The sequence below is a fragment of the Desulfocurvus sp. DL1XJH-121 genome, assembly GCF_054819825.1.
Genome location: NZ_JBTVWW010000004.1, coordinates 1 through 54686 on the forward strand (window position 1 = coordinate 1; position 54686 = coordinate 54686).

Annotated in this window: 56 protein-coding genes and 1 riboswitch (1 of these 57 running past the window's edge); of the genes, 37 read left to right on the plus strand and 19 right to left on the minus strand. The window is 66.9% G+C overall.

Annotation, left to right across the window (positions count from 1 at the left end):
- Window positions 1–300: 300 nt before the first annotated feature.
- The 4 genes from ACYYG1_RS03925 to ACYYG1_RS03940 form a co-directional block, all read right to left on the minus strand.
- On the minus strand, window positions 301–1440 hold the full coding sequence (locus tag ACYYG1_RS03925) for a hypothetical protein (protein WP_461208976.1): 1140 nt from the start codon (window positions 1438–1440) through the stop codon (window positions 301–303).
- A 67-nt stretch (window positions 1441–1507) separates the two neighbouring features.
- Window positions 1508–1777 (minus strand): cysteine-rich small domain-containing protein, encoded by a 270-nt coding sequence (locus tag ACYYG1_RS03930; RefSeq protein WP_461208977.1) that lies wholly within the window; start codon window positions 1775–1777, stop codon window positions 1508–1510.
- On the minus strand, window positions 1767–3119 hold the full coding sequence (locus ACYYG1_RS03935) for a YihY/virulence factor BrkB family protein (protein ID WP_461208978.1): 1353 nt from the start codon (window positions 3117–3119) through the stop codon (window positions 1767–1769). The genes ACYYG1_RS03930 and ACYYG1_RS03935 overlap by 11 nt, the downstream gene beginning before the upstream one ends.
- Window positions 3120–3291: 172 nt before the next feature.
- The gene (locus ACYYG1_RS03940) at window positions 3292–3846 is read right to left on the minus strand and encodes an HD domain-containing protein (RefSeq protein WP_461208979.1); all 555 of its coding nucleotides are present in this window, start codon (window positions 3844–3846) and stop codon (window positions 3292–3294) included.
- Window positions 3847–4060: 214 nt separating this feature from the next.
- On the opposite strand from ACYYG1_RS03940, the gene ACYYG1_RS03945 reads away from it, so the two are divergent.
- From ACYYG1_RS03945 to ACYYG1_RS03965, 5 genes are all read left to right on the plus strand, one after another.
- On the plus strand, window positions 4061–5377 hold the full coding sequence (locus tag ACYYG1_RS03945) for a VgrG-related protein (protein ID WP_461208980.1): 1317 nt from the start codon (window positions 4061–4063) through the stop codon (window positions 5375–5377).
- 203 nt (window positions 5378–5580) lie between these two features.
- A riboswitch (cobalamin riboswitch) is annotated at window positions 5581–5754 on the plus strand.
- Window positions 5755–5926: 172 nt separating this feature from the next.
- On the plus strand, window positions 5927–7990 hold the full coding sequence (locus ACYYG1_RS03950) for a ribonucleoside triphosphate reductase (RefSeq protein WP_461208981.1): 2064 nt from the start codon (window positions 5927–5929) through the stop codon (window positions 7988–7990).
- Between the two features lie 145 nt (window positions 7991–8135).
- Window positions 8136–8378, plus strand: a complete 243-nt coding sequence (locus tag ACYYG1_RS03955; RefSeq protein WP_461208982.1) for a hypothetical protein — start codon at window positions 8136–8138, stop codon at window positions 8376–8378.
- 121 nt (window positions 8379–8499) lie between these two features.
- The gene (locus ACYYG1_RS03960; protein ID WP_461208983.1) at window positions 8500–11385 is read left to right on the plus strand and encodes an insulinase family protein; all 2886 of its coding nucleotides are present in this window, start codon (window positions 8500–8502) and stop codon (window positions 11383–11385) included.
- Window positions 11386–11423: 38 nt separating this feature from the next.
- Complete coding sequence (locus tag ACYYG1_RS03965; RefSeq protein ID WP_461208984.1) at window positions 11424–12320, plus strand: DMT family transporter; 897 nt, start codon at window positions 11424–11426, stop codon at window positions 12318–12320.
- 4 nt (window positions 12321–12324) lie between these two features.
- On the opposite strand, the gene ACYYG1_RS03970 is transcribed toward ACYYG1_RS03965, so the two are convergent.
- Window positions 12325–13626, minus strand: coding sequence for a sensor domain-containing diguanylate cyclase (locus tag ACYYG1_RS03970; RefSeq protein WP_461208985.1), 1302 nt, complete (start codon window positions 13624–13626; stop codon window positions 12325–12327).
- A 215-nt stretch (window positions 13627–13841) separates the two neighbouring features.
- Between ACYYG1_RS03970 and ACYYG1_RS03975 the strand changes: the two genes are divergently transcribed.
- From ACYYG1_RS03975 to ACYYG1_RS04035, 13 genes are all read left to right on the plus strand, one after another.
- On the plus strand, window positions 13842–14279 hold the full coding sequence (locus ACYYG1_RS03975) for a Fur family transcriptional regulator (protein WP_461208986.1): 438 nt from the start codon (window positions 13842–13844) through the stop codon (window positions 14277–14279).
- A 273-nt stretch (window positions 14280–14552) separates the two neighbouring features.
- Window positions 14553–14825 (plus strand): RebB family R body protein, encoded by a 273-nt coding sequence (locus tag ACYYG1_RS03980; protein WP_461208987.1) that lies wholly within the window; start codon window positions 14553–14555, stop codon window positions 14823–14825.
- Between the two features lie 62 nt (window positions 14826–14887).
- Window positions 14888–15160 carry a RebB family R body protein gene (locus ACYYG1_RS03985; protein ID WP_461208988.1) on the plus strand — a complete coding sequence of 91 codons (273 nt, stop codon included), beginning with the start codon at window positions 14888–14890 and terminating at the stop codon, window positions 15158–15160.
- A 300-nt stretch (window positions 15161–15460) separates the two neighbouring features.
- A complete protein-coding gene (locus ACYYG1_RS03990; RefSeq protein WP_461208989.1) occupies window positions 15461–15727 on the plus strand; it encodes a RebB family R body protein in 267 nt (88 codons plus the stop codon).
- Window positions 15728–15775: 48 nt separating this feature from the next.
- On the plus strand, window positions 15776–16000 hold the full coding sequence (locus ACYYG1_RS03995) for a RebB family R body protein (RefSeq protein ID WP_461208990.1): 225 nt from the start codon (window positions 15776–15778) through the stop codon (window positions 15998–16000).
- Window positions 16001–16048: 48 nt separating this feature from the next.
- Window positions 16049–16381 (plus strand): hypothetical protein, encoded by a 333-nt coding sequence (locus tag ACYYG1_RS04000; protein WP_461208991.1) that lies wholly within the window; start codon window positions 16049–16051, stop codon window positions 16379–16381.
- Between the two features lie 31 nt (window positions 16382–16412).
- Window positions 16413–17399 (plus strand): hypothetical protein, encoded by a 987-nt coding sequence (locus ACYYG1_RS04005; protein ID WP_461208992.1) that lies wholly within the window; start codon window positions 16413–16415, stop codon window positions 17397–17399.
- Between the two features lie 74 nt (window positions 17400–17473).
- The gene (locus ACYYG1_RS04010; protein ID WP_461208993.1) at window positions 17474–17743 is read left to right on the plus strand and encodes a RebB family R body protein; all 270 of its coding nucleotides are present in this window, start codon (window positions 17474–17476) and stop codon (window positions 17741–17743) included.
- A gap of 53 nt (window positions 17744–17796) precedes the next feature.
- A complete protein-coding gene (locus tag ACYYG1_RS04015) occupies window positions 17797–18372 on the plus strand; it encodes a RebB family R body protein (RefSeq protein ID WP_461208994.1) in 576 nt (191 codons plus the stop codon).
- A gap of 22 nt (window positions 18373–18394) precedes the next feature.
- Window positions 18395–18808 carry a hypothetical protein gene (locus ACYYG1_RS04020; RefSeq protein ID WP_461208995.1) on the plus strand — a complete coding sequence of 138 codons (414 nt, stop codon included), beginning with the start codon at window positions 18395–18397 and terminating at the stop codon, window positions 18806–18808.
- 26 nt (window positions 18809–18834) lie between these two features.
- Window positions 18835–19449 carry a hypothetical protein gene (locus ACYYG1_RS04025; RefSeq protein ID WP_461208996.1) on the plus strand — a complete coding sequence of 205 codons (615 nt, stop codon included), beginning with the start codon at window positions 18835–18837 and terminating at the stop codon, window positions 19447–19449.
- Window positions 19450–19461: 12 nt separating this feature from the next.
- A complete protein-coding gene (locus ACYYG1_RS04030) occupies window positions 19462–19887 on the plus strand; it encodes a hypothetical protein (RefSeq protein ID WP_461208997.1) in 426 nt (141 codons plus the stop codon).
- A 178-nt stretch (window positions 19888–20065) separates the two neighbouring features.
- Window positions 20066–20404, plus strand: coding sequence for a hypothetical protein (locus ACYYG1_RS04035; protein ID WP_461208998.1), 339 nt, complete (start codon window positions 20066–20068; stop codon window positions 20402–20404).
- Between the two features lie 73 nt (window positions 20405–20477).
- On the opposite strand, the gene feoB is transcribed toward ACYYG1_RS04035, so the two are convergent.
- The 3 genes from feoB to ACYYG1_RS04050 all read right to left on the minus strand — a co-directional run bounded on the left by feoB (window position 20478) and on the right by ACYYG1_RS04050 (window position 23394).
- Complete coding sequence (gene feoB, locus ACYYG1_RS04040; RefSeq protein WP_461208999.1) at window positions 20478–22664, minus strand: ferrous iron transport protein B; 2187 nt, start codon at window positions 22662–22664, stop codon at window positions 20478–20480.
- Between the two features lie 3 nt (window positions 22665–22667).
- Window positions 22668–22907, minus strand: a complete 240-nt coding sequence (locus ACYYG1_RS04045; protein ID WP_461209000.1) for a FeoA family protein — start codon at window positions 22905–22907, stop codon at window positions 22668–22670.
- Window positions 22908–23109: 202 nt separating this feature from the next.
- Window positions 23110–23394 (minus strand): FeoA family protein, encoded by a 285-nt coding sequence (locus ACYYG1_RS04050; RefSeq protein ID WP_461209001.1) that lies wholly within the window; start codon window positions 23392–23394, stop codon window positions 23110–23112.
- A gap of 165 nt (window positions 23395–23559) precedes the next feature.
- Here ACYYG1_RS04050 and ACYYG1_RS04055 point away from each other — a divergent pair, with 165 nt between their 5' ends.
- Complete coding sequence (locus ACYYG1_RS04055; protein WP_461209002.1) at window positions 23560–25989, plus strand: methyl-accepting chemotaxis protein; 2430 nt, start codon at window positions 23560–23562, stop codon at window positions 25987–25989.
- A 69-nt stretch (window positions 25990–26058) separates the two neighbouring features.
- Here ACYYG1_RS04055 and ACYYG1_RS04060 read toward each other — a convergent pair whose 3' ends face one another.
- Window positions 26059–26580 (minus strand): PH domain-containing protein, encoded by a 522-nt coding sequence (locus tag ACYYG1_RS04060; protein WP_461209003.1) that lies wholly within the window; start codon window positions 26578–26580, stop codon window positions 26059–26061.
- Window positions 26581–26611: 31 nt separating this feature from the next.
- Window positions 26612–27301, minus strand: a complete 690-nt coding sequence (locus ACYYG1_RS04065) for a Crp/Fnr family transcriptional regulator (RefSeq protein ID WP_461209004.1) — start codon at window positions 27299–27301, stop codon at window positions 26612–26614.
- Between the two features lie 190 nt (window positions 27302–27491).
- Between ACYYG1_RS04065 and hcp the strand changes: the two genes are divergently transcribed.
- The 3 genes from hcp to ACYYG1_RS04080 all read left to right on the plus strand — a co-directional run bounded on the left by hcp (window position 27492) and on the right by ACYYG1_RS04080 (window position 31270).
- Window positions 27492–29114 carry a hydroxylamine reductase gene (gene hcp, locus ACYYG1_RS04070; protein ID WP_461209005.1) on the plus strand — a complete coding sequence of 541 codons (1623 nt, stop codon included), beginning with the start codon at window positions 27492–27494 and terminating at the stop codon, window positions 29112–29114.
- A 176-nt stretch (window positions 29115–29290) separates the two neighbouring features.
- On the plus strand, window positions 29291–29848 hold the full coding sequence (locus ACYYG1_RS04075; protein ID WP_461209006.1) for a cytochrome c3 family protein: 558 nt from the start codon (window positions 29291–29293) through the stop codon (window positions 29846–29848).
- A 51-nt stretch (window positions 29849–29899) separates the two neighbouring features.
- Window positions 29900–31270, plus strand: a complete 1371-nt coding sequence (locus ACYYG1_RS04080; RefSeq protein ID WP_461209007.1) for a multiheme c-type cytochrome — start codon at window positions 29900–29902, stop codon at window positions 31268–31270.
- Window positions 31271–31346: 76 nt separating this feature from the next.
- Here ACYYG1_RS04080 and ACYYG1_RS04085 read toward each other — a convergent pair whose 3' ends face one another.
- The gene (locus ACYYG1_RS04085; RefSeq protein WP_461209008.1) at window positions 31347–32237 is read right to left on the minus strand and encodes a diguanylate cyclase domain-containing protein; all 891 of its coding nucleotides are present in this window, start codon (window positions 32235–32237) and stop codon (window positions 31347–31349) included.
- Window positions 32238–32511: 274 nt separating this feature from the next.
- Here ACYYG1_RS04085 and ACYYG1_RS04090 point away from each other — a divergent pair, with 274 nt between their 5' ends.
- From ACYYG1_RS04090 to ACYYG1_RS04115, 6 genes are all read left to right on the plus strand, one after another.
- A complete protein-coding gene (locus tag ACYYG1_RS04090) occupies window positions 32512–33240 on the plus strand; it encodes an ATP-binding protein (RefSeq protein WP_461209009.1) in 729 nt (242 codons plus the stop codon).
- A gap of 113 nt (window positions 33241–33353) precedes the next feature.
- Window positions 33354–34034, plus strand: coding sequence for a flagellar brake protein (locus ACYYG1_RS04095; protein ID WP_461209010.1), 681 nt, complete (start codon window positions 33354–33356; stop codon window positions 34032–34034).
- Between the two features lie 32 nt (window positions 34035–34066).
- Window positions 34067–34366 (plus strand): hypothetical protein, encoded by a 300-nt coding sequence (locus tag ACYYG1_RS04100; protein ID WP_461209011.1) that lies wholly within the window; start codon window positions 34067–34069, stop codon window positions 34364–34366.
- Between the two features lie 354 nt (window positions 34367–34720).
- Complete coding sequence (locus ACYYG1_RS04105; RefSeq protein ID WP_461209012.1) at window positions 34721–35482, plus strand: anaerobic ribonucleoside-triphosphate reductase activating protein; 762 nt, start codon at window positions 34721–34723, stop codon at window positions 35480–35482.
- Window positions 35406–37403 (plus strand): ribonucleoside triphosphate reductase, encoded by a 1998-nt coding sequence (locus tag ACYYG1_RS04110; protein ID WP_461209154.1) that lies wholly within the window; start codon window positions 35406–35408, stop codon window positions 37401–37403. The genes ACYYG1_RS04105 and ACYYG1_RS04110 overlap by 77 nt, the downstream gene beginning before the upstream one ends.
- Before the next feature lie 109 nt (window positions 37404–37512).
- Complete coding sequence (locus ACYYG1_RS04115) at window positions 37513–37911, plus strand: hypothetical protein (protein WP_461209013.1); 399 nt, start codon at window positions 37513–37515, stop codon at window positions 37909–37911.
- Window positions 37912–38227: 316 nt separating this feature from the next.
- Here the strand turns inward: ACYYG1_RS04115 and ACYYG1_RS04120 are convergent, their stop codons facing one another.
- From ACYYG1_RS04120 to ACYYG1_RS04135, 4 genes are all read right to left on the minus strand, one after another.
- Complete coding sequence (locus tag ACYYG1_RS04120; RefSeq protein ID WP_461209014.1) at window positions 38228–39658, minus strand: carbon starvation CstA family protein; 1431 nt, start codon at window positions 39656–39658, stop codon at window positions 38228–38230.
- Between the two features lie 209 nt (window positions 39659–39867).
- On the minus strand, window positions 39868–41574 hold the full coding sequence (locus tag ACYYG1_RS04125) for a LytS/YhcK type 5TM receptor domain-containing protein (protein ID WP_461209015.1): 1707 nt from the start codon (window positions 41572–41574) through the stop codon (window positions 39868–39870).
- On the minus strand, window positions 41574–42347 hold the full coding sequence (locus ACYYG1_RS04130) for a LytR/AlgR family response regulator transcription factor (RefSeq protein WP_461209016.1): 774 nt from the start codon (window positions 42345–42347) through the stop codon (window positions 41574–41576). Before ACYYG1_RS04130 ends, ACYYG1_RS04125 begins: the two co-directional genes overlap by 1 nt.
- 119 nt (window positions 42348–42466) lie before the next feature.
- A complete protein-coding gene (locus ACYYG1_RS04135) occupies window positions 42467–43447 on the minus strand; it encodes a 4Fe-4S binding protein (RefSeq protein ID WP_461209017.1) in 981 nt (326 codons plus the stop codon).
- A 96-nt stretch (window positions 43448–43543) separates the two neighbouring features.
- Between ACYYG1_RS04135 and ACYYG1_RS04140 the strand changes: the two genes are divergently transcribed.
- Together ACYYG1_RS04140 and ACYYG1_RS04145 are read left to right on the plus strand one after the other, a co-directional pair.
- Window positions 43544–43933 carry a hypothetical protein gene (locus ACYYG1_RS04140; protein WP_461209018.1) on the plus strand — a complete coding sequence of 130 codons (390 nt, stop codon included), beginning with the start codon at window positions 43544–43546 and terminating at the stop codon, window positions 43931–43933.
- A 9-nt stretch (window positions 43934–43942) separates the two neighbouring features.
- The gene (locus ACYYG1_RS04145) at window positions 43943–44083 is read left to right on the plus strand and encodes a hypothetical protein (protein ID WP_461209019.1); all 141 of its coding nucleotides are present in this window, start codon (window positions 43943–43945) and stop codon (window positions 44081–44083) included.
- Window positions 44084–44091: 8 nt separating this feature from the next.
- Here ACYYG1_RS04145 and ACYYG1_RS04150 read toward each other — a convergent pair whose 3' ends face one another.
- Window positions 44092–44757, minus strand: a complete 666-nt coding sequence (locus ACYYG1_RS04150; protein ID WP_461209020.1) for a hypothetical protein — start codon at window positions 44755–44757, stop codon at window positions 44092–44094.
- A gap of 38 nt (window positions 44758–44795) precedes the next feature.
- Window positions 44796–46214 (minus strand): sigma-54 interaction domain-containing protein, encoded by a 1419-nt coding sequence (locus ACYYG1_RS04155; RefSeq protein ID WP_461209021.1) that lies wholly within the window; start codon window positions 46212–46214, stop codon window positions 44796–44798.
- A 242-nt stretch (window positions 46215–46456) separates the two neighbouring features.
- On the opposite strand from ACYYG1_RS04155, the gene ACYYG1_RS04160 reads away from it, so the two are divergent.
- The 7 genes from ACYYG1_RS04160 to ACYYG1_RS04190 all read left to right on the plus strand — a co-directional run bounded on the left by ACYYG1_RS04160 (window position 46457) and on the right by ACYYG1_RS04190 (window position 53685).
- Window positions 46457–47443, plus strand: coding sequence for a 4Fe-4S dicluster domain-containing protein (locus ACYYG1_RS04160; RefSeq protein ID WP_461209022.1), 987 nt, complete (start codon window positions 46457–46459; stop codon window positions 47441–47443).
- Window positions 47436–47891, plus strand: coding sequence for a FeS-binding protein (locus ACYYG1_RS04165; protein WP_461209023.1), 456 nt, complete (start codon window positions 47436–47438; stop codon window positions 47889–47891). The genes ACYYG1_RS04160 and ACYYG1_RS04165 overlap by 8 nt, the downstream gene beginning before the upstream one ends.
- 179 nt (window positions 47892–48070) lie before the next feature.
- On the plus strand, window positions 48071–48487 hold the full coding sequence (locus ACYYG1_RS04170; RefSeq protein ID WP_461209024.1) for an RrF2 family transcriptional regulator: 417 nt from the start codon (window positions 48071–48073) through the stop codon (window positions 48485–48487).
- Between the two features lie 90 nt (window positions 48488–48577).
- Window positions 48578–50281, plus strand: a complete 1704-nt coding sequence (locus ACYYG1_RS04175) for a tetrathionate reductase family octaheme c-type cytochrome (RefSeq protein WP_461209025.1) — start codon at window positions 48578–48580, stop codon at window positions 50279–50281.
- Window positions 50278–50940 (plus strand): cytochrome b/b6 domain-containing protein, encoded by a 663-nt coding sequence (locus ACYYG1_RS04180; protein ID WP_461209026.1) that lies wholly within the window; start codon window positions 50278–50280, stop codon window positions 50938–50940. The genes ACYYG1_RS04175 and ACYYG1_RS04180 overlap by 4 nt, the downstream gene beginning before the upstream one ends.
- A gap of 181 nt (window positions 50941–51121) precedes the next feature.
- Window positions 51122–52858, plus strand: coding sequence for a methyl-accepting chemotaxis protein (locus ACYYG1_RS04185; protein WP_461209027.1), 1737 nt, complete (start codon window positions 51122–51124; stop codon window positions 52856–52858).
- The gene (locus ACYYG1_RS04190; RefSeq protein ID WP_461209028.1) at window positions 52840–53685 is read left to right on the plus strand and encodes a DUF4405 domain-containing protein; all 846 of its coding nucleotides are present in this window, start codon (window positions 52840–52842) and stop codon (window positions 53683–53685) included. Before ACYYG1_RS04185 ends, ACYYG1_RS04190 begins: the two co-directional genes overlap by 19 nt.
- Here the strand turns inward: ACYYG1_RS04190 and ACYYG1_RS04195 are convergent.
- Together ACYYG1_RS04195 and ACYYG1_RS04200 are read right to left on the minus strand one after the other, a co-directional pair.
- Window positions 53666–53887, minus strand: coding sequence for a hypothetical protein (locus ACYYG1_RS04195; protein ID WP_461209029.1), 222 nt, complete (start codon window positions 53885–53887; stop codon window positions 53666–53668). The two genes, ACYYG1_RS04190 and ACYYG1_RS04195, sit on opposite strands and share 20 nt — an antisense overlap.
- Window positions 53884–54686: the 3' portion of an NAD(P)H-hydrate dehydratase gene (locus ACYYG1_RS04200; protein WP_461209030.1), read on the minus strand. The gene runs 70 nt beyond the window's last position; 803 of the gene's 873 nt are visible here — the last part of the coding sequence; its start codon lies beyond the right edge, outside the window; it ends in the stop codon at window positions 53884–53886. The genes ACYYG1_RS04195 and ACYYG1_RS04200 overlap by 4 nt, the downstream gene beginning before the upstream one ends.

A 54686-nucleotide genomic window follows, 5' to 3' on the forward strand; every position in this document is an offset into this window, starting at 1 on the left:
CCCGCCGACACGTGTGGCATTCCCGGGAAGACAAGCCTTGGCGTTATCCATGGCTACAAGGGTGCGGTATCGCCTCCGCCCCAAAAGGGGGGCAGGGGAGTGCAGAGGGGCCTGGGGGGCTCGCCCACCGGCCCCTTTGGCAGCTGGTTCAAAAGCGCAAGCTTTTGAACCAGCTGTTCCCCCTTGAACCATGTTTCCCCTTCGTGGCGCAAAACCAGCAGCCCCTTCTCCCTCCCCTCCCACAAAAAAGCGGGCCGGATTATCCGGCCCGCTTTGCTTCCACTATCTGTTCCGAAACTACTACTTACCCGCCGCCGGATACGTATACGACGCCAGCTTCTCCGCCAACTCCCCCGACAACGACGCGATGGCCCCCACCGCGTTGATGGCGTCGGTGTCGTTTGCCAGCCGCCTGTAGATCCAGGCCGCGATGTCCGCCACGTCGCCCTGGCCCAGCATGGTGTGCGGGCCGCGGTCGGCCATGGACAGGAGCGCGTCGCGCGCCTTCTCGCGGTCCTGGATGGCCTCCTTGATCTCCTTGGAGATGGCGTCCAGTTCGTCCCGGGGCGCGCCCACGGCCTCGCGGTCCGCGTAGGCCGCGTAGGCGGCGTTCACCCGGTCGGCTTCCTTGAAGTAGCGCTTCATGGCCGCCACCAGGTCCGGGTTGCCCGCGAAGGTCCGGAAGGTGCGCCCGGCGTCGGACACCAGGGCCGCGTAGAGCTTCAGCATCTCGCGCACCTGGGCGTCGCTGATGGGGCGTTCCTCGTAGCCGGTCTTGGTCCTGAATTCACGCTTTTGCGCGGCCCCCTGGGCGGCCAGCTCCTCCACGAAGGGGTCGGCCAGGATGTCGAAGGCCAGGCGCAGCACGATGGGCGACATGAGGTGCGTGAGGGCCTCGCGGCGGCCGGCCACGGTGTCCGCGTGGTCCACGTCCAGGCCCGAAAGGTTCACGCCGTAGCGCATGTTCAGGCGCTTGAAGGTCATGGTGGTCATGCCCCGGTTGCCCGTGTTGTCGCGGGTTCCGGCGGGGTGGTAGGCCGAGGCCAGGTACGCGGCTAGGTCGCGCATGAAGTCCGGGGTCAGCACGCGGTCGGACTTGGGGCCCGAGGCGCGCATGGTCACGCTGGCCGCGCCGTGCGCCTCTTCCTGGGCCGCGCCTGGGGCCGCGCCCTGGGCGCCGGGCGTTCCGGGCCGCGTGGCGTTGTTCGCGGCGGCCGCGTCCGCCTGGCCCGGGGCCTTGGGCGCGAACAGGGGCAGGCCGGACTGTTGCCCGGCCGGGGCCTGGGCCTCGGGCGCGGTCACGGTGGTCTCCTCCAGGGCCTGGCGGCGCTGGTAGAGTTTCACGGCCAGCACCGCGGCCGCCACAAGGGCCACGACGACCAGCAGGGCGAGGCCTTTGCCCGCGCCGGTCTTGGATGAGGTTTTTGGTTCTTGGCTCACGTGGCCTCCCATGGGGGTTTGTGTTTGCGATGCGTTTCGGGCGGGCCCGGGGCGCGCCGCCACAGAGTCATGACGGTTCGCCGTCCGTGCGCTTGCGGCGGGCGAATTCCTCTTTCAGCCGCGCCAGCACGTGCTCGTAGCCGCCCGGATCGTGGGGCAGGGTGCAGTTGGTGCAGTCCTTGACCCCGTGGGTCCAGCGGGGTTTGCCCCCGCAGTTTTCCAGCCAGTACAGCGGACAGAAGCAGAACAGGCAGTTGAACCTGGAGTCGTCCTCCACCGCGTGGCAGGGAAAATATCGGCACTCCGCGTTGCGGAAAAAGCTGTGGTCATTGCCCATGGGCTGCGGCGTCCCGTGCTGCGGCCCCGGCGTGCTCCTCGTACAGGGCCGAGAATTCCGCCAGGGTCAGGTTCTGGGGGGTGTCGCTGGCCGCGCCCAGGATTCCGGCGAAGACCGGTTCCAGGAACTCCAGCCGCTCGGTGAAGGCCTCGCGGTTCGAATGTTCCTTGTGCCGCGACAGGGCGATCATCACGTCTACCATGCGCACCCGGTCCGGCGGGCTCGCCAGGCCGTAGACGTCCTCTTCCCCGTGCTCCAGCTTGGCCACGATGCCGGCCTCGGCGAGCATGTGCGTGACGTCGTTGACCAGCTTCACCGGGGCGTCCAGGCTGCGGGCGATGTCCTCGTTGGTGGCCGGGGCCTCCCCGCGCAGGAAGGCCCGGGTCAGCAGCGCCAGGGCCAGGGCCGCCAGGCGCTGGCGGTCGTCGTGGCTGTAGTCGTCCATGCGCGCCTCGCGGTAGTAGGTGCCGCTGTTCTGCACGGCGAAGCAGATCTCCGCGCCGAGCAGCACGATGAGCCAGCTGATGAACAGCCAGATCAGGAACAGGGGCACCTGGGCGAAGCTGCCGTAGATGGCGTTGTAGTTCTTGAACGACGCCTGGTAGGTTATGTAGGTCCACTGCACGAACTGCCACAGGGACCCGGCCACCACGGCCCCGGCCAGGCCCGCGCGCAGGCCGACCCGCGTGTTGGGGATGAAGGTGTAGACGAAGAACAGGGCCAGCCAGGTGCTCAGGTAGGGCAGGGCCTTGAGCAGGCCCAGGTACAGGGCGCTGGCCACGGAATAGGACAGGATGCCCTTGACCAGGGCCGAACTCTCCAGGGTGGCCGTGGCGCTGATGGCCACGATGATGAGCAGCGGGCAGACCATGGTTACGGTCAGGTAGTCCGAGAACTTGCGCCACATCCCGCGCGCCCCGCGCACGCCCCAGATGGTGTTGAAGGACTTCTCGATGTTGCCCAACAGCGAGATCACCGTGAGGAACAAAAAGGCTACGCCCACCACGCCCAGGGTGCGGACGTTGGTGTTGTTGATGTAGCCGATGATGGCCTCCACGGTCTCGGCGCGCCCGGCGGCCACCTGCATGAGCAGGTCGTGGATGAACTGCGTGTTCTGGAAGCCGAAGCCCTTGGAGATGGAAAAGGCCACGGCCAACAGCGGCACCAGGGACAGGGCCGTGGTGAAGGCCAGGGCCGAGGCCCGCAAGGGGCATTGGTCCGAAGCGAAGCCCTTGCCCACCATGTAGGACCAGCGCACCAGACGGTGCAGCAGGGACCGGGCGAAACCCGGTCCCGCAACCCGCGCGTCCGGCCGCAGGAACCAGGGCCGATTGTTATGCATGGGGCTGTTCCATCCTAGCCAACAAGGTCTTAGACAAAGTCATTTCACGCAGGCCGTTCACAAATAGTGAGATGCGAGGCGCAAGAAAAATGCAAGACCGAAGCGTATCCCAATACGTGAGGGTTTGCATTTTTCGCGGCAACGAAGCAGATCGCTGTTTGTGGGCGGCCTGCTAGGCTATGCCCGTTTCCTGGGCCACCGCCGTCATGGCCGGTATGGCTACGAGCAGGAAGTCTCCCAGCTCCAGGCCCAGGCGTTCGCATTCCATGATCCGCTCGCGGCTCACGGCCGCGGCGAAGGACTTGTCCTTCATCTTCTTCTTGAGGCCCTTGGGCGCCATGCCCTCCATGCGCGTGGGCCGCACCAGGGCCGCCGCGGAGATGAGCCCCGTGACGGTCTCGGCCGCGCGCAGGGCGTAGTCGAAATCGTTTTCCGCAGCCACGCCCGTGCATTCCTCGTTGTGGGCGGAGATGGCGTGCAAAGCCTCGGGGGGCAGGCCGTCGCCCAGGATGTCCAGGGCGTCCAGCCCGTGGCGGGACGGGTTGTCCTTGGTCATGGGATAGTCCAGGTCGTGCACGAGCCCGGTCAGGCCCCAGAGGTCCGCGTCCTTGCCCAGGCGTTTGGCCAGGGCGCGCATCACGGCCTCGCTCTGCAGCGCGTGGTTGATCATGTGCGGTTCGGGGTTCTGGGCCTTGATCAGGTCCAGGGCTTGGTCTCTGCTCAGCATGCGTCCCTCCTTGGGAAGCCGAAGGTTTTGCCCGCGCCTCCGGCACGCCCCCAGTATATGCATCCCCGCGAAAAGGGCAAATTCTATCGGCGTCTACCGCGCGGCGGGCCTTGCGGAGGGGTGGCACGCTTTCTGCTTTTCACCCTCGCGCGGGGTGCCGTGCGCCAAAATTTCGACGGCGCGGCCCCCGCAATATGAGCCGCGAGGTGCGCACGTGAACCTGAATCCCATCCAGCTGTTGTCGGCCATCCAGTCCGCCGGGGGCAAGTCCCCGGGGCAAGGCGGCGCGTCCGCCATGGGCCTGCCTTCCCTTCCGGGGAGCGCCTCGGCCTTTGCGGACATGCTGCGCGGGGCTCTGCAAAGCGGCGGGAGCGAGGCCCTGGACCTGGCCACGCAGTTCTCCCTGGGCGGCCAGTTCATGGCCCAGATGAGCGGCGTGGACGCGGCGCAGATGACCGAAATGAGCGAGATGAACATGCTCATGGACGCCATCTCCGGCGCCAAGGACCAGGACGGCGGCGGTCTGGGCATGCTGGGGCTTTCCGGCTCGGGGCTGCCGTTCATCCCGGGCGGCCCGGCCCCGGGCGGCATGGACATGGCGCGCATCGCCGAGCTGTTGCGGACCCAGGCCCAGGAAGGCGCGGCCGTCAAGGACGCCATGGCCCAGGCGCAACAGACCGCCCAGCCCGCGCCCCGGCTGGAACAGGCCGCGGCGGCCGCCCATTTCGCCTCGGTGCGCCCGGCCGCGCCCGAGGTCCTGCCCGCAGCCGCCCCCGGCGTGGAGCTGGCTTCGCGACCGGCCCCGGTTTCCGCCCCAGCGGCCCCGCGCACCCTGGAGACGGCCAAGGCCGCCCTGGCGCACAAGGCCTACGGCGCGGGCGCGGCCAGGGACCCCTTCGGCCAGCTTTCGGCGCGTTTCGAGTCCGGGGGCCAACCCGGGGCCGTGGGCTTCGACCGCGTGGGCGGCACCTCCTATGGCATCTACCAGATTTCCTCCAAGGCCGGGACCTTCGACCGCTTCCTGTCCTTTTTGCAGCACAAGGCCCCGGACATGGCCCAGCGCCTGGCCGCCGCCGGGCCCGCGGACACCGGCTCCAAGAGCGGCCCCATGCCCTCGGCCTGGAAGACCCTGGCCCACGACGAGCCTTCGCGTTTCGCGGAGATGCAGCACGAGTTCATCCGCGAGACCCACTATCTTCCGGCCCTGAGGAAGGTGGCGGACCTGACGGGCGTGGACCTTTCCGCGCGCCATCAGGCCGTGGCCCAGGTCCTGTGGTCCACGGCCGTGCAGCACGGAGCCACGGGCTCGGCGCGCATCTTCGCCAAGGCCCTGGAGGCCGTGGGCGGCATGGACGCCCCCGGAGCGGACAAGAACCTGATCCAGGCCGTGTACGCGGACCGGGCCGGGCAGTTCGGCTCCTCCTCGGACCGGGTGCGTGGCGCGGTGCGGTCCCGCTTCTCCGGTGAGCTCAAGGCCGCTCTGACCCTCTTGGACGGCGGCGCGGACTCCCTGTTCGACTCCAATGTCTAGGCGTGCGGCCGTCCTTCTGTCTTTGGGTTTATTTTCAATTAAATCAGTGTATTAAAATTTTTATCGAAACGGCTGGCTCCGGATTCGCCTGCCGTCCGAGCCCCTGATGGCGCGCCTTCCGAGGGCTCGGGCCCGTTCCGCACGACGCTCCTCGGCCAAAACCGCCCGTTGAACCGGCCCGGGTCTTTTGGTATCTTTCCAAACGTTGATCGACTTCTCCAGGTGGCTGAGCCTGAAAAGGGAATCCGGTGCGAATCCGGAGCGGTCCCGCCGCTGTGATCCCCCGCGCTCGCCGATCCACGCGCCACTGCCCGCCGGGCGGGAAGGCGGATCGGCAGGGGAGAGCCAGAAGACCTTGCCTGGAGCTATTCCTTCCGTCCGCGGCACGAGGATGCCGCGGCAGGAACGAAGGAGAATCCCAAAAACACATACCCGTGGCCCCGGGCGGTACCGCCGCATCAAGGAGCCAGGGGCGAAGCGTTTCGGTGCCCAGCATCGCGTCTTCGGCTGTTGCCGTCGCGCGGGGCGCCGTATCCGGAGAGAGCACACATGCCGACACACATTCTCAAGCGCGACGGGCGCCTGGAAACATGGTCCACGGACCGGATCGGAGACGCCATCTTCAAGGGCCTCAAGGGCAGCGGCATCAAGGACCCGCTGCTGGCCAAACGCCTGGCCAAAAAGGTCGAGGCCAAGCTGGCCGGGATGGAGACGGCCGAGCAGGAGCACGTCCAGGACATGGTCCAGGAAGTGCTCATGGAGAACCGCCTGTACAAGGTGGCCGAGCGCTATATCATCTACCGCGAAAAGCGCCGCGAGCTGCGCAACCAGGACGAGGCCTACCTGGACATCCGCTCCATGATCGAGACCTACCTGGACGCCTCGGACTGGCGTGTGGCCGAGAACTCCAACATGGTGCACTCCTTCCAGGGGCTGATCCTGCACATGGCGGGCAGCGTGCAGGCGCGCTACGTGCTGGAAAAGTACCCCGAGGAGGTGCGCCAGGCCCACGAGCACGGCTACTTCCATCTCCACGACCTGTCCTTCGGCCTGGCCGGCTACTGCGCGGGCTGGAGCCTCAGGGACCTGCTGCTGGAGGGCTTCAACCTGCGCGACCGCTGCTGCTCCGACCCGGCCAAGCATCTGGACGCGGCCTGCGGCCAGATCGTCAACTTCCTTGGTACGTTGCAGAACGAGTGGGCCGGGGCCCAGGCCTTCAACAACGTGGACACGTACCTCGCGCCCTTCGTGCGCAACGACGGCCTGTCCTACGAGTACCTCAAGCAGCAGATGCAGAAGCTGGTCTTCAACCTGAACACCACCTCGCGCTGGGGCGGCCAGAGCCCGTTCACCAACTTCACCTTCGACTTCACGCCCCCGGCGCACATCGCCAAGGAGGCCGTGATCATCGGCGGCAAGCTTCAGGATTCCACCTACGGCGAGTACGCCCATGAAATGGAGATGATCAACCGGGCCTTTTTGGAAGTAATGCTTGAGGGCGACGCCCACGGCCGCATCTTCTCCTTCCCCATCCCCACCTACAACGTGACCAAGGATTTCACCTGGGACAGCGAGGCGGGCCATCTGCTGCTCAAGATGACGGCCAAGTACGGGGCCCCGTACTTCCAGAACTTCATCAACTCGGACCTGAACCCCGAGGACGTGCGCAGCATGTGCTGCCGCCTGCAGATGGACCTGCGCGAGATCCGCAAGAAGACCGGCGGCCTGTTCGGCTCCGGCGACCTCACGGGCTCCATCGGCGTGGTGACCCTGAACCTGCCCAAGCTGGCCTACCTGTCCCACGGGGAAGAGGACTTCCTGGACCTGATCACGGAATACGCGGAGCTGGCCCGCGATTCCCTGGAATTCAAGCGCAAGATGGTCACGGCCAACTTCGAGGCGGGCATGTTCCCGTATTCGCGCCGCTACCTGAAGAATGGCTTCAACGGCCATTTCTCCACCATCGGGGTCATCGGCGGCCACGAGGCCTGCCAGAACCTCTTGGGCAAGGGCATCGAGACCCCGGCGGGCACGCGCCTCATGCGCCGGGTGCTGGACCACCTGCGCAAGCTGGTGGTGGTCTTCCAGGAGGAGACCGGGCACCTCTACAACCTGGAGGCCACGCCCTGCGAGGGCACCTGCTACCGCCTGGCCAAGATCGACAAGGCCCTGTACGGCGAGATCACGGCCGCGGGCGGGGACACGCCCTATTACACCAACTCCACGCTGTTGCCCGTGGGCATCACCGACGACGTGTTCGAGGCCCTGGAGCATCAGGACAAGCTGCAGACCATGTACAACGGCGGCACGGTGTTCCACTCCTTCGTGGGCGAGGCCGCGCCCGACGAGCAGAGCGTGAAGAGCTTCCTCATCAAGGCCATGACCAACACCAAGATCCCCTACGTCTCCCTGACGCCGACCTTCTCCATCTGCGAGGACCACGGCTACCTGTACGGCGAGCACTTCGAGTGCCCCACCTGCGGCAAACCCGCCGAGGTCTACACCCGGGTGGTGGGCTACTACCGACCGGTGAGCCGCTGGAACAAGGGCAAGCAGGCCGAGTACGAGGAGCGCAAGGAATACGCCATGAACACGCTGTGCTGCGGCGCGTAGCGTCTTCGGGGCCGGGCCTCGCGCCCGGCCCCTTCTTTTTTGGCCCCGGTTTCCGCGCTGGATGCCGCCTCGGAAAGAAGGTACAAGCGGACAGGACTACCGAGTCGGAAGCAGCCTGCAACAGCCCATGGACGCGGAGAAAACCATGATCCTGAGCGCGAGCCAACTGGACGCCCTGCGCCAGCGCAACGAAGAGGAGCTCGCCCTGGGCGGCAAGGCCACCCACGGGTATCCCGCGCAGATCATCCGCGACCTGCTGCACACCGTGGAGCACGTCAAGCGCGAGAAGAAGAAGTGGCAGCGCTTGGCCACGGAGCGCGGCCGGTCCCTGGAGGCCGTGCGCGACATCGTGGAGCGCGCGCCCGTGAACGGCAACTCCTCGGACTAGCCTCCCTTCCGGCCGCCGCCCCCCGATCCCGGGGGGTTCTGTTTGCGGCCGGGCTCGTGTATTGAACCCCCTGACAGCGAACAAACAGCCAACAGGCCGCCCCGGGCGGCGGAGGTTACGGATGCGCGAGATGCATGGATTCGTTCTCGCAGAGGAACGGGACATCCCGGAAATCGGCTGCCGCGCCAGGCTCTGGCGCCACCGGGCCACGGGCGCGGAGCTCATGTCGCTGGCCTGCGACGACGAGAACAAGGTCTTCGGCGCGGCCTTCCGCACGCCACCCGCGGATTCCACGGGCGTGCCCCACATCCTGGAGCATTCCGTGCTCTGCGGCTCGGACAAGTATCCCGTGAAGGAACCCTTCGTGGAGCTCCTCAAGGGCTCGCTGCAGACGTTCCTCAACGCCTTCACCTACCCGGACAAGACCTGCTATCCCGTGGCCAGCGCCAACCTGAGCGACTTCCGCAACCTGGTGGACGTGTACCTGGACGCGGTGTTCCACCCCCTGATCCCGGAGACCGTGTTCCAGCAGGAAGGCTGGCATTTCGAACTGGACGGGCCCGACGGCCCGCTGACGCGCAAGGGCGTGGTCTTCAACGAAATGAAGGGCGCGTATTCCTCTCCCGACGGCGTACTCCACGAGCGCTCCCAGCGCGAGCTGTTCCCGGACGTGACCTACGGCCTGGACTCGGGCGGCGATCCGCGCGTGATCCCCTCCCTGACCTACGAGGCCTTCAAGGCCTTTCACGAAACCTACTACCATCCCTCCAACGCGCGCTTCTGGTTCTACGGCGACGATCCCGAGGAGGACCGCCTGCGCATCCTGGAGGAGGCCCTGGCGGGCTACGAGGCCCTGGACGTGGACTCCGAGGTGGGCCTGCAGCCCGCCTGGAGCGAGCCGCGCCGCGCGGAGCACAGCTTCGCGGGCGGCGAGGACGGCCGGGCCATGTTCACGGTGAACTGGCTGCTGCCCGAGACCACGGACCGCGAGCTGGCCCTGGCCCTGGAAATCATGGAGGAGGCCCTTATCGGCCTGCCGTCGTCCCCCCTGCGCCGGGCGCTCATGGAGTCGGGCCTGGGCGAGGACCTGGCGGGCGTGGGCCTGGAAAACGAGCTGCGCCAGCAGTTCTTCTCCCTGGGGCTCAAGGGCGTGGACCCGGAGGACCTGGAGCGGGCCGAGGCCCTGCTGCACGAGACCCTGGCGCGCGTGGCGCGCGAGGGCTTCGGCGCGGACATGGTGGAGGCCGCCCTGAACAGCGTGGAATTCGATCTGCGCGAGAACAACACGGGCCGCTTCCCGCGCGGCCTGTCCCTGATGCTGGAGAGCCTGACCTCCTGGCTTTACGGCGGCGACCCCTTCGGGCCCCTGGCCTTCGAGGCGCCCCTGGCCGCCCTCAAGGCCCGCCTCGCGGCGGGCGAGCCCGTGCTTTCGGACCTCGTGGCCGCGCATCTGGTGGACAACGCCCACCGCGTGAGCGTGGTCCTGACCCCGGACGCGAACCTGGCCGCCCGGCGCGAGGCCGAGGAGGGCGAGGCGCTCACGGCCCTGCTGGCCGGCATGGACCAGGCCCAGCGGGACGAGGTCGCCCGGCGGGCCGAGGCCCTGCGCCGCATCCAGGAAGCCCCGGACGCCCTCGAGGCCGTGGCCACCATCCCGCAGCTGGGCATCGCGGACCTGCCCGGGGGCGAGCGGCGGATCCCCTCGCGCACGGGCGAGGCCCGGGCCCTGGTGCACGACATCCCCACCCGGGGCGTGGTCTACGTGGACGCGGGCTTCGACCTCTCGGTGGTGCCCGACGATCTGCTGCCCCTGGTGCCGCTGTTCGGCCGCGCCCTGTTCGAGACGGGCACCTCGCGCGAGGATTTCGCGGACCTGTCCATGCGCATCGCGCGCAAGACCGGCGGCCTGGAGCACGAAACCTTCACCTCCGCCTCCCTGGGCGGCGGCCCGGCCGTGGAGCAATTGCTCCTGCGCGGCAAGGCCATGGCCGCCAACGCAGGGGAGATGCTGGACATTTTGCGCGACGTGCTCCTGGACGCCAGGATCACGGACCGCGAGCGCTTCCGCCAGATCCTGTCCGAGGAAAAGGCCCGCCTGGAGCAGCGCCTGATTCCCGCCGGGCACATGCTGGTGCTCTCGCGCCTGCGCGCGCGTTCGGGCGGTGCCGGCTGGGCCGCCGAATGCATGGGCGGGGTGCGGGCGCTCGCCGCCTTGCGCGAGCTGGCCGCCCTGGCCGAGAAGGACTGGGACGCCGTGGCCGCGTGCCTGGAGACCCTGCGCGGGCTGGTGGTCCGGCGGGGCGGCCTGGTCCTGAACCTCACGGCCGACCCCGGGGACTGCGCCACTGTTGAACGGCTGTTCCCGGCCTTTGCCGGGGCCCTGCCCGATGCGGCCGCGCCCGCCGCGTCCCGCGTCCCCCAGGGCCTGCCCCGGGCCGAGGGCCTGACCCTGCCCGCCCAGGTCAACTACGTGGGCAAGACTGTGGACCTCGCGGCGGCGGGCTACGCCTTCAGCGGCGCGCACCTGGCCGCCGTGAAGCACGCGCGCATGGGCTACCTCTGGGATCACGTGCGCGTGCGCGGCGGCGCCTACGGAGCCTTCTGCGTCCTGGACCGCTTCGCGGGCACCCTGTCCCTGGTCTCCTACCGCGACCCGGCCGTCACCGGCACCCTGGAGGCCTTCGACGGCCTGGGTCCCTACCTGGCCGGGCTGGACATGCCCGCGTCGGAGCTGGAGAAGAGCGTGGTGGGCGCGGTGGGCGACGTGGATCCCTACCTGCTGCCCGACGCCCAGGGCTACACCGCTCTGCTGCGCGGGCTCACGGGCGACACCGACGAGGTGCGCGCGGCCATGCGCGCACAACTCCTGGACGCCGGGCTGGCGGACTTCCGGAACCTGGGCGCGCTCATGGAGCCGCTGCTGCCCTCGGGCGACGTGGTGGTCCTGGGTTCGGCCGAGGCCCTGGACAAGGCCGGGCTGGAATGCACGCGCACGCGGGTCCTGTAGTCGATCCCATATAACCGGAATCTTCCTGCGGAGGGCGCATGCCGTTCGTCGGTGAGGCCGCGGCCCTGGCCACGGCCGTTCTCTGGACCCTGGGGTCCTTCATCAGTTCCGCCCTGGGCAGGCGCATCGGCGCCCTGCGCCTGAACACCATCCGCCTGCCCCTGGCCACCCTGATGCTCCTGGCGAGCTGCGTGCTGGCCGGGGGCTGGTCGCGGCTGTCCCCGGAGGCCGTGGCTTGGCTGGCGGCCTCGGGGATCGTGGGCCTGGCCCTGGGGGATTCGTTCCTCTATTCCTGCTACACCCTGGTGGGCGCGCGCCTGGGCGTGCTGCTCTTTTCCCTGGCCCCGGCCATGACGGCGGTGCTGGGCTACCTGTTCCTGGGCGAGACCCTGGGGCCGCGCGCCATGGGCGGCGTGGCCCTGGTCACCCTGGGCGTCTGCGTCGTGACCCTGGAGCGCCTGCCCTCGGGCGGGGGGACCCTGGCCCGGGTGCCCCTCAAGGGCGTGGTCCACGGGCTGCTGGCGGCCCTGGCCCAGGCCGCCGGGCTGATTCTGGCCAAGCAGGGCATGAGCCTGGACACCTCGCCGCTCTTCGCCACCCTGGTGCGCATGGTCACGGCCACGGCCGTGTTCTACGTGGTCATGGCCCTGGGCCGCAGGCTGGAGAATCCTCTGGCGATCCTACGCAGCGGCCCCAGGGTCTTCCGGATGGCCGTGCTCTGGGTCTTCATGGGGCCCTTCGTGGGGGTTTGGCTGTCCCTGGTGGCGGTGCAGCACACGGCCACGGGCGTGGCCGCCACCCTCATCGCCCTGGAGCCGGTGATGATGATTCCCCTGGTGGTGCTGCTGGAGGGCTACAGGCCCAGCGCGCGGGCCGTGGTCGGGGCCCTCGTGGCCTTCGGGGGCACGGCGCTTTTGTTCCTGCGCCAGGGCTGAGGGGTCAGGCCAGCTGGCTGTTCCGCCGGGGGACCACGCAGAGGCAGGCGCCCACGCGGTTTTTGCCCTCGGCCTTGGCCCGGTAGAGGCCCTGGTCGGCCCGCTTTAGCAGGGACGCGGCCGAGTCCTCCTCGTGGAAGCCCGCCACGCCCATGGAGCAGGTCATGCCCGGGGCCACGGAAAAGGCGTTCTCCTCCACCCTGGCGCGCAGCTTCTCGGCCATGTACAGGGCGCCGTCCAGCCCGGTCTCGGGGATGACCAGGGCGAACTCCTCGCCCCCGTAGCGGGCCAGGACGTCCATGGAGCGGATGTGCGCGCCCAGCAGCGCGGCCAGCTCCGAGAGGGCGATGTCCCCGGCCTGGTGGCCCAGGCTGTCGTTGACGGCCTTGAAGTCGTCGATGTCGATCATGATCATGGACAGGTCGCAGCCGTAGCGCCTGGCCCTGCGTATCTCGGCTTCCAACTCCTCCAGGAACTTGCGCCGGTTGAAGACGCCGGTGAGGGGATCGGTGTTGGCCAGGCGGTGGAAGAGCCGGCGTTCGTTTTCGATGCTGGTCACATCGGTGAAGCTGATGTTGTACCTGCCCGCGAAGCCCTCCACGGGCGCGGTGCGCATGAGGAAGGTCCGGCCCGACCCGTTGCCCTGGCGCACCAGGTGTTCCTGGCCCGGATTCTCCAGGGCCGCGCGTATCCAGCACGGGAATTCGGAGTGTTCGTCCACGGCATGGATGCGCGTCAGCGGCATCAGGCGCTCCATCTCTTCGCAGGTCCTGGGGCGGGCGCCCCGCCCGCCGTCCGCCATGCGCAGCATGGGCGGGTTCAGGTAGTCCAGGCGCTGGCCGTCGGTGATGACCATGGGCGCGGGCGCGGCGTCCAGGATGGCTGCGGCCGTGGTCTGGCGTTGTCTGTGGAAACGGGTTTCCTCGGCCCGGGCCATGAGGGGCAGGGCTTCCCCGAGCAGGGATTCCGCGTCCAGGGGGCGCTGCAGGAACAGGTCAGCCCCGCTGCGCAGCCCGGCCACGAGATCGCGCTTGCGGGGCTCGCGGGCGGTGAGGATCACGGGCAGGTCCGGGTCCAGGCGCTTGAGCCGGAGGGTGAGGTCCTGCCAGTGGCTTCCGGGCAGGGCGGTGTCCAGGAACACGGCCCTGGCCGCGCAGGATTCCAGGAGCCCATGCACTGCCTGGGTGTCGCGGGCCACCAGCACCGATTCCGCGACGCCCTGCAGGGCGGGGAGGCTGTCGTCGGGCGAGTCCGGGCAGGCGAAGAGGACGGTGGTCCGTTTCTCGGGGGCGTCGCTTAAGATCATGAGCAACTCCTGAGGGAATTTGGACATGGTTAGCACGGTTTTACAAGGGTGTGTCAATGAGGTTTTCCCCCAAAGGTTCCGTGGCCGGGGCGGACCGGTTTCCCGGGCGGCGGATTTCCTGGCGCGGCGGGGGGCTGGAGGGGCCGCCGGGGGCCCTTTTCTTGACACGGATGCTTGCCCCGCATAAATGTAGCAAAACCCATGGAGCGTGACGCATGAAGGAGCCGCAGGGCGTTTTTGCAGATTATCTCGCCAAGAAAAGCCTCAAGATGACCCCCCAGCGCAGGCTGATCCTGGACGTGTTCCTGCGCGACGACGGGCATCTCGCCTCCGAGGACCTGTACAACATGGTCAAGAAGGAGGACCCCTCCATCGGCCAGGCCACGGTGTACCGGACCCTCAAGCTGCTGTCCGAGTCCGGGCTGGCCAAGGAGGTCCACTTCGGCGACGGCGTCACGCGCTACGAACGCAAGTACGGCTCGGCCCATCACGACCACATCATCTGCGAGATCTGCGGCAAGACCATGGAAGTGGTGGACGAGCAGATCGAGAACCTCCAGGAGCGCCTGGCCGAGAGCCACGGCTACGTGCTCACCGGGCACAAGATGTACCTCTATGGCATCTGCTCGGAGTGCAGGAAGAAGCAGTCCTGATCCTCTTCATCTGATCGCGCCAGAGTGCTGTTTCGGCCGCCCCCGGGGCGGCCTTTTTTTTGTCCATTCCTCCCGTGTCCGGCAGCCGTAAATATAGACTATACGTACTATTCCCCCTTGGGCGGCGGATATTTTTTAAGCCGACAACGAAAAAAACTGTTGATTTGATATCGATGAGTATGTATTTAGTCAATAACCGATACGAGCGGCGGTGGGCAGGGCCGGACATCCGGGCCCGACGGCATCAACATCCATACGCAGAGGTAAGAGACAATGGCATACCCGACCCATGTGAACAGCCAGATCACGGATTCCATCACCCAGGCCAACGTCAAGGTCCTGGGCGATGCCCCGGCCGTGGCCCTGGGCAACCTGTACCAAGCCTCGGCCCAGGCCCTGGGCAACGCGGCGCACAACGCCACCACCGCCCAGCAGCAGAGCAACGTCACGGCCCAGGCGGCCACCACCCAGGGCGTGGCCCTGCTCTATTCCCTGGATACGGCCAGCACCGGCGTGGCCACGGAGAAGATTCTCGGCATGGGCTAGGCCCGGCATTGGGCCCGGCCTTCGGACGATGACAAGCAACAGCAACGCAGCAGGGAGGAGTCATGGCGTATCCGACTTCCGTAAACAACCAGATCACGGATTCCATCACCCAGGCCAACGTCAAGGTCCTGGGCGACGCCCCGGCCGTGGCCATGGGCAACGTGTTCCAGGCCCATGCCCAGGCGCTGGGCAACTCGGCGCACAACGCCACCACCAGCCAGCAGCAGACCAACGTCACGGCCCAGGCGGCCACCACCATGGGCGTGGCGGTGCTCTATTCGCTGGATACGGCCGCCACTGGCGTGGCCACGGAGAAGATCCTCGGCGCTGGATAGCAGACCGCCCAAAAACAGCGATCTGCGGCGTTGCTGTGGAAAATACAAACCCTCGCGTAGCGTAAGCGCGGGAGTACGCGTCGGCCCTGACAATTTTGCTGGAGTGCAAAATTGGTCGATGCGGCGAAGCGCATCGCCCGCAGGGGTGCTGGCCATCCTGGCCAGCAAGCAATTTCCCTCGCGCCTTGCATCTCACTATTTTTGAACGGCCTGCGAAAACAATTCACTACGCGTCGCCTTGCGGCGGCCCTTCGAACAATCTGAAACCCCGGCTGAGCCGGGCGCATACGGAGCAAGGACATGGCATACCCGACCCATGTGAACAGCCAGATCACGGATTCCATTTCCCAGGCCAACGTCAAGGTCCTGGGCGACGCCCCGGCCATGGCCATGGGCAACCTGTTCATCGTCACCTCCCAGGCCCTGGGCAACGCGGCGCACAACGCCACCACCAGCCAGCAGCAGGCCAACGTCACCGTGCAGGCGGCCACCACTGAGGGCGTGGCCATGCTGTTGTCCGTGGACACCGCTTCCACGGGCAGGGCGACCAAGTCCATCCTGGCCTAGCCCGGGACAACCAAACGCGTGTAAGGGAGGTGCGTTATCTCCGGCGCAGTGAACACGGCCATAGGCCAGAGCGTGGCCCTGGCGTCCATCGCAACGGTGGGCCTGGGACCGGCCCTGTCCATGACCATGGTCTACCAGGCCATGGCGGACAGCATCGGCATGGTCATGCACAACGCCGAGACGGTCGAGCGCAACATGCAGTCCGTGGCCTCCGCCGCCACGGGCCAGGCCTGCGTCCTGATCATCGCCAAGGGCGCGGCGCCCTCGTCCTGATAACGCATCTCCCCGTGCGCCAAAGCGTACAGCAAGGGGCGTCCAGACATGAGCGAATCCATCGGCGCATCATTATCCACCATCGCCGCGGCGACCTGCGCGCCCGCCGTGATCCGGGGCCAGGGCGCGGGCAAGGCGTTCCAGTCCGTGGCCCAGTCCACGGCCATTGCCGTGCAGGACGCCGCCGACTACCTGCGCAATATCGAGACCATCAGCTCCACGGCCCAGGGTGTGGCCATGGCCCAGCTCCTGGCCACGGGCGAGCCCAAGTACGTCACGGCCCTGGAGCAGGCGCAGAAGATGACGGCCCAGGCGGCCAACGTGTTCAGGGACATCGGGTCCAACGCGGCGGACGTGCTCAAGGGATACCCGTCGGAATGACCCGAACCGGCGACGGCCAAGGGGGAATGCGGTGATCATCGTCACGGGGCAACAGGTGACCGACATCAGGGAAATGTCGCCCGGGTTCCGCAGCCTGACGGAACTCCTGGGTGGCGTGGACTGGCTGCTCTGGGCCCTGGCCGAGCCGCGCCTGATCATGGCCGCGCGGGACGAGGCCGACCTCCTGTGCATGATCCAGGTCGGGCTGAACGGCGTGCCGCTGGCGGTCCTGGATTCCTTGGACATGGCCGCGCATCCGGCGCGGCTGATGCTGCTTCCCGACAAGACAGCCGCCCAGGCGGCCGCCGCCGTGGCGGGCGGGCTGCCCAGGGACCTGGCCGCAGCCCGCAAGGCCCTGCGGGCCGAGGGCCTGCGCACCTTCAAGGACCTGGCCTGCGGCAGCGGGCTCGTGGAGGAGCTGGGGGTGCGCGATTCGGCCCTGTTCGCGGCCATGGGCCTCGGGGACCTGCTGGTCCTGGCCGACCTGGCCGCGGACGTGCGCGCGGGCAAGCTGCCCTGCGCCGGAGAGGAGGACCTTGTCCTGGCGGCCGGGTTCGCCGTGGACAGGGCCCGGAGTTGCGCGGAGTTCTGCGACGCCCTGCGCTTCTTCTGCCAGGAGGCGGAATACGGCGACGCGGCCGCGCGCTGGGAGTCCCGGACGCCCCTGGCCTACCGGTTTCTGGAGACCATGGCCGTGGATCCGGACCTGGCGGCGGACGAACTGCCCCTGGCCGTGGAGGCCCTGGCGCTGCAGGAGCGCCTGGGGTTCGCCACGCCGGCCCGGGCCTTGCGCGTGCTTCAGGGTCGGGTGGCGGGTGACGCGGGGCCGGAGCAGTGGATCGAGGCGGCGCGCGAGGAGCTGCGGGATGCGCAGTGCCTGATCCGCCGGAACAATTTTCAGGGCCAGGCGCTGTCCCAGGACGGGGCGGCCGTGAGCCTGGCCTATGGAACCAAGACCGCGGGCCTGCGCCTGGAGTGCGCGGCCGACGGCTTGGTGACCGTCGCGCAGTTGCATTGACCAACCTTCCGCCCGGGCCGTGAGCGGCCCCCCGGGGGCGGGGCAACCCAGACAATCAACCAAGGAGAAGAGTCATGGCCCACATCACAGCCGTCAACACGCAGATCACGGACGCCGTAACCCAGGCCAACGTGGAGGTGCTGGGAATGGCCCCGGCCACCGCCATGGCCAACCTGTACCAGGCCACGGCCCAGGCCCTGGCCAACGCGGCGCACAACGCCACCACCAGCCAGCAGCAGACCAACATCACGGCACAGGCCGCCACCACCCAGGGAGTGGCGCTGTTGTATTCCCTGGATACCGCCTCCACGGGCATGGCCACCATGTCCATCCTGGGCGGCTAGGGGAGGAATCCGGCACCGCAACCCGGCGTTCGCCGGTTCAAGGATAAGGACCCATGGCCATAGACAACGGAGTGAACGTGCAGATCACCGACGCCGTGCTCGAAGCCCTGCTGAGCACAGTGGGCAGCGCGGCGTCGCATTCCTCGGCGGTGCTGGAAACCATCATGGCCGAGACCATGAGCATGTCCATGCACAACGCCGTGACCACCCAGCACAACGCCAAGATCGTGGGCCAGGCCTCCCTGGCCCAGAGCTGCGCCAGGATCCTGGCCATGCAGGGCGTGACCGCCGCGCCCGGGGCCAAGGGCGAGAAGGGCGACCCGGGGCCCCAGGGACCCCAGGGGCCTTCGGGGTCCGTGGGCGCCCAGGGGCTTGTGGGCCCCCAGGGCGTGCAGGGCGTCCAGGGGGAGCGCGGCCCCCGGGGCGAGCCGGGCGAGGACGTGGAGGTCGTGGTGGGGCGCGACGGCTCCGTGGTCCGGGTGCTGGAAGCGGACGACGAGGTCGTCGGGGACATGGAAGTGGAGTTGGACGCGGTGCGGGACGTGGACGTGATCGACGTGCTGGACGTGGAGGTCCTCTCGCCGCGGGAGGGGGAGATAGTGGACCCCCGCGGCCGCGAAATCGCGTGAGCCGGGGCCAAGGAGCATGGGCATGAAGCAGTTCACCGACATCCTCAAGGCCATCGGCCTGGACCCGACCCAGACGGGGACCGTGGTCCGGGGGGGCGCCAAGAACAACATCATCTACGAGGCCGTGGCGGACTCCGCCACATCGAACAACCCGGTGGGCCTGTGCATCCACGTGGGGCACAAGTTTCAGGGGCTGCTGACAAAAGGAAGCTGGGACGACGACCCGGGCGGGGGGATCACCCTCTCGTGCGCCCGGGCCGTGGCCAGGGCGGGATCCTACCGCTACGGCGTGGCCTGCCAGTGGAGCCTCGTCGTCCAGGCCGTGACCAGCGACGGCGTGGACATGGTCTTTGGCCACGATTCGGACGTGGTGACCACTTGGTTGGTCAAGATGACCACCGTGATGATGAAAGATTTCAGGGATTATCTGGAATAGCCGCGCCAGGCGCGGAGGAGGACGCGATGCCCAGGAAGTCGGGCAAGGCCCGCGAGGACAAGGAGCCCGTGGAGGAGATCCGGGACGAGGCGTTGATGGACATCCCGAATCTGGACGCCCTGCGCGCCGAGGTCCTGGACCAGGTGCGCGGGATGCGCCGGGATCTGGAAGAGACCCTGGCCGGGATGAGCGGCCAATGGGCCGGGTGGCTGCGCGACATGCGCCGGGAGTTCAAGTCCCTGGACCGGGGCGGGGAGGGGCGCGCAGGCCGCGGCGCCCGGATCGTCCGTCAGGATTCCGGGCCCCGGGAGGAGTTCCCGGACGAGTCCGGCCCGGACTACGGGCCGGGCCGGGACCGGGAGGAGTACGAGGAGGCCTGCCTCGCGGCCCAGCGGCAGGTCCACGAGGCCATGCTCGCGGCCCTGGAATGCGTGTCCGGCGGGGAAGACCCGGAGCCGGACCGCGCCGTGGAGGAGGCCATGCAACAAAGCCTCGACGAGGGCCTGAAGGTGGTGCAAAGCCTCTCCGCCCTGGGGGGCGGCGGGTTTGCCGGGGAGGAGGAAGACGGCCGGGATCCCATGGAACAGGCCGACGCCGCCCTGCGGAACGTGTACGGCGGGCCGCCGGACGACGACAGCTAGGAGGAAACACGCATGTCCAGTTCCCCCATGCAGTCTTTTGAAGTGCTTCTGGATGTCATCGGCCTGTCCGACAAGCAGCGGTCACTCACCGTGGCCCAGGGCAGGTACCAGCTGGTCTACAAGTACGATCCGGACAGCCTGAGCCTGCGCATCATCCTCAACCCCGAGGTCACGGCCGTCATCCGCAATGGCACCTGGGGCGCCACGGCCCAGGTGGACGGCCATGAGCGGGGGCCGAACCTGGTCCAGCTGGGGCACTGGACTTCCCTGTTCAGTTCCGGGGGCCGGACATACAGCAGGGAGAGCGTCTGGTATGCGGAGCTGGTCAAGTGCGAGTCCGACCTGTTCGTGCGTTTCGACCACGATTCCGACGCCGTGACCTCCCAGGTGTTGCGTACCATGGATGTGGTCATGGCCTCGCTGAAAGGCTACTTGTGACCTTGCGCGTCCCTGAAGCGAAGGAGGGTCCGTCTGTTCCGGGCGGGCCCTTCTTGTTGCTGGGAGGATTGACAGGCCTGTGTTTATGCATGAGGGTATAATCATGGCCCTGTTCCCCGCCCCGGGGCGTATCCGGGGCCTGGGCGTATCCACCCAACCGCAAACACAGGAGTGCGCCATGGCTCTTTCCGTACCGCCGAATTTCCAGCCGCCGTCCGCCGCTGGCGCGGCCGATATCGCGGTCCCGGGCGATGCCCCGGCCTCGGATATGGAGAATCCGTTCCAGGCTCATTCCCAGGCCCTGGGCAACGCGGCGCACACCCCCGCCCAGCAGCAGGGCGAAGTCCCGGGCGCGCTGGCCCAGGCCCTGATTCAGGCCGAGGAGAATGAAGGCGGCGGGAACGCGTCCGGAGCGGAACCCGGAACCGGCGGGGGCGGCGTCATGAACACGGCCTCCACCACCAATGCGGGGCTGCTGGATGCCTTGACCACCGCGTGGGACAAGGACGAGTCCTGAGACGCGCGGCGGCGGCGGAGCGAAAAAAAAGCGGACGGCGTGCGCCGTCCGCTTTTTGATTGCCGTTGGCCGGTCAGCCCAGGCCCATGGCCTTGCCTCCCTGGTAGACCAGGGTGGAGAGGGCGAAGGCGAAGCCCGTGTTGAAGACCACGCTGAACAGCGCCCATTTCCAGCCTCCGGCCTCGGCCTTGATGGCCACCACGGTGACGAAGCAGGGGGCGTAGAGCAGGATGAAGAGCATCAGAGAGGCGGCGGTCAGCGGTGACCACAGGGGATCGGCGGCCAGCCGATCGCCCAGGGACTGGGCGTCCTCGGGGTCGGTCTCGCCCAGGGAATAGGCCGTGCCCAGGGTGGAGACGATGACCTCCTTGGCCGCCAGGCCGCCCACCAGGGCGATGTTGGTGCGCCAGTCGAATCCGGCCAGGGTGGAGACGCCCTCCAGGGCCGCGCCCACGCGCCCGGCCACGGAGTTCCTCAGCGTGGCCTGGCCCTCGATGTTGTCGATGAGCTCCAGGCGGTCGGCGAGCTTTTCGGCCTCGGCCGAGCCCTCGGGCAGCGCGGCCATCTCGGTGCGCACGGCCTCGCGGTCCGCCTCGTATGCCGCGGTCTTGTCCCCGGGCAGCTGCGGGAAGGTCATCAGCGCCCAGAGCAGGATGGAGATGGCCAGGATCACGGTTCCGGCCTTCTTGATGTACTGCCAGGTGCGCTCCCAGGTATGGATCATCAGTCCGCGCGCCGTGGGCAGGCGGTAGGGCGGCAGCTCCATGACGAAGGGCGTGCTCGGGCCCTGGATGAGGGTTGAGCGCAGCAGCTTGGCCACCAGCAGCGCCATGATCCAGCCGGTCATGGTGATGCTGAACATGGCCAGGGCCTCGTATTTCGGGAAGAACACCCCGCAGAGCAGGATGAACACCGGAACCTTGGCCCCGCAGGTCATGAACGGCGCGGTGAGCAGGGTGGCCAGCTTCTCGCGCGGGCTGCGCAGGGTGCGCGCGGCCATGACCCCGGGCACGGCGCAGCCGCCCGCGATGCCGCCGGAGATGATGAAGGGCATCACCGAGCAGCCGTGCAGGCCGAAGATGCGGAACACGCGGTCCAGCATGTAGGCGATGCGCGCCATGTAGCCCGAGTCCTCCAAAAAGGCGATGAACAGGAACATGATCAGGATCAGCGGCACGAAGGACAAGACCCCGCCCACGCCGTCGATGATTCCCGAGACCACCAGGGACTTGAGCAGGCCGTCGGGCAGCGCGGTGCTGGCCGCATCGCCCATGAGGCCGAAAAGGTCCTCCACCCAGCCCAGGGGGTATTCGCCCACGGTGAAGGTGAACCAGTAGATGGCGAAGAGCACGCCCAGCATGCCCAGGGGCCCGGCGAATCTGTGGGTCAGGATCCTGTCCAGGCTGTCGGAGAAGACCACGCGCTGCTTGTTCGCGTCGCGGGTGATCACGCCCTTGAGCAGGGAGGCGATGTATCCATAGCGGTAGTCCGCGATGATGGCCTCGGGGTAGCTCTTGAGGGTCTTCTGGCAATGCTCGGACACGGTCTCCACCATGGCCTCCAGCTCCAGGGCCAGGGGCGCGGCCTTGCGGCCGATGACGCGGATCTCCTCGTCGCCCTCCAGGTATTTCAGGGCCAGCCAGCGGGCCGGGTAGCGGTCCGTGAGGAACTGGTCCTTTTCGATGCGTTCCACCATCTCCGCGATGACCGGGTCCAGGTCCGGGCCGTAGGAGATTTTCAGCTCCTCCCATTTGCCCTGGCGTTTCTTGGCCACGGCGGCGGCCAGGGACAGCAGCTCCTGCACGCCCTGGCCGTGGCGGGCCACGGTCTCCACCACGGGCAGGCCCAGGCGCCGGGAGAGCTCAGCGGTGTCGATGTTCGTGCCCTGGGCGCGCACCTCGTCCATGAGGTTCAGGCCCAGGACCACGGGCAGGCCCATCTCCATGATCTGCACGGCCAAGTACAGGTTGCGCTCCAGGGCCGGGGAGTTGAGCACGTCCACCACCACGTCGGGCCGTTCGTCGATCAGGTGGTTGCGGGCCACGAGCTCTTCCTGGGTGTAGGCGGTCAGGGAATAGGTTCCCGGAAGATCCACGATGTGCAGTTCTTCCCCGTCCACTCGGGCGTAGCCTTCTTTCTTGTCCACGGTGATGCCCGGGTAGTTGCCCACATGCTGGCGTGCGCCGGTGGCGGCGTTGAAGAAGGTGGTCTTGCCGGAGTTGGGGTTCCCGGCCAGGGCGACGAGGATGTGTTTGTCCATGCGCTACTCCACGGGTTCGACGACGATGTGGTCGGCTTCGTTGTTGCGCAGGGACAGGGTGAAGCCCTTCATGCGCAGGGCCACGGGGTCCTTGAGGGGGGCGCGGCCCGTGACTTCGATTTCCGTTCCCGGGACCAGGCCCATGTCCCGGATGCGCCTGCCCAGTTCTCCGTTGGCGGTCACCCTGACGATGACGGCCTTCTGGTGCACTGCGAGTCTTCTGAGATTCAAGGTCTGCGCCATGGTGCAACTCCTGCTTGTTCTGGCTGTGGCGGCTGAAAATGGAATGCCGCGTCAGGCGAGGTTGATAATCGTTTTCAATCGGGGCGTCAACAAGAAATCGCAATTTTCACGGGAAAAGCAATGGGGCGGAAGTGGCGGGGGCGGCCCCGAGGGCTTTCGGGGCGGTGGAAAATGGGGGAAGGGAAAGGCGGCGGTTGCCGGGTCAGGCCGTGCGGGCCTCGTCCTCGGACAGGGGCTGCACGGACACGGTGTCGGCCAGGGCCTCGTCCAGGACCACGTCCGCGCCGCGCACCCGCAGGCAGCAGGATCCGCCTCCGTTGGCGCAGACCTCGGCCAGGGCCCCCGGGGTCAGGCCCAGGGCCAGCAGGCGGCAGCGGTCCTTGGGGCAGCCCCGGATGCCTTCGATGCGCACCCGGCTGCCCGCGGGGTAATCCCGCAGGAGTCTGAGGCCGCGAATGCGTTGGCGGCACTGCTTGCGGAACTTCATACGCAATGTCTAGGCTCGCTGATAATGATTGTCAAGGGCGGCGTGCGGGGAGATGAAGGCCAATTGGCCTGAAGGGTTTGTGAAAATTTATTCCTATGCTATACTGGGATTTGTTCAGAGCCCTGTTTCAATCCTAGTACGCCGAATTTTTTGAGGAGTAACCGTATGAGTATCCGGTTCAAAGTGCTTTTGCCCTTGTTGCTGGCCGTCGTCGTCCTGGGTGGAGGCATGTACTACCTGATGAACAGGAATCTCACCGCCCTTGAGCGGGGGTTCGAGCGCTCCAGGGCCATGGCCAAGCGGGCCGAGGTGCTGGCGTCCATCGAATCCACCTCGCAGCGGGCGCGGGAGATGGCCTCCCTGTTCTCGCGCATGCCTGCCGTGGTGGAGGCGCTGACCCTTGCCAACACCGGGAAGGTGGACGACGAGGCCGATCCCGCCGGGCAGGAGGCCCGGGTGATGCTGCGCGAACGGCTGGCCCCCGTGCTCAAGGGGTACGAGGAGATCGCGGACGGCAAGAAGTTTCGCCTGCACGTCCACCTGCCCAATGCCCGAAGCCTCCTGAGGGCTTGGCGCGGCAAGCAGGCCAAGCGGGACGGCAAATGGATGGACGTGTCCGACGACCTGTCTTCCTTCCGCCAGACCGTGCTGGACGTGAACAAGAGCGGCCGCCCGGTGCAGGGCATCGAACTGGGGCGCGGCGGATTCGTGATCCGCGGCCTGGCCCCGGTCAAGGGCCCCGGCGGCGCGGCCCTGGGCTCCGTGGAGGTGCTCCTGGACTTCGCGCCCATCCTGGACGCCGCCTCCACGCATGCGGGCGATTCCCTGCTCCTGTACATGAACGCGGACAAGCTGCCCGTGACCACGAACCTCCAGGACAAGGGCAAGTACCCCCTGGTGGGCGATGATTTCGTGCGGGTCCACGGCGGCGGCGAAGACCAGGCCGACAAGGGCGTGGACATCGCGCTCCTGGACCAGGGGCGCAAGGACCTCAGCCTGCGCTACCGGGGCGGCTACGCCCTGGCGGCGTTTCCGGTGAGCGACTACAAGGGCGCGCAGATCGGGGTCATGGTCTTCCACCAGGACACCTCGGACGTGGCCTCGCGCGTGGACACCCTGGGCTTCTCCATGGCCGGGATGCTGGCCGCGATCCTCGTGGCGCTGTCGTTCATCACCTGGTTCCTGATCAGGCAGAACGTCTGCAACCCGGTGCAGAAGGTGGTGGACAAGATCAGGGACATCGCCGAGGACAGGGCCGATCTCCAGGACCGGCTTGATCAGTCCAGGCGCGACGAGATGGGCGAGCTGGCCCTGTGGTTCAACACCTTGATGGACAAGCTGGGCGTGATCATGAGGGACTCGGCCATGTACAAGTACATGATGGACGCCGTGCCAGACCCCATCTTCGCCGTGGACGAGAACATGAACTTCCTGGCGGGCAACGAGGCCACCAAGGGCGTGGCCGGCAAGGCCATGACCGACCTGCTGGGCTCGAGATGCTCCAAGGTCTTCCAGACCCCGGTCTGCGACACCGAGGACTGCCCCATCCAGCAGTGCCGGGGTACGCACGACATGGTCCTGGGCGAGATCATCGAAGCCGACATCCACGGCAGGAAGGTCTTCATCCAGCCCATCGCCAAGGAGCTTCATGGCCCGGACGGCAAGGTCTTCGGCTACATGGAGGTGGCGCGCAACGTCACGGATCTGGTGACCAAGGAGCGCGACCTGCAGGCCCAGTTCGACCACATCGCCAAGGTCAACGGGGAGATCCGCCAGGCGTCCGCATCCATAGGCGAGACGGCCCAGGAGATACTGGGCAGGCTGGAGGAGGTCGTGCAGGGCGCGGACAGGCAGCGCGCCCGGGCCGGAGAGACGGCCACGGCCATGGAGGAGATGAACGCCACGGTGCTGGAGGTGGCCTCCAACGCCAGCATGGCTGCGGAGCAGGCCGACGACATGCGCACCAGGGCCCAGAACGGCTCCGAGGTGGTGGGCAACGCCGTGTCCGCTATCGGCCAGGTGCGCGACAGGACCCAGGCCCTGAAGGAGAACATGGACGCCCTGGGCGCCAGGGCCCAGGGCATCGGCCAGGTGCTCACGGTGATCACGGACATCGCGGACCAGACCAACCTCTTGGCGCTCAACGCGGCCATCGAGGCCGCGCGCGCGGGCGACGCGGGGCGGGGCTTCGCCGTGGTGGCCGACGAGGTGCGCAAGCTGGCCGAGAAGACCATGCAGGCCACCAAGGAGGTGGAGGCGGCCATCCACGCCATCCAGGACGGGACCAAGACCAACGCGCAGTCCGTGGACGCCTCGGCCGAGGCCGTGGACCGGGCCACGGGCCTGGTCAACGAGTCCGGGGAGGCGTTGGACGCCATCCGTGGCCTGGTGGAGACCTCGGCGGACCAGGTGCGGGCCATCGCCACGGCCGTGGAGGAGCAGTCCGCCACCAGCGAACAGATCAACCGCTCCGTGGAGGAGGTCAACCTCGTGGCCGAGGAGACCGCCGACGGCATGAACCAGGCGCGGGAGCACATCGAGCGGCTGTTGGAACTGGCCGCGACCATGGAGCGCCTGGCGCGCGAGGAGGACTGACCGCCCGGCGTCAAATGGGGCGATCCGAAAGGGGCGCGGGCCGCCCGCGTCCCTTATTCGTTATTCGGCTCAGTCCTTGACGGCCACGAACGGGGATATCTCCCGGGCCAGGCCGTCCAGGTCGGCGGGCCCGAGCAGGAACCAGCGCTCCCCGGCGTCCAGGCAGAGCACCCTGTCGCCGCGCGAGACCACCACGGCCTCCCTGCCCGAGGCGGTCTTGAACACGCCGCTGCGGTATCCGAAAAAGGCCATGCAGCGGTCCTTTTCCATGTCGCGGAACTCCGGCTCGCCGCTCATGTCGGCCACAAAGGCGCGGGACACGGCCGCCAGCGGCTGGTTGGCCTTGAGGAACGGCGGCGCGTCCACCAAGAGCGCCCCGTCCCGGACCATGATCCGGGTGCGCGACGGGTTGACGTAGAGCATCCACCAGAACAGCGCGCCCAGGGGCGCGGTCACGGCCACCAGGCAGATGCCCGTCCACAGGAACCCCGAGCGCAGGCTCCAGACCGTGGCCGCCGCCACCGCGGCGATGAACAGCAGAAAGCCGAAGGGCACGCCCTTGCGGATGGGAACGGGGAACACGGCGGCCATGAAAGTCTCCTGGTTGCAGTGGTCGGGGCCGCTAGCCCCGGGAGTCCCCATGGGCCAGGGCCCGCAGGCCCTCGGGGTCCTTGAGGGTGATGCGGCTGCCCGCGACCTCGATGAGCCCGGAGTCCGTCAGCCGCCGGAGCACACGGGACAGGGTTTCCTGGGCCGTGCCCAGCAGCCCGGCCAGGTGGCCCTTGGTCAGGTCCAGGGTCACGCTGTCCGCGCCGCCCTCGCGCTCGCTGACGTCCAGCAGGTAGGCGGCCACCCGCTGCGGGGCCTCCTTGAGGGTCAGGCTTTCCAGCTTCACGGTGAAGCGCCTGAGCTTCCTGGACAGGGCCGCGAGCATGTTCATGGCCAGGGTTGCGTCCCGCTCCATGAGCTTCAGCAGGCCCGCGCGGGGCAGGAACAGGATGACGCTGTCCATGGTGGCCTCCGCGTTGGCGGGCAGGCGGCCGCCCTCGAACATGGGCACCTCGCCGAAGGGTTCGCCCGGGCCGTAGATGTGCAGGATCTGCTCGCGGCCGTCGGGGGAGAGCTTGAAGATCTTGACCTGCCCGCTCACGGCCACGTGGAAGCCCCGGGCCTCGCCGCCCTCCAGGAAGAGGGACGCGCCCTTGGCGTGGCGGGTCAGTACGCCGATGTCGGCCACGCGTCGGAGTTGGGTTTCTTCCAGTCCGGCGAACAGGGTCATGTCCTTGAGAAAGGCGGGGAGATCGAGGCTCATGCGCGAGGTGTAGCATTCCCGCGCTCAGTGGAGCAAGGGGCCGCGCCCGGACGGGTCCGGGGGCGGGATGGTTTCCGCCTTTTGACCCACGTCAAAGCCCCGCGCCCCGGGCCGGGGTAGATGTGCGTGCAGGGCGCGGTCCGGCCGCGTCCGCCGGACGCGGACAACCAACCAGACAGGAGGATCAGACATGTTTTGTTATCAATGCGAGCAGACCGCCAAGGGCCAGGGTTGCGACAAGCTCGGCGTATGCGGCAAGACCCCCGAAACCTCGGACCTGCAGGACCTGCTCGTCTACGTGCTGCGCGGGGTGGCCGTGGTGGCCGTAGAGGGCCGCAAGGTCGCAGTGGCGGACCCCGAGGCCGACCGCTTCGTGGCCCAGGGGCTGTTCTCCACCCTGACCAACGTGAATTTCGACCCCTCGCGTTTCGAGGCCCTCGTCGCCCGGGCCCTGGAGATCCGCGAGGCCCTGAAGGAAAAGGTCGCGGCGGCGGGCGGGGCCGCGAACCACGCCCAGCCTCCGGCCAACTGGACCCCGGCCGCCGACCTGCGGCCCCTGGCCGACCAGGCCGCGGACTACGGCCTGGACTGCGACCACAGCGACGATCCGGACATCCGCTCCCTGCAGCATCTGGTGCTCTTCGGCCTGCGCGGCGTGGCGGCCTACGCGGACCACGCGGCCCTTCTGGGCCGCGAGGACACGGCCGTGTACGCAGCCATCCACGAGGGCCTTGCCGCCATCTACGACGACATGGACCTGAACGCCTGGGTGGCCCAGGCCATGAAGGTGGGCGAGATCAACCTGCGCGTCATGGAACTGCTGGACGCGGCCAACACCGGGGCCTACGGCCATCCCGTGCCCACATCCGTGCCCCTGGGGCCCAGGGCGGGGAAGGCCATCCTGGTCTCGGGCCACGACCTGAAGGACCTGAAGGCCGTTCTGGAGCAGACCGAGGGCACGGGCATCAACGTGTACACCCACGGCGAGATGCTGCCTTGCCACGGCTACCCCGAGCTCAAGAAGCACGCCCATTTCCACGGCCACTACGGTACGGCCTGGCAGAATCAGCAAAAGGAATTCGCGGAATTCCCGGGCGCCATCCTCATGACCACCAACTGCATCCAGCGCCCCACCACCTACGGCGACAACATCTTCACCACCGGCCTGGTGGGCTGGCCCGGCGTGGCCCATGTGCCGAACGGCGAGTTCGGCCCGGTCATCGACAAGGCCCTGTCCATGCCCGGCTTCGCCAGGGACGAGGACAAGGGCGCGGTGCTCACCGGTTTCGCGCGAAACGCCGTGCTGGGGGTGGCCGACAAGGTCATCGAGGCCGTGAAGGCCGGGGCCATCCGCCATTTCTTCCTGGTGGCGGGCTGCGACGGGGCCAAGCCCGGCCGCAACTACTACACCGAGTTCGTGGAAAAGGTGCCCGGGGACTGCGTGGTGCTGACGCTGGCCTGTGGCAAGTTTCGCTTTTTCGACAAGCAGTTGGGAGACATCGGCGGCATCCCCCGGCTCCTGGACGTGGGCCAATGCAACGACGCCTATTCCGCCATCCAGATCGCCCTGGCCCTGGCCGGAGCCTTCGGCTGCGGGGTCAACGACCTGCCCCTGTCCCTGGTTCTGTCCTGGTACGAGCAGAAGGCCGTGGCCATCCTCCTGACCCTTCTGCACCTGGGCATCAAGGGCATCCGCCTGGGGCCCTCGCTGCCCGCCTTCATCACACCGAACATCCTCGATTTCCTGGTCAAGAACTTCGACATCCGGCCCATTTCCACGCCGGACGAGGACCTTCGGGCCATCCTCGGCTAGCAGGCCGGGCATGGGACGCAAACGGGCCGGAGCGCATGCTCCGGCCTTTTTTGCGGCCTGTCCCGGTCGCAAAGCATTCTTTTGGAGTGCAATATCGTGTCGGCTATGCTATAACGTTCAAAGCCCCGGTCCCGTTCCGGGGCGTTCGGCAATTCCAGCTTTCTTTTGGGGGGGACATGAACAAGGCCGTCAAACCCGTCATCTGGATCGTCGTGGGCCTGATCCTGGCCTTTCCGTTGTTCAGCATGACCTATTACACCATGGTCAGGACCTCCACGCCCGGGTTCTGCGCCTCCTGCCACGAAATCGAGTTCGCCTACTTTTCCTGGAAGTCGTCCAGCCACGTGAACAACGGCCAGGGCGCGGTGGCCGACTGCATGGACTGCCACCTGCCCGCACCCCAGGACACGTGGGCCTTTTTCTACGCCAAGACCTTCCACGGCATAAAGGACGTGGTGGCCCATTTCGCCGGCGGCGGGGAGAGCTACGACAACGCCGTGCAGCGCGAGAAGGCCTACGCGTCCTTCACCAACGCCCAGTGCAGCAAGTGCCACCGCAACATCCTGAACATCCCGGACAAGCGCGGGGCCATGCTGGCCCACCGCTCGGTGCTCTATCCCCTGCCGGGATACGAGAAGCGCTGCGTGGATTGCCACCGCGACCTCGTGCACAACGAGCGCGGGTTCTATGATTTCAAGCAGTACAGGCTCAATCCGACCCTGGCCGACATCTAGGGCCGGGCGGGGGACCGCAACCAGACAGGAGGGGGCATGAGGAGGAAAACCATGATCCGGACATTGGCCCTGGGCGCAGGGCTGCTGCTGGCGGCCGCATCGGCGGCCCTGGCCCAGAACTACCCGCAGGTCAGGGAGTTCCGCTTGGAGCGCGGCATGCCCCAGCAGGCCGTGGCCTGCATCGAATGCCACAAGGCCGAGCACCCGGGGCTGTTCTCGGACTGGGCGCGGTCGCGCCACGCCTCGGCGGGCATCACCTGCCTGGACTGCCACCAGGCCGATCCCAAGGACAAGGACGTCAGTCAGGAGCACTACAAGCAGTATGAGCGCGGCGACTCCCCCTGGGGCCGGGCCGAGTTCAAGATCCCCGTGGCCGGGGTGGTCACGCCCAAGGACTGTTCGCGTTGCCATCCCGACGAGGTCAAGCAGTACGGACGCTCCAAGCACGCCAACACCATGGAGATCATCTGGAAGATCGACCCCTGGCTGAACAAGGGCATGAACTCGGACAACGAGCGCAAGACCGGCTGCCTCTACTGCCACGGCACGGTGCTGGGCGTGAAGGACGGCAAGCTCGACCCGGCCACCTGGCCCAACGTGGGCGTGGGCCGGGTGAACCTGGACGGCAGCCTGGGCAGTTGCACCAGCTGCCACACCCGGCACCGTTTCTCCGTGGAGGAGGCGCGCAAGCCCGAGGCCTGCGGCCAGTGCCACCTGGGTCCGGACCATCCGCAGATCGAGATCTACACCGAGTCCAAGCACGGGGCCATCTACAACGCCTCGGGCTACGAGTTCAACTGGAAGGCCGCCCCGGGCACCTGGACCCCGGGCGTGGACTTCCGCGCGCCCACCTGCGCCTCGTGCCACATGTCCGGCGCGGGCACGGTGAAGACCAGCCACGACGTCACCGAGCGTCTGTCCTGGGAGACCCAGGCCCCGCTCACGGTGCGGCCCTCGGAGTTCAAGCCCCTGCCCGCCAAGACGGACTGGAAGAAGGAGCGCGAGAAGATGGCCGAGGTCTGCACGCAGTGCCACGGCAGGAAGTGGGTGGATGACTTCTACGTGGACTTCGACAAGGCCGTCCTGGAGTACAACGAGAACTACTTCAAGCCCGCCAAGGCCAAGCTGGACGAGATGTACGCCAAGGGCGTGCTCAACAAGGACAAGTTCTTCGACGAGGGCCTGGAGGTGGAATTCTACGAGCTCTGGCACCACGAGGGCCGCAGGGCGCGCATGGGCGCCATGATGATGGCCCCGGACTACGCCTGGTGGCACGGGTTCTACGAGTGCAAGCACCGTTTCAACAGGTACATGGAAGAGGCCGAGCACCTGCTGTCCAGCGGCGGGGCCGCCTACATCTACCCCGGCTTCCCCGGGGCCACGGGCGACACCACCAAGCCCAAGGAGATATTCGGCAAGTAGCCGGCGTCCAGGCAGTAACGACCGCAGGGGCTCCCGTTTCGGCGGGGGCCCCTCGCGCATGGGGCGGGAAGGCGGGTCAGTCGGCGGGCCCGGCAAAGGCCCAGGAGGCCTTGCCGGATTGCTTGACCGTGTACATGGCCGTGTCGGCCCGGTCCATGAGGTCGCCGGGGGTGCTGCCGTGGTCCGGGTACAGGCTGATGCCCACGCTGGCGCTCACGGCCACGTCGCAGCCGCCCAGGCGGCAGGGTCTGCTCACGGTGCGTACCAGGGCCTCGGCCATGTCCATGGCCCGGTTCCTGTCCGCCGCGCCCACGGCCACGAACTCGTCGCCCCCGATGCGCGCCAGGGCGAAATCCTCCGGCGCGGCCACCGCGTGCATGCGCCGGGCGACTTCCCGCAGCAGCAGGTCCCCGGCCCGGTGCCCCAGGGTGTCGTTGACCGCCTTGAATCCGTCCAGATCCAGGAAGAGTACGGCCACGGGCCGGCGCTCCTGGTCGGCGGATTCGAGGATGCGGGGGAAGTGGTCGTCCAGGAACAGGCGGTTGCAGAGGCCCGTGAGGGCGTCCTGATAGGCCATGTCGTCCCGCGTGCGCGGGCCTGTGACGTCCCTGGCCACGCAGAAGTAGCGGTTGTGGCCGGGGGAGAAGATCACGTTCCAGTTCAGGTCCCTGAATACGCCGCCCCGGCAGCGGAAGCGGAAATTGATCTGGCTGGAGGCGATGTCCGAGGTGACGAGGGATTGCAGCTGGGCCAGAGTGCGTTCCCTGTCCTCCATGTGGATGAACTCCAGCAGATAGCTGCCCGCCAGGCGCTGCGGGGAATAACCCGTGGTGCGTTCCCAGGCCGGGTTGGCCTCGTCGAAGCAGCCTTCCATGTCCAGCACCGCGGTCAGGTCGTTGGACAGCGTGATCCAGATGTATCGTTCCGTGGCGGAAAGATACTCGAACAACGCGGGCTCGACGTCCATGTGCGGGAGCTCATTCATAGTCGGGCCAATAATCATAAATCTCAGTTTGCGTAAAGAGGGGGACGCAAATTGACTGGAAGGGATTTTTGCCCGCCCCACAGCGGCGTCGGCTGGTTTGCCAGGTTTCTGGAAGTTTTTTTGGGACGAAAAATCGCGTCCCGGATGGAGGCGAAGCGCGATTTGACCCAGGTCAAGGAAGGGCGCGCGCGTATGTCTTAATGAAGGAAGCGTGGCCGCGCGGCGCGGCCCCCGAAGCGAACCCAGGAGGAACACGATGAAGATCATGCGCGAGATAATCGAGATCAACGAGGAACTCTGCGACGGGTGCGGGCAGTGCGTGCCCTCCTGCGCCGAGGGGGCCCTGGCCGTGGTGGACGGCAAGGTCCGGCTGGTAAAGGACAGCTATTGCGACGGCCTGGGCGCCTGCCTGGGCGAATGCCCGCGCGGGGCCCTGCGCGTCGTGCAGCGCGAGGCCGAGGCCTTTGACGAGGAAGCCGCCATGGAGCACGTGGCCCGGACCTCCTCGCCCTGCGGCGGCTGCCCCGGAGCGGGCCTAGCCACCTTCGCCGCCCCGGACGCGGCCACCGGGACGGAGCGGGACGCCGCCCCCGAAAGCCTGCTCGGGCATTGGCCCGTGCAGATCCGGCTCTGCCCGCCCGACGCGCCGTTCCTGTCCGGCGCGCATCTGGTGCTGGCCGCGGACTGCGCGGCCGTGGCCCATCCGGATTTCCACCGCGCCCTGGTGGGCGGCAACGTGGTCCTGCTGGGCTGCCCCAAGTTCGACGGGGACTACGCCCCCAGGCTGGCGGAGCTGTTCCGCGCCTCGGGCGTGGCCAGGGTCACGGTGGTGCGCATGGAGGTGCCCTGCTGCGCGGGTCTGCCCGACGCGGCGCGGCGCGCCCTGGCCGCCAGCGGCCGCACGGACCTGTCCCTCACGGAGCTGGTGGTGGGCCGCCAGGGCGGGGTCACGCGGGCGCAGGCCGCCTCGCTGCAGACTCTCTGACCTGGGGGAATCCTTGGGCGGCCGGTAATATTCCACTATTGCGTGGGGGTGCCAAAACTGTATAGTTGAGGTTAAGAAAACGCGGCCGCCGTCGCGGCCCGAGTCCGGAGAGCGTGAACGTGGCAGGAAAGATCAATGTCGCCCGCAAGTCGGGCAGCACCATGACCGTGTCCATCGGCACCAAGATGCTCATCGAGCCAGCGGGCATGGGCGACCGGTTCAAGACGGATTTCGTGGGCATGGTGCGCGACGCCTTCATCCTGGTGCGCGTGCCGCGCATCCCCGGGGTCAACGAGTACCTCTACGTGGACAAGCGGGTCACGGTCCGCTACGTGCACGAGGGCAACGTCTACGGCTTCGAGTCCCAGGTCCTCTGGAACCAGACCACCCCCTACAGGCTGCTCTTCCTGCGCTACCCCGTGACCGTGGAGATCCTCAACCTGCGCCGCTGCCAGCGCGTGGACTGCTACATGCCCGTGAAGATCGGCATGGAGGAGCAGGGCACCTACACGGAATACGCCGGCATGATGCTGAACCTGTCCTGCGGGGGCTGCCAGCTGGTGCTGGACGTGGCGGACGGCGCCGCGCCGCCGGTGGCCTTGGACGCGCAGCTGGTGACCGTCTTCAGGATGCTCGGCACGGACCGGGACGTGAAGCTCACGGGCAGCGTGAAGAACATCAACATCACCAAGCAGCGCATGTACATCGGCCTGATGTACGGCGAGCTGCCCGTGGAAGTGCGCGACGCCATCGACAACTACGTGACCAACGTGGCTGAATTCCTGCAGGAGTGACGGGCTCCCGGCAGACAGAGAATTTTGGCCCCATGGGATTCCACGGGGCTTTTTTATTGATAATTCGTGAAATTTTCCGTCCGCGCGCCGTTGTCCACACGCCCGGGGCCGGGAAAGGCGGCGCGGTCCACATCGCCGGTGCCCGGGCGGCGCCCGGTTCCCGGGCCTTGCCGGCCCACGGCGCGGATGCGGCGTCGCGCCTGTCAACATGTCCGGGCAGGAATCAGGAGAATTCGATGATTATCGGCTTTTATGGGCGGTTTTCCCGGTTCTCGCGCAATATGAAAAATATTACAGCGAAAAACAAGATATTCCGAAAAAATGAAAAATAGTTTCATTCACATTGACGAGCGTGAGTCCAGTCCTTGCGGGGGGGTGGCCTGTTTTCAAGATGTGTATGAAATTGTGGAAAAATGGAATGTTTTGCACATTTTAAACGAACCTTCCGGGATGTCTGGATTTTTGCCTGTGCTGTTTTTTCCGGACCGGCCTTTACCTCGCCAAAGTTTTTGACTATATTATCTAGAAATTGTTTAAATCTTTGAACATACTGAAATCATTAGTTTTTTAAACGGCATTCGGCGGGGGAAGCCTCCCCTGTCCGGACGCGGCTTTCCGGAACGGGGCCCGGCTCCGGTCCCGATTCCGGAAGGGGCCGTTTTGCACGCCAGCCTGGGCAAGGGATCATGTCGCAGTATCTATCAGCTTGGAACAATGTACGCGGAATCGAGCGCATGAGCTTGTGCGACTGGCCCGGCCGGGCGAGCTGCGTGCTTTTCGTGGGCGGCTGCAACCTGCACTGCCCCACCTGCCACAACGGCGGCATGGCCTGGCGTCCCGCGCGCTATCCGGTGGTGCCGCGCGAGCGAGTCCTTTCCTATCTCGAACGGCGCAAGATCTGGCTGGACGGGATCACCGTCACCGGCGGGGAACCGAGCATCGTCGGCGACATCGCCGGGCTGCTGGCCGACCTCGGCCGCGTGGGGCTGCCCATCAAGATGGATTCCAACGGCATGCGCCCCGACGTCCTGGAGAGCATCCTCAACGCGGGCCTGGTCCAGGTCTTCGCCGTGGACGTCAAGGGCCCCTGGGACAAGTATCCCGCCCTCACGGGCGACGCCGTCAGCGCCGAGGAGGCCCGCAAGGCCATGGAGGGCGTCTTCGCCCTGGCCGAGAGGAGGCCCGAATCCTTCTATTTCAGGACCACCAAGGTCCCGCTCTTGACCGCCGAAGATTTGGATGCCGTGCGGGCCTCCCTGCCCGCAGGGTTCAGCTTAACGGAACAGACGTACGTGCCCCCCGGGAGGAGCCAACATGCCAAGACAGATCCTGAAGAGGGACGGCTGCCTCGAGACGTGGTCCCTGGACCGCATCGCGCTGGCCATTCTCAAAGCGCTCAAAGCCAACGGCATCAAGGACCCGCTGCTCTCCAAGCGGCTGGCGCATAAGGTCGAGGAAAAGCTCGCCGCCGTCGAGGTCCCCGAGCAGGAGCACGTCCAGGATCTGGTTGAGCAGGTGCTCATGGAGTCGCGGCTCTATTCCGTGGCCCGCAAGTACATCGTCTACCGCGAGAAGCGCCGCGAACTGCGCCAGCAGCACGCCGCCTACCTCGACGTCAAGGACACCATCGACACCTACCTGTCCAAGGCCGACTGGCGGGTGTCGGAAAACGCCAACATGACCCACTCCTTCCAGGGGCTCATGCTGCACCTCTCGGGCACCATCCAGGCCCGCTACGCCCTGGAGAAATACCCCGAGGAAGTGCGCTTGGCCCACGAACACGGGTATTTCCACATCCACGATCTTTCCTTCGGCCTGGCCGGCTACTGCGCGGGCTGGAGCCTGCGCGACCTGCTGCTGGAGGGCTTCAACCTCGAAGGCCGCTCCTGCGCCGGACCCGCCCAGCATTTCGACTCCGCCCTGGGCCAGATGGTCAACTTCCTTGGCACGTTGCAGAACGAATGGGCCGGGGCCCAGGCCTTCAACAACGTGGACACCTACCTCGCGCCCTTCGTGCGCCACGACGGCCTGTCCTACGAGCAGGTCCGCCAGGCCATGCAGAAGTTCGTGTTCAACCTGAACACCACCTCGCGCTGGGGCGGCCAGAGCCCGTTCACCAACCTGACCTTCGACCTGGCCCCGCCCAAGCACGTCGCGAAAGAGGCCGTGATCATCGGCGGCGCGCTCCAGGATTCCACCTACGGCGAGTACGCCGTGGAAATGGAGATGATCAACCGCGCGTTCCTGGAAGTCATGCTCCAGGGCGACTACCACGACCGCATCTTCTCCTTCCCCATTCCCACGTACAACATCACCGAGGACTTCCCCTGGGAGTCGGAGATCGGCGAGCTGCTCCTGCAGCTCACGGCCAAGTACGGCGTCCCGTATTTCCAGAATTTCATCAACTCGGACATCAGCCCCGAGGACGTGCGCAGCATGTGCTGCCGCCTGAAGATGGACCTCCGCGAGCTGCGCAAGAAGACCGGCGGCCTGTTCGGCGCGGGCGACCTCACGGGCTCCATCGGCGTGGTCACCCTGAACCTGCCCAAGCTGGCCTACCTCTCCCAGGGCGAGGAGGACTTCCTGGACCTGATCAGGGAATACGCCGAGATGGCGCGCGACTCCCTGGAGTTCAAGCGCAAGCTCATCAACGACAACCTCGAGCGGGGCATGTTCCCCTGGTCGCGCCGCTACCTGAAGAACGGCTTCGAGGGTCATTTCTCCACCATCGGCATCCTGGGCGGCCACGAGGCCTGCCTGAACCTTCTGGGCAAGGGCATCGAGACCCCGGCGGGCATCCGGCTCATGGAGCGGGTCCTGAACCATCTGCAGGAGCTGACCTCCGACTTCCAGGAGCAGACCGGCCACCTCTACAACCTGGAGGCCACCCCGGCCGAGGGCACCAGCTATCGCCTGGCCAAGATCGACAAGGGCCTGTACTCGGAGATCAAGACCTCCGGCAACGGCACCCCCTATTACACCAACTCCACGGCCCTGCCCGTGGGCATCTCCAGCGACGTGCTCTTCGCCCTGGAGCACCAGGACAAGCTGCAGCCCCTGTACACGGGCGGCACGGTGTTCCATACCTTCCTGGGCGAGGCCGTGGCCGACACCAAGGCCCTGAAGAACTTCATCGTCAAGGCCTTCACCAACACCAAGCTGCCGTTCCTCTCCATCACCCCGACCTTCAGCGTCTGCCCGGAGCACGGCTACATCCAGGGCGAACACTTCGAGTGCCCCACCTGCGGCAACGACGCCGAGGTCTACACGCGCATCGTGGGCTACTACCGCCCGGTGAGCCGCTGGAACCAGGGCAAGCAGGCCGAGTACACCGACCGACTTGTTTTCGAGGACGTCTGCGCCAGATAAAAACGGCGGGCATGGGCCCGCACGGGCATTGCATCGAAACCATCCGCAGGCCCCGGGAGACCGGGGCCTGCTTGCATTCGAAGGGCGGGGGGGGCATAAGGAGAAGATGATGAAACGAATTTTGGGCCTGGCGGCCCTTCTGATCATGCTGGCTGCGGGGCCGGCCCGGGCTGACGGATGCATCGCCTACTTCAGCGACGGCACGTCCCAGTGCGTGGTCATTCCCAAGGAACAGCAGTGCGTCATGCCCGACGCCCAGCACATGCGCGTCAGCGGCAAGCGCATCGAGCGCGTCGAGCGCGTGGTCAAGTGCCTGGGCCGGGACGGCGGCCTGGGCCGCAGGGGCGACGCCCCCGCGCGGCGCAAGGCGCCCAGGGGCTGCGAATGCGTGGTCAACACCGGCCACGGCGTGAAGACCTTCGTGCTCCAGGGCGTGCCCTCGGGCCGCTGCATGGACGAATGCCGCAAGCGCTTCGGCGGCAACGCGGCCCTGCATAAAGAGGATTGACGGTTCGCCTAAAGGCAGGCCGCCGTGCTTGCGCACGGCGGCCGAAGGTGGGTGGGAGCACATGAGCCTGTCTGGCGGTCCTCCGATGTGGGACTGGCGGCTGGTGGGGTGGTTCCGCCTGAGTGTTGGCTTTGGACCGCCTGGCCGGGGCGTCGTCGCGCCCCGCCATAAAGTGTAAATAATCCAGGCTGGGCGAGCCTCGCAACGGTTCCTGCGCGAAACGTCGCCTGTGCTCCCTGAACCGTCGATCCGAACGCATGGAACAAAAAAGGCCGCCGGGCATGCCCGGCGGCCTTGGTGCGTCTGGCTGCCGCCGCTAGGCGGCGGGGGTGTCCGCGTGGGGCGCGGGCTTGCCCAGGGCGAACTTCACCAGGAAGGCCGCCAGGGCCAGCACGGCCGCCACGAGACCGGCGATGATGGCCACGTCCATGGACAGGCCGAAGCCGATCTTGGCCTGGGTGATGAAGGTCACGCAGACCGCGGTCATGAAGGTCGCGGGCAGGGTGCAGATCCAGTGCAGCTTGCCGGTCTTGGCCAGGTACACGGCCGCGGACCACAGCACCAGCGTGGACAGGGCCTGGTTGGAGAACCCGAAGTAGCGCCAGATGGTGCTGAAGTTCTGGGTGGAGATCACGTAGCCGATGAGGAACAGGGGCACGGCGATGATCAGGCGCTTGGCCGCGGCCTTCTGGTCCATCTTGAAGGTCTCGGCCAGGATCAGCCGGGTGCTGCGGAAGGCCGTGTCGCCCGAGGTGATGGGCAGGACGATGACGGCCAACACGGCCAGGGTGCCGCCCACGGGACCGAGCAGGGTGTTGGAGACTTCCTTGACCACGGCGGCCGGGCTGCCCGCGGAGATCACGGCCTGCAGGGCGGCTGGGTTGTCGTAGAAGGACATGCCCAGCGTGGCCCAGATGAGGCCGATGACGCCCTCGATGATCATGGCGCCGTAGAAGACCATGCGGCCCTCGCGCTCGTTCTTCACGCAGCGCGCCATGAGCGGCGACTGGGTGGAGTGGAACCCGGACAGGGCGCCGCAGGACAGGGTGATGAACAACAGCGGCCACACGGGCAGGCCCTTGGGATGGGTGTTCACGGCCACGTCCATGTTGGGCAGCACCGTGTAGTCGCCGGCCATCAGGGCCACGGCCAGAGCCACGGTCATGACGATCAGCAGGCCGCCCAAGGCGGGGTAGAAGCGGCCGATGAGCTTGTCGATGGGCAGGATGGTGGCCAGGAAGTAGTAGAGGAAGATGAGGCCCACGAAGATGCCCGTCTGCACGCCGGTGATGCCCGTGAGCAGCTTGGCCGGGGCCAGCACGAAGACCACGCCCACCAAGAGGAGCAGCACCACGGAGAACACGCGCATGACCTGGCGGGCGGTCATGCCCATGTATTCGCCCACCAGCTCGGGCACGCTGGCGCCCTTGTTGCGCACGCTGAGCATGCCGCTCATGTAGTCGTGCACCGCGCCGGCGAAGATGCAGCCGAACACGATCCAGACCAGGCAGATGGGTCCGTACAGGGCGCCCAGGATGGGGCCGAAGATGGGGCCCACGCCCGCGATGTCCAGCACCTGGATGAGCAGGAGCTTCCATTTGGGCAGGGGCACGTAGTCCACGCCGTCCTGCATGCTGTAGGCCGGGGTCGTGGCGTTCGGGTCCGGGCCGATTATGTTGTCCACGAATTTGCCGTAGGTGAAGTAGCCCACGATGAGCGCGAAAAGGCACACAAAGAAATAGATCATCAGCGATATCCTCCAGGCTTTTGGCCCCGGATTACGGGGCCATTCGGCGCTGGGGTATGCCGCTTGCGGAAGAGGATTTCAACACGCTGGGGGCGAAATGCCGGTTTGGCGTGTTGAAACGTCGCCTGGCGGGATTGAAAATTTTCTTTTGGCCTGCGAAGCGTCGTTTGGGAGGTCTGAGTTTCGCCTTTTCCTGGACGAGACGTGGATCAGACGGCCTGGGGGTCCTGCTGGTTTCTGGGGATGCGCAGGGCCACCAGGGTGCCGCGCCCGGGGCTGGAGTGGATCTGCAGGGCGTAGGCCGATCCGTAGATCTGCTTGAGGCGGCGGTTGCAGTTGGCCACGCCGATGCATTCCCCGTCCCCGGTGGAGGCCAGGAGCTCGTCGGGCTTGTCCGCGGGCATGCCCACGCCGTCGTCCTCCACCAGGATGTGCAGCTCGCCGTTGCGGATCTGCGCGGACAGGGTCACTGCCCCGCCCTCCTCCAGGGCGCTGATGCCGTGGCGGATGCTGTTCTCCACCAGGGGCTGGATCAGGAACGAGGGCATGGGCCAGTCCTCGCAGCCTTCGTCCACCCGGATGTGGGCGTTGATGCGCCCGCCGTAGCGGGCCTGCTCGATGGCCAGGTAGGAGCGCACGTGGTCCAGCTCGTCGGACAGGGGGACCACGCCCTTGCCGCTATGCAGGTTCTTGCGCATGAACAGGGCCAGGTCCTGGAGCAGCTCCCGGGCGTGGGCCGAGTTGGTGCGGCAGAAGGAGGCGATGGTGTTCAGGGCGTTGAACAGGAAATGGGGGTTGATCTGGGCCTGCAGGCGGCGGATCTCCTCCCGCGCCAGGAGCCGTTCCTTGATCTGGATGTCCTCCAGCTCCAGCTGGGTGGAGAACAGGGCGGCCAGGCCCTTGGCGATCTCGAAGCGGATGGCGTCCAGTTCGGACTGGCGGGTGCCGTAGAACTTCAGCGCGCCCACTATCTCGCCGCCCTTCCTGAGGGGCACGATGATGGCCGAGACAAAGGGGCAGCCCGGGTGGTCGCAGCCGATGTCCGAGCGCTTCTTGAGGAACACGGGCCGCCCGTTCATGAGCACCTTGCGCGTGGAGCGCGTGAGGATGCACTTGCCGGGCAGGTGGTGGTCGTCCCCCGCGCCCAGGTGGGCCAGGACCTGGGTGGAGTCGGTGATGGCCACGGCGGCCACGCGCACCCGCGCGAATATCAGGCGCGCCACGGCCCCGGCAGTCTCCTGGGAGAGGCCGTTTCGCAGGTGCGCCACCGTGGCGTGGGCGATGGCCAGGATCTGCTGGGCCTGGGACGAGTCGCGCTTTTCGCGGAGCAGGCCCATGAGCTTCAGGGTGTGGGTGAACAGGGCCGCGCCGATGGTGTTGATGGAGACCATGGGCAGGATGATGACCTGCACCAGGGACACGGCGTCGGCAAAGGGCTTGGCGATGATCAGCACCAGCAGCATGTGGCAGAGCTCGCCCACGAAGGTGATGCTCGCCGCGGCCTTCCAGTTCACCGGGTCCGCAAGCTTGCGGCTGATGATCCCGGCCACGAGGCCCTCGGTGAAGGTGGCCAGGCCGCAGGGCAGGGCCGAGAAGCCCTGCAGGTCGATGATGTTGCGGTGCACGGCAGCGATGAGCCCCGCGCCCCCGCCCACCAGCGGGCCGCCCACCAGTCCGGCGGTGACCACGCTCATGGCGCGCAGGTTGGCCATGGACGACTGCACCATGCCTCCGGAGTAGGTGCCCAGGATGCCCAGGCCGCCGAAGAGCAGGATCAGGAACATGGTGTGCTTGCGCGTGGTGGGCCGGATGTCCAGGTTGCGGATGGACCCGAAGGTCATGATCAGGAACGCCGCGGCCAGGATCAGGCCGAAGCGTTCCAGAAGCGTGATGGCGAGGTTGAGAACGGGATCCATTACAGGCCCAACTGGTCCTTGAACATGGGCACGCGGCCCCTGCTGACGGTGATTTCGGTGCCCTGCTCGTCGTCCATGACCAGGATGTACTTGCCGTTGAACCAGGGCGAGAATTCGCGGATGCGGGCCAGGTTCACCAGGGCGCCGCGCCCGGCGCGGAAAAAGGCGTGGGGGACCATGCGCTCCTCCAGGCCATCCAGGGTGTTCACCCCGTGGCAGGGCCAGGCCTCGTCCCGGGTGTGGACCATGACCTTGCGCTCCTCGGTGGAGCAGAAGATCACCTCCGTGGGCCGGAGCAGGGCGATGCGCCCGCCGCGCTCCACGGGGATGCGGGTGATGCCCGGAGCGGACGGGCCGCTCAACAGGTTCTGCATGTTCATCCTGGCCCTGTCGCGGCTCTGGCGCGTGGCCAGGGCCTCGCGCGCGCGGGCCAGGCTCTTGGTCAGCCGCTCCTCGGTCACGGGCTTGAGCAGGTAGTCCACGGCGTTCTCTTCGAAGGCCTGGATGGCGTAGTGCTCGAAGGCCGTGGCGAACACGAACAGGGGCTGGATCTCCATGTCCATGCAGGCGGAAACCACGTCGAACCCGTTGCCCCCGGGCATCTCGATGTCCAGGAATACCAGGTCCGGCTCCAACTCCCGGATCATTTCCACGGCCTCGCGCGCGGAGCCGGCCTGGGCCGGGGCGTCCACGTCCTCGAAGGCCGAGAGCAGATAGGCGAGCTCGTCGCGCGCCGGGGGTTCGTCGTCCACTATGAGGGTTCTGAGGGGCATGGAGGTCTCCTCGCCGCCGGGGCTGAAGGTCTCGGTGTGCAACGGGGCGGCCGGACTTCGTCCGCTAGCGCCGCGGTCTTCATATGTCAAGCCAGGCCCCCGGCCCACGGGCCCAAACGTCAAAACGGGACGCTCAAATACAGCTTTTGCAGCATGAACGTGGGCAGGCGGCTGTCCCAGTGCCCTGTGGCCCGGGCCAGGGTCCAGGCCGCCAGGAACACGCCCGCGCAACCCGCCGCGGCCAGGGCCGGGCCCACGGCGCGGCCGAGGAACCGGGGGCGCAGGCAGTCCCGCGCCGGGCAGGCCGCCACGCACTGCATGCAGCCCATGCAGGCCGTGGTGTTCACGCGCTCCATGTCCTGTACGCGGATGCCCTGGGGGCAGGCCCGGGAGCAGGCCCCGCAGCCCGCGCAGGCCCCGGGGTCACGGTGCACGGCCAGGGGTGAGAGCAGGGCGACGAGCCCCAGGAGCGCGCCGTAGGGGCACAGGAACCGGCACCAGAAATTGCGGATCACGAGGCCCAGGACGGCCAGTATGCCGAGCACGGCCAGGGCCGCGCCAGAGGGCGAGAGGAAAAAAGCCAGCATGCGCGCGTCCGCAGTCATGTTGTAGGCCCCGCGCAGGAAGCCCTCCACGGCCGCCGGATTCATGCCGAACCAGGTGGTCCAGAGGAAGAAGGCCAGCAGCAGGTACTTGGGCGCGTCCAGGACCATGGCCACGCGGGGGCCGGGCGTGCGCGCCAGGCCCAGGGCGCGGCCCGCGCGCTCCAGGAGATTGTGGATCAGGCCCACGGGGCAGAGGTAGGCGCAGAAGCCCTTGCGGAAGACCAGGGCCATGGCCAGGGCGGCCAGGAACACGGCCAGCCCGGCCGGATGCACCGGGTCCCAGGAGCCGGTGCTCCAGAGCCTGCGCAGGCCCAGCAGTGCGCTGATGGGCAGGAAGGCCTCCACCGAGGCCGGGCGGGGCGTGAAGGCCTGGCTCCGGCCGGTGGCCCAGAGCATGAACAGCCAGAAGCGCCAGCCCACCCAGAGGCAGAGCAGGCTGAACAGGGTCTGGACCAGGAGACGGAGGCGGGGCGGAGTGGGAATTTCGAGTTTCATGGGCGTTGGTCCGCGTGGCGCGGGGCGGTTTCGTGGCTGGCGGGGTTTCGGAGGTATACCTTTTCAGTGCGCGGGGCAAGGCGTAGGATGGCCGCCATGGAGGAGATAATGCTTACGGAAAAGGAAGCCCTGGCCAGAGTGCGGGGCGTGTTGGACGATGTCGCGGCCCGCATCCGGGCCCTGGAGGCCGATTCCCTGGCCATGCTGGAAAAGGGCGACGCCGAGGCCTCGGCCTCCAACATGCGCGCCAAGGCGGAGTTGCTGGCGGAACTGCCGGAGCTGCTGGACCCCTTCATGTACGGGCTGGGGCCCGAGGCGCGCGGACGCGTGGAGCGGGACGCCGAGGGCTTTTCCCTGCGCGCCATGGCCGCCCTGGAGCAGGGCAGCGTGTTCTGGATGCGCAACCTGCTGTACGCCGAGGACCACGTGGAGGGCCGGCCCAACGACCTGGAGTTGTTCGCCGCCTCCCTGGCCGAAACCTCCTGAGGAGCCGCCATGAAGTATCCCTGTGAACGCTGCCCTTTGCGCGCCCGGTCCGAACGGAACCCCGGCGGCCTCCTGGCCCGCCTCTGGCGCTGGCACACGCGCTGGTGTCCGGGCTGGAAAGGCTACCAGAAGAGCCTGAACAAAGAATAGTTGGATTTTTAAACATTACATGCAAATTTGATATAGTATGTAATGCTAAGAAAACCATATGCAATTGGACCGCCGTAGTCGATGGCCCAAAGTTTCCATTTTTGTTGCCAACTGAATAGTTTGAACCAGTGTGTAAAGTACAAAATTTTGTCGAATTCAATTGATTTAAGGTTGTCGTTTATCGACGATAGTAATTTGTCTCTCTCTTCAGTGTTTTTTGACTCTGATCCGAATAGCTTTTTGCAACTGCGGTCTATTCTTGTAATTGCGTGAGCAATATTTTTTATCGCGGTACTTTGATTCAATGGTGTGGGGTCAAAGCCTATTTTAGAGAGTGGAAGTGCTTTATTATATGTTTCGCTTGATTCGCCTGAAAGTCTAAGACGCCATTTAGCTATGCAATTAAATCCAGACCATAGAAAGTAAATCAAAAAATATGCTGTTATTATTGATAGGCTGATTTTAATGTGTGAGTCTGTTGCATTTCTAAATGTGATATCGAATAGTTTCATGTCGTCTGCTTTAATGCCAAATATATTAATTGCAAAAAGAATAGAGCTTGAAAGAAGTAAATTCCTTCGCAATCTAAGAGTGTGGTCATCAAAGTTAATGAAGGGTTCATCAAGTTTTTTCTTTAGTTTCTCAATGTAGTCAGCGGTAGTTTTGTCTTCCATTGTTCCCCCCCCTCTTGAGTAAAGATTGACCAGCTATTTTATGTCCGGATCACCGTGTCCAGATCCACACTGTACTTGCGCATGCGGTTGTCCACAGTGCCGCGGTTGACGCCCAGGATGCGCGCGGCCTGTGATTTGTTCCCTCCTGCCAGGCGCAGGGCGCTGATGAGCGCCGCCCTGGGCTCCAATGGCAGGGCGGCGGATTCATTTATTCCCCTGGACAGGTTGTTGAGGCCGATTTCTTCGCCCCGGGCTTCCGGGGCGCAGGCCCCGGCGTTCCCGCCGGCCACGGCCGGGGGCAGGTGTTCCGGGGCGATGGGGCCCTGGTCGGTGATCACGCAGGCGTATTCCAGGGAGCTTTTCAGCTCGCGCACGTTGCCCGGCCAGGAATGGGCCATGAGCAGGCGCATGGCCCCGGGTTCGATGCCGCAGATCTTGCGCCCGGTGCGCCGGGCCATGTCTTCGAGAAAGAACTCCGTGAGCAGTGGGATGTCCTCGGCGCGCTCCCTGATCGGGGGCACGCGGATGGGGATGACGTTGATGCGGTAGTAGAAATCCTCGCGAAAGCTCCCGGCGCGCACCAGGGCCGGCAAATCGCGGTTGGTGGCCGTGATCACGCGCACGTCCACCTCCACGGGCCGGTGGTCGCCCACGCGCTCGATGCGCTTGTTCTCCAGCACCCGAAGCAGCTTGACCTGCGTGTTCAGGGGCACGTCCCCGATCTCGTCCAGAAAGATGTCGCCCCCGTCCGCCGCCTCGAAGCGGCCCTGGCGGTGGCGGATGGCCCCGGTGAACGCGCCCTTGACGTGGCCGAAGAGCTCGCTCTCCAGGAGCGATTCGTTGAGCGCCGCGCAGTTGAACTGCACGAAGGGCTTGTGCGCGCGCGGGCCCAGGTCGTGCAGGGCGTGGGCCGCCAGCTCCTTGCCCGCTCCGGACTCGCCGTGGATGATCACGGGCGCGTCGGAGCGCGCGGCGCGCTCCAGGATGGCGTAGAGCCGCCGCATGGGCGCGGAGTTGCCCACCATGCCGTGGAACCCCGTGCCGAACAGGCGGGTCAGCTCGTCGATGCGCCGGTCGCGCTCCAGGATGGCCGAGACGTCGGTCAGCGTCTCCACGCTGGCCAGGACCTCGCCCTGGTCCTGGAGCAGGGTGGCGTTCTTGACCACCTCCACTGTGGAGCCGTCCTTGCGGCGGATGCGGCAGTGCTTGCGGGATTCCTTTTCCGTGTCGAACAGGCGGCACCAATGGTCCCGGCCCTCGCGGATGGACAGGGCGCAGGCGTCGCAGCCGAGCACCGTGCAGGGCTTGCCCAGGAGCTCCTCGCGGCTGAATCCCGTGAGCCGTTCCAGGGACTCGTTGACCATTGAGATGCGGCCGTCCGGGCCCACGATGAACAGGCCCTCGCTCATGGTCTCGATGATCTCTTCCAGATACTGGCGCACGGAATCCTGGTTCATGCTCACCTCGGTAATTGTTCGACATGTGCTGAACAATATGCTTAACAATTGCCTAGTTTCTGTCAAGGAGCGGCAAGGCCCCGCCCGGGCCGTGCGCCGCGCGCGCCCTGTGGGGCGCGGCGTGCGCGGTTTTCGGGGGCTTTGGTATGCCTCGGGCACGAACCGTGCTATGGACTCGGGTGCATCACTGCGCGCGCCCGGCCCTTCGGGCGCGCCGGAGACCAAGACAGCAAGGCGAAGCTATGGATAGACGGACGGTACTCAAGACCCTGGGCGCGGCGGGCGCGGCGTTGGCCCTGCCCGCGGGCGCGGCGCGCGCCGCCGGGCCCGGGGCCCGGGAGGGGGGCGGGCGCGTTGAGCTGGCCACCCTCCTGGATCTCAGCAAGTGCATCGGCTGCGGCGCGTGCGTGGAGGCCTGCGCCGAGGCCAACGCCCGCAAGAAGCCCGAGCCCAAGAAGCCCTTCCCGAAGATGTACCCCTCGCGGGTCAAGGTGGAGGACTGGTCCGAGCGCCGCGACGTGGACGACCGCCTGACCCCCTACAACTGGCTCTACATCCAGAGCGCGGAGGTGGAGAAGGACGGCGAGGCGCTCACGGTGAACATCCCCCGGCGTTGCCTGCACTGCGTGAATCCGCCCTGCGCCAATCTCTGTCCCTGGGGCGCGGCCCTGAAGCAGGCCAACGGCATCGTGCGCATCAACGACGAGGTTTGCCTGGGCGGCTCCAAGTGCCGCTCCGTGTGCCCCTGGACCATCCCCCAGCGCCAGACCGGGGTGGGGGCCTATCTGGACCTGTTGCCGTCGCTGGCGGGCAACGGGGTGATGTACAAGTGCGACCGCTGCTACGACCGCGTGGAGCGCGGCGAGGTCCCGGCCTGCATCGAGGTCTGTCCCATGGACGTGCAGAGCATCGGCCCGCGCGAGGAGATCGTGGCCCGGGCCAGGGCCCTGGCCGAGGAGACCGGGGGCCATATCTACGGGCTCGAGGAGAACGGCGGCACCAACACCATCTACGTCTCGCCCGTGCCGTTTTCCGAGCTGGACGCGGCCCTGGACAAGGCCGGGGCCAAGGGCCCGGGCAGGCCGCATCTGAGGCCCGTCAAGGACATGATGGCCCGGGACGGGGCCCTGGCCTCGGCCATGGCCCTGGCCCCCGTGGCCGGGGTGGCCGCCGGGCTGATCACCTTCGTGCGCTCCATGAAGAACAGGGGAGGGGACGACGATGCGTAGGTCCCGGCTCTCCCTGCTCTGGACGCTCACGGCCCTGGTCCTGGCTGTCTCCGGCGCGGCCCAGATGCCCATCTTCAAGCGCTACTACATCGCCGACATTCCCGGCCTGGGCTGGCTGGCCCAATACTACCTGACCCACACCGTGCACTACGCGGCCGCCGGGGTCTTCCTGGCCCTGGCGGGGTGGTGGGCCGGGCGCTTCGCGTTCGCCCGGGGCTGGCGTTTCACGCCTACGGGCAGGCTGCGTTTCTGGGCCGTCCTGGCCGTCATCGGAACCGGCGTGATCAGGGTTTTGAAAAATTCCCCCGATGTGTGGTATGATCCCATGACCGTTCTTGTCGTGGATTGGGCGCACCTGGGCGCGGCCCTGGTTCTGGGCGTCCTGGCCCTGGTCGCGGCGCGCAGGAAGGAGCCTTACGTGGCGCGGGTCGGCCGGGGAGGCCGATGACCTTTCCGGCACGTGCCTTAGGGGTTATAAAGCACAGTGTTTGTGTATAGATAGGTTTAATCCCCTATATTTTTTCAGGGGAAAGTATTGGAAAAATCCCGGCATGCGTGTACGGTGGGCCGAAAAAACGGGCTAATTACTCGTAACTTATCGGAATCACACACTGCTGGGAGGAAAATATGAAGTTGTCTACTCGTAGCCGGTACGGAACCAGGATGCTCCTCGACATCGCCGAGAATTCCGACGGAAAGCCCGTCTCCGTGAGCGAGATATCCAAGAGGCTCGGCGTTTCGGTGAAGTATCTGGAGCAGCTCATCCGCCCCCTCAAGCAGGGCGGCTACCTGGACAGCGTGCGCGGCCCCAAGGGCGGGCACCTGCTGACCAGGGCGCCTTCGGAGATCACCGTGGGCGAGGTGGTGCGGCTGCTGGAGGGCGGGATCAACCTGACGGATTGCGTTGGCGACGGGGCGGCCTGCGGCCGGTCCGAGGACTGCTCGGTCCGCAAGGTCTGGGTGGAGGCCACCGCCGCCATGAACGCCATCCTGGATTCCATCACCCTGTCCCAGATCAGCTACGAGCACTGCGACATTTCGTAGGCGGGGGCGCGTCGCCCCCGCGGAGGAGACCGCCGTACCGCCGCCCCGAACCGGGGCGCGCGGGCGCGGCACAACCCAGGGGGTGCACGCATGACTGGACGAACGTCTTTGGCCCGCGCCGCACGAAGTGCGACGCTTGCGCTGCTCGCGCTGCCTGCGCTGATAGCGCTGCTTGCGTTTCTTGTCCTGGCCCCGCCGCTGTTCGCGGCCACGGACACGTCCAGGCCCGCCGTGACCAACGGCGCGGCTCCCGGGCGCAAGCTGGCCCGCCAGGCGGTCAAGGAGCGCGAGCTCTGGATCACCTCGGACCACGCCAAGCACGAGATTCTGAAGAAGGATTTCGCCTCGCCCGAGGAAGTCACCAAGGCCTGCCTCTCCTGCCACACCGAGGCGGCGGCCCAGTTCCACAAGACCATCCACTGGACCTGGATGGATCCCAATTCCTCACCCGACCAGCAGATGGGCAAGGGCGGGCTGGTCACCAACAACTTCTGCATCAACATCCAGAGCAACGAGGCCCGCTGCACGTCCTGCCACGCCGGCTACGGCTGGAAGGACAAGAACTTCGACTTCAGCGACCCGGCCAAGGTGGACTGTCTGGTCTGCCACGACCAGACCGGGACCTACAAGAAGTTCCCCACCATGGCCGGATACCCCGTGAAGGAGCCCAAGAAGTTCGGCGGGGCCAAGATGTTCTATCCGCCGGACTACAAGGAGATCGCGGCGAACGTGGGACGCCCCTCGCGGGGCAACTGCGGCACCTGCCACTTCTTCGGCGGCGGCGGCGACGGCGTGAAGCACGGGGACATCGACTCCTCCCTGGCCAAGCCCAGTAAGCAGCTGGACGTGCACATGGGCGTGGACGGCCAGAACTTCGACTGCACCCGCTGCCACACCACCACGGTGCATTCCATAGCCGGACGCATCTATTCCAACCCGGCAGCGGCCGAGCGCAAGAGCCTCCTGGAGGACGACCTGGCGCCCAAGATCACCTGCGAGTCCTGTCACAGCGCCACCCCGCACAAGGCCGGGCACAAGGCCAACGACCATACGGACAAGGTGGCCTGCCAGTCCTGCCACATCCCGGAATTCGCCCGCGAGAAGCCCACCAAGATGTATTGGGACTGGTCCACGGCGGGCAAGAAGAAGGACGGCAAGCCCTTCGTGGTGGACGGCCCCCTGGGCAAGCATTCCTATGATTCCAAGAAGGGCGACTTCCGCTGGGAGATGAACGTGGTGCCCGAGTACTTCTGGTTCAACGGCAGCATGAACACCGTGCGCGCCGTGGACAGGATCGACGACAGCTCCGAGGTCAGGCTTTCCTGGCCCGCCGGGAGCATGAACGACCCGCGTTCGCGCATCATGCCCTTCAAGGTGCACCGGGGTAAGACGCCCTACGACAAGGTCAACAAGACCATGGTCATCCCGCATCTCTTCGGCAAGGACCCCGCGGCCTTCTGGAAGAGCTACGACTGGGGCCCGGCCATCAAGGCGGGCATGGAGTACGCCGGGCTTGAGTATTCCGGCGACTTCGGATTCGTGGACACGTCCTGGGCCTACCCCACCACCCACATGGTGGCGCCCAAGGACAACGTGGTGGCCTGCTCCCAGTGCCACGCCAAGACCAGCCGCCTGGCCAACCTGGCCGGGTTCTACATGCCCGGGCGCGACGCCGTGGGCGGCCTGGACGTGGTGGGCTGGCTGGCCGTGGCCGCCTCCTTCATCGGGGTCTTCATCCACGGCGTGGTGCGCCTGCGCACGCGCAAGGACAGAGGCAGGGAGGACCAGGCATGACAAGCATCCGAGAAGGAATGAAGAAGGTCTATCTGTACACCCGGTTCGAGCGCTTCTGGCACTGGGCCCAGGCCGCGCTGATCATCGTCCTGGCGGGCACGGGCTTCGAGATCCACGGCACCTGGACGCTCCTCGGCTTCGAGAAGGCCGTGGCCGTGCACGACTTCTGCGCCTGGACCTGGCTCGGGCTGTACGTGTTCATCGTCTTCTGGCTGGCCACCACGGGCGAGTGGAAGCAGTACGTGCCCACCATGGAGAAGATCCTGGACGTGGCCCTGTACTACGTGAGCGGGATATTCCGGGGCGAGCCCCATCCCGTGCCCAAGACCGTGCGGCGCAAGCACAACCCCCTGCAGCGCATCACCTACCTGTCCATCTCCGCGCTGCTCATCCCCTTCCAGATCGGCACGGGGCTTCTCTACCTGTTCTACAACGACTGGCCCGCCCTGGGCGTGAAGGAGTACCTCAGCCTGGACGTGGTGGCGTTCCTGCACATGGCCGGCGCCTTCGGCTTTCTGGCCTTCATCGTGGTGCACATCTACATGACCACCACGGGCCATTCCCTGTCGGCCCACGTCATCGCCATGTTCACGGGCTGGGAGGAGATCGAGGACGAGGAAACGGTGCAGGACTGGGAGCGCAAGAACATGGGCGCATGACACAGGCATGCCTCCTCATAGGCAGGGCCCCGGGGAACGTTCCCCGGGGCCCTTTTTGTCGGCGGACGGGCGGGGCGGCGGCCGTTTGTTGTTCAATCGCCGGGGAATCCGTGTTATGGGTCTACGGTGCGAATTGTCCGGGCCGCCGGGCCCGCGTCCGGGATACAGGAGGGAGGATCTCATGCGCTTGTGTACGTCCCTGCGTTCGCGGCTGATCTTGGTCATCGCCGTGTTCGTGACGGCCATGGTCGTGTTCCAGGCATGGAACGAATACCGGGGCAAGCTGGCCCTGCTTCTGGCCCAGGCCCGCAAGACCGTGGCCGTGCAGTATTATCCGGTCAAGCGGCTGGTTCAGGAGCAGGCGGCCCCGGACGGGGTGCATGTCACCAGCGAGATGCTCGCGCCCCTGAAAAAGGAGTTCGGCTTCAACATCTCCGTGGTGGTGCCCGACGGGGCGAAGTTCCGCTACGCGGCCAAGACCCACGACCTGAGCATCCCCGAGAAGATGTTCCCCTGGCTCAAGAAGGTCATGGCCGCCGAGGGCCCGCTGTTCCGCCGCGTGAGCAAGAACGGCAAGGAGCTGGTGACCTACTACACCCAGATGCGCGACGCCTCGGGCCGCGTGGCCGGGGTGGTGGCCATCCCCCGCGACATCACCTCGGACCTGGCCGAGCTGCGCCGCGACGCCTGGCTGCGCCTGGGAGTGGGCCTGGGGCTCCTGGCGGCGGTCCTGGGGATCATTTTCCTGGTGCTGCACCGCTGCGTGAACAGCCCCCTGACCGACGTGCTGGGCTTTCTGGACGCGGCCGCGGACGACGGGTATTCCGGCAGGCTGCGGGAGTCGTATCCCGCCGAGATGGGAGCCCTGGCGCGGGGGGTGAACGGCCTCATGGCCACGGTGCAGGAGGCCATGGGCAGCGCCATGGAGGAACGCGAAAAGGCCCTGGAGCAGGCCGGGAGCGCGGAGCGCGCCCTGGTTTCCGTGCGCGAGAACCAGGGGCGCGTGAACCGCATGGTGGAGAAGATGGTGGACGCGGCCAACAGGGCCGGGGGCATTTCCGAGGACATCAGGGAGTCCTCCAGGCAACTGGCGGACCAGGTCCGCGACACGGCCGACAACGCGGGCTCCCAGCGCGAGCGCGCCCAGGAGACGGCCAAGGCCATGGAGGAGATGAACGAGGCCGTGCTTTCGGTGGCCGAGAACGCCTCGCGAGCGGCCGAGGGCGCGCAGATAGCGCGGGACAAGGCCCTGCAGGGCGCGGACGTGGTGGAGCAGGTCAACCGGGCCACGGCCGAGGCCCGTGAGCGAGCGGACCGCATGAAGGGGGCCATGGACGAGCTGGGCCGCCGGGCCGAGGGCATCGGCCGGATCATCAACGTGATCACGGACATCGCGGACCAGACCAACCTGCTGGCGCTCAACGCGGCCATCGAGGCCGCGCGCGCGGGCGACGCGGGGCGCGGCTTCGCCGTGGTGGCCGACGAGGTGCGCAAGCTGGCCGAGAAGACCATGCAGGCCACCAAGGAGGTGGAGGAGGCCGTGTCCGGCATCCAGGCCGTGTCCGCCGAGAGCATGGCGGGCATGGATTCCGCGGCCCAGGCCGTGTCCCGGAGCAGTTCCCTGTCCGTGGAGGCCGGGGGCTACCTGCGCGCGATAGTGGACATCGTGACCCAGACCGCCGACAATGTGCAGACCATCGCCGCGGCGGCCGAAGAGCAGTCCGCCACCAGCGAGCACATCACGGACTCCATGGAGGGCATCAACGAGATCGCGGCCCAGACCGTGGAGGGCATGGGCCGCTCCCACGGGACCATCAAGCATGTTTCCGCCCTGGCGGGGGACCTGCAGGGGCTGATCACCGAACTCAGGGATTGCGCCGAGGAAAAGGAGGATGCGGAATGCGGCTTAGACGGGTGACCTCGCTCACGGCCTTGTCGTCGTTTCTGGTGCTCACGCTGACCAGCGTGGTGCTCTACATCGCGCCCCACGGCCGGGTGGCCTACTGGTCGGATTGGCGGTTCTGGGGCCTGTCCAAGGACGCCTGGGGCGAGGTGCACCTCAACGTGGGCGTGCTGTTCCTCCTGGCGGCGGGCCTGCACCTCTGGCTGAACTGGGGGCCGGTGACGACCTACCTCCGGGATCGGGCCAGGAACTTCCGCTTCTTCACCGCCGAGTGCAACGTCGCCCTGGCGCTGTGCGCCCTGTTCACGGTGGGGACCCTGGCCGAGGCGCCGCCGTTCTCCTGGATCGTGGACGCGGGCGAGCACATCAAGGAACGGGCCTCGCGCGTGCACGGGGAGCCGCCCTACGGCCACGCCGAGCTGTCCACCCTGGCCGGGCTGGCCAAGAAGACGGATCTGGACCTGGACGCGGCCCTGGCGGCCCTGGACGCGGCCGGATACACGGGGTTCGGGCCCGACGCGGTGCTCATCGACGTGGCCAGGGCCAACAACGTGTCCCCCAGGGAGGCCTTCCAGGCCATGGGCGGCGGCAGGCTGCCCGACGTGGGCGCGGGGCTGCCCGAAACCCCGCCCGCAGGCACGGGCAACCTCACGGTGGCCGAACTCTGCGCCACCTACGGCCTGGACAAGGTCGCCATTCTGAAGGCCTTGGACGCCTTGGGAATCACGGGCGGGAATCTGGAGAACAGGACCCTCAAGGCCCTGGGCAAGGACGCGGGCAAGCACCCCGAGGACATCTACGCGCTGATCCGCAAGGCAGCGCTCAGCCCTGCGGCTCCCTGAGGATTTCGGCCTCGAGGTCGGCCATGAGCGCGGGGAGGTCCAGGCCGTATTTGGCGCAGGCCTCGTCCAGGGTCAGGAACAGGGCCTGGCAGAGGATGCATTCCCCGGCCTGCATGTCGCGCTCTCGGAACACGTGTTCCGTGCTCCTGTGGGCGGCCACCACGTCCAGGATGGTCATGTGTTCGTGGATTTCCCGCGTCACGCCCGGGCCTCGGCGGCCGCAAGGGCCATGTCCAGGGCTTCGGGGATGCGGGCCACGATGGCCGCCACCTGGGTGGCCGGGGTGGGCTTGGCCAGGCTCCCGGCCAGACGATTGGCCAGGGCCGCCGTGGCCGCGGCCCCGGGCACGGAGAGGCCCGACTCCACCAGGGCGCAGGCGATGCCCGTGACCGTGTCCCCGGTGCCGCCCATGGCCTCCATGGCCTCCTCGCAGGGGGCGTCCACGGTCATCAGCACCCCTTTTTCGTCGGCCACGTGGTCCACCGCGCCCTTGACCAGCAGGCAGGCGGCGGCGTTGTCGTGTTCGTAGGCCCGGCGGATGAGTTCGGACACGTCGGCCCCCTCGTGGAGCAGGAACCCCCGGGCGTAGAAGGGGTGGGGCGCTGTCTCGTCGGCCAGGTAGGCCAGCTCGCCCACGTCGGGGGTAAACAGGTCGAAGGCCCGGGCCCGGCCGCTCATCTTGGCCGCGTACATGAAACCCGCGTCGGCCACCAGCCGGGGGCGCTTGGCCATGGCGTCCACGGCGAACTCCACGCGCAGCATCCAGTCCGCGTCGGGCTGCAGGTAATGGAAGGCCAGAGTGGAGAAGTCCCGGCAGGGCAGTTCCCGCTCCAGGAAGGCGTAGAGCTTGCGGCTGCCTTCGCCAAGGCCCTCGTCCCCCACCAGGAAGGCGTGGGGCGGGTCCAGCCCCAGGCGCGAGCAGGCCGCGCAGGCCGCGGCCAGCAGCGCCGGGGTGCCGCGCACGGCCGGGCCGGACCACGGGCCCACGCGGACCTCTCCGT

Bases quoted from the DNA above. Each gene is read 5' to 3' on its own strand.
- ACYYG1_RS03930 (WP_461208977.1), bottom strand. From the start codon at position 1,777: ATGGGCAATGACCACAGCTTTTTCCGCAACGCGGAGTGCCGATATTTT.
- ACYYG1_RS03935 (WP_461208978.1), bottom strand. From the start codon at position 3,119: ATGCATAACAATCGGCCCTGGTTCCTGCGGCCGGACGCGCGGGTTGCG.
- ACYYG1_RS03940 (WP_461208979.1), bottom strand. From the start codon at position 3,846: ATGCTGAGCAGAGACCAAGCCCTGGACCTGATCAAGGCCCAGAACCCC.
- ACYYG1_RS03950 (WP_461208981.1), top strand. From the start codon at position 5,927: ATGCCGACACACATTCTCAAGCGCGACGGGCGCCTGGAAACATGGTCC.
- ACYYG1_RS03955 (WP_461208982.1), top strand. From the start codon at position 8,136: ATGATCCTGAGCGCGAGCCAACTGGACGCCCTGCGCCAGCGCAACGAA.
- ACYYG1_RS03960 (WP_461208983.1), top strand. From the start codon at position 8,500: ATGCGCGAGATGCATGGATTCGTTCTCGCAGAGGAACGGGACATCCCG.
- ACYYG1_RS03965 (WP_461208984.1), top strand. From the start codon at position 11,424: ATGCCGTTCGTCGGTGAGGCCGCGGCCCTGGCCACGGCCGTTCTCTGG.
- ACYYG1_RS03970 (WP_461208985.1), bottom strand. From the start codon at position 13,626: ATGATCTTAAGCGACGCCCCCGAGAAACGGACCACCGTCCTCTTCGCC.
- ACYYG1_RS03975 (WP_461208986.1), top strand. From the start codon at position 13,842: ATGAAGGAGCCGCAGGGCGTTTTTGCAGATTATCTCGCCAAGAAAAGC.
- ACYYG1_RS03980 (WP_461208987.1), top strand. From the start codon at position 14,553: ATGGCATACCCGACCCATGTGAACAGCCAGATCACGGATTCCATCACC.
- ACYYG1_RS03985 (WP_461208988.1), top strand. From the start codon at position 14,888: ATGGCGTATCCGACTTCCGTAAACAACCAGATCACGGATTCCATCACC.
- ACYYG1_RS03990 (WP_461208989.1), top strand. From the start codon at position 15,461: ATGGCATACCCGACCCATGTGAACAGCCAGATCACGGATTCCATTTCC.
- ACYYG1_RS04000 (WP_461208991.1), top strand. From the start codon at position 16,049: ATGAGCGAATCCATCGGCGCATCATTATCCACCATCGCCGCGGCGACC.
- ACYYG1_RS04010 (WP_461208993.1), top strand. From the start codon at position 17,474: ATGGCCCACATCACAGCCGTCAACACGCAGATCACGGACGCCGTAACC.
- ACYYG1_RS04015 (WP_461208994.1), top strand. From the start codon at position 17,797: ATGGCCATAGACAACGGAGTGAACGTGCAGATCACCGACGCCGTGCTC.
- ACYYG1_RS04020 (WP_461208995.1), top strand. From the start codon at position 18,395: ATGAAGCAGTTCACCGACATCCTCAAGGCCATCGGCCTGGACCCGACC.
- ACYYG1_RS04025 (WP_461208996.1), top strand. From the start codon at position 18,835: ATGCCCAGGAAGTCGGGCAAGGCCCGCGAGGACAAGGAGCCCGTGGAG.
- ACYYG1_RS04030 (WP_461208997.1), top strand. From the start codon at position 19,462: ATGTCCAGTTCCCCCATGCAGTCTTTTGAAGTGCTTCTGGATGTCATC.
- ACYYG1_RS04035 (WP_461208998.1), top strand. From the start codon at position 20,066: ATGGCTCTTTCCGTACCGCCGAATTTCCAGCCGCCGTCCGCCGCTGGC.
- feoB (WP_461208999.1), bottom strand. From the start codon at position 22,664: ATGGACAAACACATCCTCGTCGCCCTGGCCGGGAACCCCAACTCCGGC.
- ACYYG1_RS04045 (WP_461209000.1), bottom strand. From the start codon at position 22,907: ATGGCGCAGACCTTGAATCTCAGAAGACTCGCAGTGCACCAGAAGGCC.
- ACYYG1_RS04050 (WP_461209001.1), bottom strand. From the start codon at position 23,394: ATGAAGTTCCGCAAGCAGTGCCGCCAACGCATTCGCGGCCTCAGACTC.
- ACYYG1_RS04055 (WP_461209002.1), top strand. From the start codon at position 23,560: ATGAGTATCCGGTTCAAAGTGCTTTTGCCCTTGTTGCTGGCCGTCGTC.
- ACYYG1_RS04060 (WP_461209003.1), bottom strand. From the start codon at position 26,580: ATGGCCGCCGTGTTCCCCGTTCCCATCCGCAAGGGCGTGCCCTTCGGC.
- ACYYG1_RS04065 (WP_461209004.1), bottom strand. From the start codon at position 27,301: ATGAGCCTCGATCTCCCCGCCTTTCTCAAGGACATGACCCTGTTCGCC.
- hcp (WP_461209005.1), top strand. From the start codon at position 27,492: ATGTTTTGTTATCAATGCGAGCAGACCGCCAAGGGCCAGGGTTGCGAC.
- ACYYG1_RS04075 (WP_461209006.1), top strand. From the start codon at position 29,291: ATGAACAAGGCCGTCAAACCCGTCATCTGGATCGTCGTGGGCCTGATC.
- ACYYG1_RS04080 (WP_461209007.1), top strand. From the start codon at position 29,900: ATGATCCGGACATTGGCCCTGGGCGCAGGGCTGCTGCTGGCGGCCGCA.
- ACYYG1_RS04085 (WP_461209008.1), bottom strand. From the start codon at position 32,237: ATGGACGTCGAGCCCGCGTTGTTCGAGTATCTTTCCGCCACGGAACGA.
- ACYYG1_RS04090 (WP_461209009.1), top strand. From the start codon at position 32,512: ATGAAGATCATGCGCGAGATAATCGAGATCAACGAGGAACTCTGCGAC.
- ACYYG1_RS04100 (WP_461209011.1), top strand. From the start codon at position 34,067: ATGGGATTCCACGGGGCTTTTTTATTGATAATTCGTGAAATTTTCCGT.
- ACYYG1_RS04105 (WP_461209012.1), top strand. From the start codon at position 34,721: ATGTCGCAGTATCTATCAGCTTGGAACAATGTACGCGGAATCGAGCGC.
- ACYYG1_RS04115 (WP_461209013.1), top strand. From the start codon at position 37,513: ATGAAACGAATTTTGGGCCTGGCGGCCCTTCTGATCATGCTGGCTGCG.
- ACYYG1_RS04120 (WP_461209014.1), bottom strand. From the start codon at position 39,658: ATGATCTATTTCTTTGTGTGCCTTTTCGCGCTCATCGTGGGCTACTTC.
- ACYYG1_RS04125 (WP_461209015.1), bottom strand. From the start codon at position 41,574: ATGGATCCCGTTCTCAACCTCGCCATCACGCTTCTGGAACGCTTCGGC.
- ACYYG1_RS04130 (WP_461209016.1), bottom strand. From the start codon at position 42,347: ATGCCCCTCAGAACCCTCATAGTGGACGACGAACCCCCGGCGCGCGAC.
- ACYYG1_RS04135 (WP_461209017.1), bottom strand. From the start codon at position 43,447: ATGAAACTCGAAATTCCCACTCCGCCCCGCCTCCGTCTCCTGGTCCAG.
- ACYYG1_RS04140 (WP_461209018.1), top strand. From the start codon at position 43,544: ATGGAGGAGATAATGCTTACGGAAAAGGAAGCCCTGGCCAGAGTGCGG.
- ACYYG1_RS04145 (WP_461209019.1), top strand. From the start codon at position 43,943: ATGAAGTATCCCTGTGAACGCTGCCCTTTGCGCGCCCGGTCCGAACGG.
- ACYYG1_RS04150 (WP_461209020.1), bottom strand. From the start codon at position 44,757: ATGGAAGACAAAACTACCGCTGACTACATTGAGAAACTAAAGAAAAAA.
- ACYYG1_RS04155 (WP_461209021.1), bottom strand. From the start codon at position 46,214: ATGAACCAGGATTCCGTGCGCCAGTATCTGGAAGAGATCATCGAGACC.
- ACYYG1_RS04160 (WP_461209022.1), top strand. From the start codon at position 46,457: ATGGATAGACGGACGGTACTCAAGACCCTGGGCGCGGCGGGCGCGGCG.
- ACYYG1_RS04165 (WP_461209023.1), top strand. From the start codon at position 47,436: ATGCGTAGGTCCCGGCTCTCCCTGCTCTGGACGCTCACGGCCCTGGTC.
- ACYYG1_RS04170 (WP_461209024.1), top strand. From the start codon at position 48,071: ATGAAGTTGTCTACTCGTAGCCGGTACGGAACCAGGATGCTCCTCGAC.
- ACYYG1_RS04175 (WP_461209025.1), top strand. From the start codon at position 48,578: ATGACTGGACGAACGTCTTTGGCCCGCGCCGCACGAAGTGCGACGCTT.
- ACYYG1_RS04180 (WP_461209026.1), top strand. From the start codon at position 50,278: ATGACAAGCATCCGAGAAGGAATGAAGAAGGTCTATCTGTACACCCGG.
- ACYYG1_RS04185 (WP_461209027.1), top strand. From the start codon at position 51,122: ATGCGCTTGTGTACGTCCCTGCGTTCGCGGCTGATCTTGGTCATCGCC.
- ACYYG1_RS04190 (WP_461209028.1), top strand. From the start codon at position 52,840: ATGCGGCTTAGACGGGTGACCTCGCTCACGGCCTTGTCGTCGTTTCTG.